56 protein-coding genes (1 of these 56 cut by a window edge) are annotated in these 56907 nt (G+C 59.9%); 28 read left to right on the top strand and 28 right to left on the bottom strand.

What is annotated here, in order from left to right:
- On the bottom strand, positions 1-794 hold the start of the coding sequence (locus ACTIE1_RS07685; protein WP_439560634.1) for a PAS-domain containing protein. 1135 nt of this gene lie to the left of the window's left edge; only the first 794 of its 1929 coding nucleotides appear in the window; its start codon is at positions 792-794; its stop codon lies off the left edge, out of view.
- Between the two features lie 222 nt (positions 795-1016).
- Between ACTIE1_RS07685 and ACTIE1_RS07680 the strand changes: the two genes are divergently transcribed.
- The 9 genes from ACTIE1_RS07680 (at position 1017) to pyrF (ending at position 11924) form a co-directional block, all read left to right on the top strand.
- On the top strand, positions 1017-2999 hold the full coding sequence (locus ACTIE1_RS07680; protein ID WP_439560633.1) for an AMP-binding protein: 1983 nt from the start codon (positions 1017-1019) through the stop codon (positions 2997-2999).
- Positions 3000-3016: 17 nt separating this feature from the next.
- Complete coding sequence (locus ACTIE1_RS07675; protein WP_439560632.1) at positions 3017-3841, top strand: ABC transporter ATP-binding protein; 825 nt, start codon at positions 3017-3019, stop codon at positions 3839-3841.
- A 32-nt stretch (positions 3842-3873) separates the two neighbouring features.
- Positions 3874-4860: a branched-chain amino acid ABC transporter permease gene (locus ACTIE1_RS07670; protein ID WP_439560631.1), complete on the top strand. Its 987-nt coding sequence runs from the start codon at positions 3874-3876 to the stop codon at positions 4858-4860.
- Between the two features lie 4 nt (positions 4861-4864).
- Positions 4865-5941 carry a branched-chain amino acid ABC transporter permease gene (locus tag ACTIE1_RS07665; RefSeq protein ID WP_439560630.1) on the top strand — a complete coding sequence of 359 codons (1077 nt, stop codon included), beginning with the start codon at positions 4865-4867 and terminating at the stop codon, positions 5939-5941.
- 49 nt (positions 5942-5990) lie between these two features.
- Positions 5991-7283, top strand: a complete 1293-nt coding sequence (locus tag ACTIE1_RS07660) for an ABC transporter substrate-binding protein (protein ID WP_439560629.1) — start codon at positions 5991-5993, stop codon at positions 7281-7283.
- A gap of 66 nt (positions 7284-7349) precedes the next feature.
- Positions 7350-8174 (top strand): ABC transporter ATP-binding protein, encoded by an 825-nt coding sequence (locus ACTIE1_RS07655; protein WP_277803749.1) that lies wholly within the window; start codon positions 7350-7352, stop codon positions 8172-8174.
- A 54-nt stretch (positions 8175-8228) separates the two neighbouring features.
- Positions 8229-9446, top strand: a complete 1218-nt coding sequence (locus ACTIE1_RS07650) for a phenylacetate--CoA ligase family protein (RefSeq protein ID WP_439560628.1) — start codon at positions 8229-8231, stop codon at positions 9444-9446.
- Positions 9447-9483: 37 nt separating this feature from the next.
- Positions 9484-11112, top strand: a complete 1629-nt coding sequence (locus ACTIE1_RS07645; protein ID WP_439560627.1) for a peptidoglycan-binding domain-containing protein — start codon at positions 9484-9486, stop codon at positions 11110-11112.
- Positions 11113-11219: 107 nt separating this feature from the next.
- Positions 11220-11924, top strand: a complete 705-nt coding sequence (pyrF, locus tag ACTIE1_RS07640) for an orotidine-5'-phosphate decarboxylase (RefSeq protein WP_439560626.1) — start codon at positions 11220-11222, stop codon at positions 11922-11924.
- 32 nt (positions 11925-11956) lie between these two features.
- Here the strand turns inward: pyrF and ACTIE1_RS07635 are convergent, their stop codons facing one another.
- The gene (locus ACTIE1_RS07635; RefSeq protein ID WP_439560625.1) at positions 11957-12778 is read right to left on the bottom strand and encodes an ABC transporter permease; all 822 of its coding nucleotides are present in this window, start codon (positions 12776-12778) and stop codon (positions 11957-11959) included.
- Between the two features lie 144 nt (positions 12779-12922).
- Here ACTIE1_RS07635 and cysQ point away from each other — a divergent pair, with 144 nt between their 5' ends.
- The 6 genes from cysQ to ACTIE1_RS07605 all read left to right on the top strand — a co-directional run bounded on the left by cysQ (position 12923) and on the right by ACTIE1_RS07605 (position 20379).
- Positions 12923-13729, top strand: coding sequence for a 3'(2'),5'-bisphosphate nucleotidase CysQ (cysQ, locus tag ACTIE1_RS07630; RefSeq protein WP_439560624.1), 807 nt, complete (start codon positions 12923-12925; stop codon positions 13727-13729).
- A 141-nt stretch (positions 13730-13870) separates the two neighbouring features.
- Complete coding sequence (gene galU / locus ACTIE1_RS07625; protein ID WP_439560623.1) at positions 13871-14764, top strand: UTP--glucose-1-phosphate uridylyltransferase GalU; 894 nt, start codon at positions 13871-13873, stop codon at positions 14762-14764.
- A 294-nt stretch (positions 14765-15058) separates the two neighbouring features.
- Positions 15059-16087, top strand: coding sequence for a glycosyltransferase family 2 protein (locus tag ACTIE1_RS07620; RefSeq protein ID WP_439560622.1), 1029 nt, complete (start codon positions 15059-15061; stop codon positions 16085-16087).
- 199 nt (positions 16088-16286) lie between these two features.
- On the top strand, positions 16287-17246 hold the full coding sequence (locus ACTIE1_RS07615) for a glycosyltransferase family 2 protein (RefSeq protein ID WP_439563326.1): 960 nt from the start codon (positions 16287-16289) through the stop codon (positions 17244-17246).
- Entirely contained in the window at positions 17243-18919 is a 1677-nt protein-coding gene (locus ACTIE1_RS07610) for a DUF5927 domain-containing protein (RefSeq protein WP_439560620.1), read from the top strand. The genes ACTIE1_RS07615 and ACTIE1_RS07610 overlap by 4 nt, the downstream gene beginning before the upstream one ends.
- Before the next feature lie 23 nt (positions 18920-18942).
- Positions 18943-20379, top strand: a complete 1437-nt coding sequence (locus tag ACTIE1_RS07605) for a nodulation protein NodH (RefSeq protein WP_439560619.1) — start codon at positions 18943-18945, stop codon at positions 20377-20379.
- A 33-nt stretch (positions 20380-20412) separates the two neighbouring features.
- Here ACTIE1_RS07605 and ACTIE1_RS07600 read toward each other — a convergent pair whose 3' ends face one another.
- The 6 genes from ACTIE1_RS07600 to ACTIE1_RS07575 form a co-directional block, all read right to left on the bottom strand.
- On the bottom strand, positions 20413-20877 hold the full coding sequence (locus tag ACTIE1_RS07600) for a PTS sugar transporter subunit IIA (protein ID WP_439560618.1): 465 nt from the start codon (positions 20875-20877) through the stop codon (positions 20413-20415).
- 71 nt (positions 20878-20948) lie between these two features.
- Positions 20949-21518, bottom strand: a complete 570-nt coding sequence (gene hpf, locus ACTIE1_RS07595) for a ribosome hibernation-promoting factor, HPF/YfiA family (RefSeq protein WP_439560617.1) — start codon at positions 21516-21518, stop codon at positions 20949-20951.
- A 201-nt stretch (positions 21519-21719) separates the two neighbouring features.
- On the bottom strand, positions 21720-22478 hold the full coding sequence (gene lptB / locus ACTIE1_RS07590) for an LPS export ABC transporter ATP-binding protein (RefSeq protein WP_439561174.1): 759 nt from the start codon (positions 22476-22478) through the stop codon (positions 21720-21722).
- Positions 22479-22512: 34 nt separating this feature from the next.
- On the bottom strand, positions 22513-22962 hold the full coding sequence (locus ACTIE1_RS07585; protein ID WP_439563325.1) for an LptA/OstA family protein: 450 nt from the start codon (positions 22960-22962) through the stop codon (positions 22513-22515).
- Between the two features lie 67 nt (positions 22963-23029).
- On the bottom strand, positions 23030-23620 hold the full coding sequence (locus tag ACTIE1_RS07580) for a hypothetical protein (protein WP_439563324.1): 591 nt from the start codon (positions 23618-23620) through the stop codon (positions 23030-23032).
- 64 nt (positions 23621-23684) lie between these two features.
- The gene (locus tag ACTIE1_RS07575; protein WP_439560614.1) at positions 23685-24296 is read right to left on the bottom strand and encodes a ribonuclease D; all 612 of its coding nucleotides are present in this window, start codon (positions 24294-24296) and stop codon (positions 23685-23687) included.
- A gap of 138 nt (positions 24297-24434) precedes the next feature.
- Here ACTIE1_RS07575 and trhA point away from each other — a divergent pair, with 138 nt between their 5' ends.
- The gene (gene trhA, locus ACTIE1_RS07570; RefSeq protein ID WP_439560613.1) at positions 24435-25130 is read left to right on the top strand and encodes a PAQR family membrane homeostasis protein TrhA; all 696 of its coding nucleotides are present in this window, start codon (positions 24435-24437) and stop codon (positions 25128-25130) included.
- Between the two features lie 7 nt (positions 25131-25137).
- Here the strand turns inward: trhA and ACTIE1_RS07565 are convergent, their stop codons facing one another.
- Positions 25138-25887 (bottom strand): glycerophosphodiester phosphodiesterase, encoded by a 750-nt coding sequence (locus ACTIE1_RS07565; protein ID WP_439560612.1) that lies wholly within the window; start codon positions 25885-25887, stop codon positions 25138-25140.
- Between the two features lie 163 nt (positions 25888-26050).
- On the opposite strand from ACTIE1_RS07565, the gene ACTIE1_RS07560 reads away from it, so the two are divergent.
- The 6 genes from ACTIE1_RS07560 (at position 26051) to ACTIE1_RS07535 (ending at position 32661) form a co-directional block, all read left to right on the top strand.
- Positions 26051-27040, top strand: coding sequence for an XdhC family protein (locus tag ACTIE1_RS07560; protein ID WP_439560611.1), 990 nt, complete (start codon positions 26051-26053; stop codon positions 27038-27040).
- Positions 27037-28050 (top strand): molybdopterin-binding protein, encoded by a 1014-nt coding sequence (locus ACTIE1_RS07555; protein ID WP_439560610.1) that lies wholly within the window; start codon positions 27037-27039, stop codon positions 28048-28050. The genes ACTIE1_RS07560 and ACTIE1_RS07555 overlap by 4 nt, the downstream gene beginning before the upstream one ends.
- 71 nt (positions 28051-28121) lie before the next feature.
- Positions 28122-28607 (top strand): (2Fe-2S)-binding protein, encoded by a 486-nt coding sequence (locus ACTIE1_RS07550; protein WP_439560609.1) that lies wholly within the window; start codon positions 28122-28124, stop codon positions 28605-28607.
- Between the two features lie 56 nt (positions 28608-28663).
- Complete coding sequence (locus ACTIE1_RS07545) at positions 28664-31036, top strand: xanthine dehydrogenase family protein molybdopterin-binding subunit (RefSeq protein ID WP_439563323.1); 2373 nt, start codon at positions 28664-28666, stop codon at positions 31034-31036.
- Positions 31037-31049: 13 nt separating this feature from the next.
- Positions 31050-31838, top strand: coding sequence for an FAD binding domain-containing protein (locus ACTIE1_RS07540; protein ID WP_439560607.1), 789 nt, complete (start codon positions 31050-31052; stop codon positions 31836-31838).
- Between the two features lie 121 nt (positions 31839-31959).
- Complete coding sequence (locus tag ACTIE1_RS07535) at positions 31960-32661, top strand: glutathione S-transferase N-terminal domain-containing protein (RefSeq protein WP_439560606.1); 702 nt, start codon at positions 31960-31962, stop codon at positions 32659-32661.
- A 59-nt stretch (positions 32662-32720) separates the two neighbouring features.
- On the opposite strand, the gene ACTIE1_RS07530 is transcribed toward ACTIE1_RS07535, so the two are convergent.
- The 5 genes from ACTIE1_RS07530 to ACTIE1_RS07510 all read right to left on the bottom strand — a co-directional run bounded on the left by ACTIE1_RS07530 (position 32721) and on the right by ACTIE1_RS07510 (position 39570).
- Entirely contained in the window at positions 32721-33320 is a 600-nt protein-coding gene (locus ACTIE1_RS07530) for an inner membrane-spanning protein YciB (RefSeq protein ID WP_439560605.1), read from the bottom strand.
- A 69-nt stretch (positions 33321-33389) separates the two neighbouring features.
- The gene (locus ACTIE1_RS07525) at positions 33390-36365 is read right to left on the bottom strand and encodes a hypothetical protein (protein ID WP_439560604.1); all 2976 of its coding nucleotides are present in this window, start codon (positions 36363-36365) and stop codon (positions 33390-33392) included.
- A gap of 245 nt (positions 36366-36610) precedes the next feature.
- Positions 36611-37903, bottom strand: coding sequence for an O-acetylhomoserine aminocarboxypropyltransferase/cysteine synthase family protein (locus ACTIE1_RS07520; RefSeq protein ID WP_439560603.1), 1293 nt, complete (start codon positions 37901-37903; stop codon positions 36611-36613).
- Positions 37904-38094: 191 nt separating this feature from the next.
- Positions 38095-38436 carry a hypothetical protein gene (locus ACTIE1_RS07515; RefSeq protein ID WP_439560602.1) on the bottom strand — a complete coding sequence of 114 codons (342 nt, stop codon included), beginning with the start codon at positions 38434-38436 and terminating at the stop codon, positions 38095-38097.
- A gap of 123 nt (positions 38437-38559) precedes the next feature.
- On the bottom strand, positions 38560-39570 hold the full coding sequence (locus ACTIE1_RS07510; protein ID WP_439560601.1) for an asparaginase: 1011 nt from the start codon (positions 39568-39570) through the stop codon (positions 38560-38562).
- Positions 39571-39743: 173 nt separating this feature from the next.
- On the opposite strand from ACTIE1_RS07510, the gene ACTIE1_RS07505 reads away from it, so the two are divergent.
- The 3 genes from ACTIE1_RS07505 to ACTIE1_RS07495 all read left to right on the top strand — a co-directional run bounded on the left by ACTIE1_RS07505 (position 39744) and on the right by ACTIE1_RS07495 (position 41807).
- Positions 39744-40283 (top strand): hypothetical protein, encoded by a 540-nt coding sequence (locus ACTIE1_RS07505; protein ID WP_439560600.1) that lies wholly within the window; start codon positions 39744-39746, stop codon positions 40281-40283.
- Between the two features lie 92 nt (positions 40284-40375).
- Complete coding sequence (gene rlmN, locus ACTIE1_RS07500; protein WP_439560599.1) at positions 40376-41566, top strand: 23S rRNA (adenine(2503)-C(2))-methyltransferase RlmN; 1191 nt, start codon at positions 40376-40378, stop codon at positions 41564-41566.
- Position 41567: 1 nt separating this feature from the next.
- Positions 41568-41807: a GlsB/YeaQ/YmgE family stress response membrane protein gene (locus tag ACTIE1_RS07495; protein WP_277803781.1), complete on the top strand. Its 240-nt coding sequence runs from the start codon at positions 41568-41570 to the stop codon at positions 41805-41807.
- A 52-nt stretch (positions 41808-41859) separates the two neighbouring features.
- Here the strand turns inward: ACTIE1_RS07495 and ACTIE1_RS07490 are convergent, their stop codons facing one another.
- From ACTIE1_RS07490 to ACTIE1_RS07460, 7 genes are all read right to left on the bottom strand, one after another.
- Entirely contained in the window at positions 41860-42315 is a 456-nt protein-coding gene (locus tag ACTIE1_RS07490; RefSeq protein ID WP_439560598.1) for a DUF1499 domain-containing protein, read from the bottom strand.
- Positions 42316-42372: 57 nt separating this feature from the next.
- On the bottom strand, positions 42373-42996 hold the full coding sequence (locus tag ACTIE1_RS07485) for a trimeric intracellular cation channel family protein (RefSeq protein WP_439560597.1): 624 nt from the start codon (positions 42994-42996) through the stop codon (positions 42373-42375).
- On the bottom strand, positions 42993-43460 hold the full coding sequence (gene rnhA / locus ACTIE1_RS07480) for a ribonuclease HI (RefSeq protein ID WP_439560596.1): 468 nt from the start codon (positions 43458-43460) through the stop codon (positions 42993-42995). The genes ACTIE1_RS07485 and rnhA overlap by 4 nt, the downstream gene beginning before the upstream one ends.
- Complete coding sequence (locus ACTIE1_RS07475) at positions 43457-44062, bottom strand: glutathione S-transferase family protein (protein ID WP_439560595.1); 606 nt, start codon at positions 44060-44062, stop codon at positions 43457-43459. Before ACTIE1_RS07475 ends, rnhA begins: the two co-directional genes overlap by 4 nt.
- Positions 44063-44099: 37 nt before the next feature.
- Entirely contained in the window at positions 44100-44552 is a 453-nt protein-coding gene (locus tag ACTIE1_RS07470) for a DUF3429 domain-containing protein (protein WP_439560594.1), read from the bottom strand.
- Entirely contained in the window at positions 44549-45502 is a 954-nt protein-coding gene (ispH, locus tag ACTIE1_RS07465) for a 4-hydroxy-3-methylbut-2-enyl diphosphate reductase (RefSeq protein WP_439560593.1), read from the bottom strand. The genes ACTIE1_RS07470 and ispH overlap by 4 nt, the downstream gene beginning before the upstream one ends.
- A 91-nt stretch (positions 45503-45593) precedes the next feature.
- Positions 45594-46658, bottom strand: coding sequence for a zinc ABC transporter substrate-binding protein (locus ACTIE1_RS07460; RefSeq protein WP_439563322.1), 1065 nt, complete (start codon positions 46656-46658; stop codon positions 45594-45596).
- Positions 46659-46728: 70 nt separating this feature from the next.
- Here ACTIE1_RS07460 and ACTIE1_RS07455 point away from each other — a divergent pair, with 70 nt between their 5' ends.
- The 3 genes from ACTIE1_RS07455 to ACTIE1_RS07445 are packed head-to-tail and all read left to right on the top strand — an operon-like array spanning position 46729 to position 48777.
- Positions 46729-47247 carry a Fur family transcriptional regulator gene (locus ACTIE1_RS07455; RefSeq protein ID WP_439560591.1) on the top strand — a complete coding sequence of 173 codons (519 nt, stop codon included), beginning with the start codon at positions 46729-46731 and terminating at the stop codon, positions 47245-47247.
- Positions 47244-47984, top strand: a complete 741-nt coding sequence (locus ACTIE1_RS07450; protein WP_439560590.1) for a metal ABC transporter ATP-binding protein — start codon at positions 47244-47246, stop codon at positions 47982-47984. Before ACTIE1_RS07455 ends, ACTIE1_RS07450 begins: the two co-directional genes overlap by 4 nt.
- Entirely contained in the window at positions 47974-48777 is an 804-nt protein-coding gene (locus tag ACTIE1_RS07445; protein WP_439561173.1) for a metal ABC transporter permease, read from the top strand. Before ACTIE1_RS07450 ends, ACTIE1_RS07445 begins: the two co-directional genes overlap by 11 nt.
- Here ACTIE1_RS07445 and ACTIE1_RS07440 read toward each other — a convergent pair.
- The 7 genes from ACTIE1_RS07440 to ACTIE1_RS07410 form a co-directional block, all read right to left on the bottom strand.
- Entirely contained in the window at positions 48756-50012 is a 1257-nt protein-coding gene (locus tag ACTIE1_RS07440; protein ID WP_439560589.1) for an NAD(P)/FAD-dependent oxidoreductase, read from the bottom strand. The genes ACTIE1_RS07445 and ACTIE1_RS07440 overlap by 22 nt on opposite strands.
- A gap of 180 nt (positions 50013-50192) precedes the next feature.
- Complete coding sequence (locus tag ACTIE1_RS07435) at positions 50193-51125, bottom strand: 2-hydroxyacid dehydrogenase (RefSeq protein WP_439560588.1); 933 nt, start codon at positions 51123-51125, stop codon at positions 50193-50195.
- Positions 51122-52270 (bottom strand): rod shape-determining protein RodA, encoded by a 1149-nt coding sequence (rodA, locus tag ACTIE1_RS07430; protein WP_439560587.1) that lies wholly within the window; start codon positions 52268-52270, stop codon positions 51122-51124. Before rodA ends, ACTIE1_RS07435 begins: the two co-directional genes overlap by 4 nt.
- Positions 52267-54204: a penicillin-binding protein 2 gene (mrdA, locus tag ACTIE1_RS07425; RefSeq protein WP_439560586.1), complete on the bottom strand. Its 1938-nt coding sequence runs from the start codon at positions 54202-54204 to the stop codon at positions 52267-52269. Before mrdA ends, rodA begins: the two co-directional genes overlap by 4 nt.
- Positions 54201-54785 carry a rod shape-determining protein MreD gene (locus ACTIE1_RS07420; RefSeq protein ID WP_439560585.1) on the bottom strand — a complete coding sequence of 195 codons (585 nt, stop codon included), beginning with the start codon at positions 54783-54785 and terminating at the stop codon, positions 54201-54203. Before ACTIE1_RS07420 ends, mrdA begins: the two co-directional genes overlap by 4 nt.
- Positions 54778-55713 (bottom strand): rod shape-determining protein MreC, encoded by a 936-nt coding sequence (gene mreC / locus ACTIE1_RS07415; protein ID WP_439560584.1) that lies wholly within the window; start codon positions 55711-55713, stop codon positions 54778-54780. The genes ACTIE1_RS07420 and mreC overlap by 8 nt, the downstream gene beginning before the upstream one ends.
- A 25-nt stretch (positions 55714-55738) precedes the next feature.
- Positions 55739-56776, bottom strand: coding sequence for a rod shape-determining protein (locus ACTIE1_RS07410; RefSeq protein WP_439560583.1), 1038 nt, complete (start codon positions 56774-56776; stop codon positions 55739-55741).
- Positions 56777-56907 lie beyond the last annotated feature (131 nt).

The following is a 56907-nucleotide window of genomic DNA, read 5'->3' as shown; positions in this document are numbered from 1 at the left end:
GGTGTCAGGGCCAGCCGGATGCGCCGCCCGCTTTCGTCATGGGTGAATTCATGCACTGCATTTTCCCCCGCCAGCGCCCGTTCCAGCAGCGGCAGGATCTTTTCATAAACGCTGCCCAGAACCGCTTGCGCGGGGTGGCCCACAACATTGCGCGGCAGGCCGGGAAAGATGGATGACAACCGCCGGTTTGAAAACGTATAGCGCAAATCGCAATCCATATGCGCGATATGGGCGGGCATCATTTCGGTGGTCAGGCGGGTGCGGGCCTCCATCTCGGTCAGGTCGCGTTTGGTCTGTTCCAGCGCTGCGTTGCTGGCGGCAAGTGCGCGGTTCGTGGCGGCCAGCCGTTCGGCATGGGACAGCAATTCATCGGACAGTTCTTCGGACCTTGCGCGCAGCAACCCTTCTTGCAGCTTCACTTCGGTAATATCGGTATAGACGGTAATCCAGCCACCCTGCGGCAGGGGTGCGCCTTCGACGCTGATCCAGCGGCCATTGGCGCGCAGGCGTTCCATGTAATGGGGAACAAAGGCGCGCGCTGCCTCGACGCGGGTGCGCACGGCTTCGTCCTCGTCGTCTACGGGGCCATATTCCCCGCGCGACACCAGATAGCGGATCGTATCCTCGAATGCGACGCCGGGTTGCACCAGATATTCCGGCAGTTCGAACATTTCCTGATAGCGCAGGTTGCTGACCGACAGCCGCAGGTTGCTGTCAAAGATGGACAAGGCCTGCTGGATCATGTTCAGGCCCGCAGCCATCAGATTGATGCGGGTGTTTTCCGTCAATGCCATGCGCGCGCCCCCTTGGTCTGCCCCTTGCGAACCCTAGACTGCCATTTCCCTGTTCGGAAGCCCCGAAGATCGGGCGTTACAATTCGTAAGGTTTGGGCAAAACTGCGGAAAGAATCGCATCGCCACATGGCGGCACACGTTCGGGACGACGCGCGCATACCGGCAGGAGAGGGGGCCTGTTTGCGCCAGTGTTCCGGCAGAGGATTGAGGAGGAGCTTGCCTGTGACCACCACAGCATCACCGAAAACGGCGCCGGACGAGCTGTGCTCGGTTCCTGCGCTTTTGGCACGCAACGCCACACGATACGCCAGACAGATGGCCTATCGCGAGAAGGAGTTCGGGATCTGGCAAAGCTGGACATGGTCCGAAACCAATGACCAGGTCCGTGCGATGGCGTTGGGGTTTCTGGCCCTTGGAATGAAGCAGGGCGATTATGTTGCCATAATCGGCCGCAACCGTCCCGCACTGTATTGGTCCATGGTCGCCGCGCAATCGGTAGGCGCGATCCCCGTTCCGCTGTATCAGGATGCGGTCGCCGAGGAGATGGCCTATGTGCTGGATCATTGCGGCGCGCGGTTCGTTGTCTGCAGTGATCAGGAACAGGTCGACAAGGTGATCGAGGTTCAGGAAACGGTGCATTGCATCGATGAAATCCTGTATCTGGACAAGCGCGGCATGCGCAAATACGACCACAGCCACATGAACTGGCTGGAAGATGTCATGCGCGAAGGGCGCGCGGCGCAAACACGGCTGGAACCGGAACTGGACAAGCGCATTGCGGCGCTGGGATGGGACAGCACCTGCGTGATGCTGTACACGTCGGGCACCACCGGCAAGCCCAAGGGCGTGGTGCTCAGCAATCGCAACATCATCATCACATCGAAGAACAGTTCGGAATTCGACAATCTGCGCCCGGGGGACGAAATTCTGGCCTATCTGCCCATGGCATGGGTGGGCGATTTCATTTTCGCCATCGGGCAGGCGTATTGGACAGGGTTTTGCGTAAACTGCCCTGAATCCGCGCAAACGATGATGACGGATTTGCGCGAGATTGGACCGACTTATTACTTCGCGCCGCCGCGTATTTTTGAAACCATGCTGACCACGGTCATGATCCGCATGGAAGATGCGTCACCGCTGAAGCGCAAGCTGTTCCACCATTTCATGGATTTCGCCCGCGATACCGGCCCCAAACTGCTGGACGGCAAGCAGGTCGGCGCACTGGACCGGTTGAAATATGCCCTTGGACATGCATTGGTTTATGGCCCGCTGAAAGATACGCTTGGCCTGCGCCGCATCCGCGTGGCCTATACCGCGGGCGAGGCGATCGGGCCGGAAATCTTCGATTTCTATCGCGCGCTCGGCATCAACCTGAAACAGCTTTACGGCCAGACCGAAGCCAGCGTTTTCATTACACAGCAACCAGATGGCGAGGTGCGTTCGGACACTGTTGGTGTGCCGTCGCCAGGTGTCGAGGTGCGCATCGCCGAGAATGGAGAGGTGTTCTACCGCTCTCCCGGCACGTTCGAGAGTTACTACAAGAACGCTGAAAGCACTGCGTCCACCAAAGACAGCGAAGGATGGGTCGCAACCGGTGATGCGGGCTTTTTCGAGGAAGGCTCCGGCCATCTGCGCATTATCGACCGCGCCAAGGATGTGGGCAAAATGGCTGATGGGGGTATGTTTGCGCCCAAATATGTTGAGAACAAGCTGAAATTCTTTCCGAATATTCTGGAAACGGTGGTTTTCGGAAACGGGCGCGACAGGTGCGTGGCTTTCGTCAATATCGACCTTAGCGCTGTTGGCAGCTGGGCGGAACGCAACAATATCGCCTATTCCAGCTATCAGGAACTGGCGGGGCTGAAGCCGGTGCTGGACACAATTCAGGCCCATGTGGAACAGGTCAATGAAAGCGTGGCGCAGGACAAGATGCTGTCAGGCTGTCAGGTGCACCGCTTTTTGGTGTTGCACAAGGAACTTGACGCGGATGACGGCGAAATGACGCGCACGCGCAAGGTGCGCCGCCGCATCGTCGAGGAAAAATATGCCGACCTTATCGACGCCCTCTATGGCGGGAAGGACAGTATCTATACCGAAACCGAAGTCACCTATGAAGACGGGCGCAAAGGTAAACTGAAGGCCACGCTGGAAATCCGCGATGCAAGAGTTTTCGGCACCGCACCGCAACAAGTGGCCGCAGAATGAACGGGCAGGGGGGAACGATGCTCGATACCAATCCAGACGAGGGCTACACCACCGCAGACGGGCGCAAGATCGGGGGCGTTGCGATGGAAATGCGCAACATCACCCTGCGCTTCGGGGGTGTTGTGGCCATCAAGGACATCAGTTTCGACATTCGCTGGGGGGAGATCCGCGCCATTATCGGCCCCAACGGCGCGGGCAAATCGTCGATGCTGAACGTGATATCCGGATTCTACCATCCGCAGGAAGGCGAGGTCATCTACAAAGGCTACAGGCGCCCGCGCATGCGCCCCTATCAGGTGGCGCAGCAGGGAATTGCGCGCACCTTCCAGAATATCGCGCTGTTTGAAGGCATGAGCGTTCTGGACAACATCATGACAGGGCGCCTGCACCACATGAAGGCCAACATGTTCCAGCAAGCCATCTGGTGGGGCCGCGCCGCCCGCGAGGAGGCCGAGAACCGCGAGCAGGTCGAAAAGATCATCGATTTTCTGGAAATCCAGCATATCCGTAAAACGCCGGTGTCGCGCCTGCCCTACGGGCTGAAAAAACGGGTGGAGCTGGCGCGCGCGCTGGCGGCCGAACCCAGCATCCTGCTGCTGGATGAACCCATGGCGGGCATGAATGTCGAAGAAAAAGAAGACATGTGCCGCTTTATTCTGGATGTGAATGACGAATTCGGCACGACCACAGTGCTGATCGAACATGACATGGGCGTGGTCATGGACCTGTCCGACCGTGTGGTTGTCATGGATTACGGCAAGAAGATCGGCGACGGCACCCCCGACGAGGTGCGCAACAATCAAGAAGTCATCAACGCCTATCTGGGCGTTTCACATGACTGAACAGGCGACAGACCGCAGGGGAGGGGGCAGATATGCCTGATACGTTACTTTTCGCACTGGAGGCCGCGTTGAACGGGCTGACAGCCGGTGTGATGTATGCGCTGGTGGCGCTTGGTTTTGTGCTGATCTTCAAGGCCAGCGGTATCTTCAACTTCGCGCAGGGTGTGCTGGCGCTGTTTGCGGCCTTGACGCTGGTGGGATTCCAGTCGGGCCAGATACCGTTTTCGCATTTGATCAACGCCATGCTGGGCACAAGGCTGCACCATTTCGGCTGGAACATGCCCACGGTGCTGGCCATCCCTGCCACAGTGCTGGTGATGATTGTTCTGGCGATCCTGATCGAACGCTACATTCTGAAACACCTGATCAATCAGGAACCGATTATCCTGTTCATGGCGACCATCGGTCTGGCCTATTTTCTGGAAGGGTTCGGGGACATCATGTGGGGCGCCGAGGTCAAGGCGCTGGATGTCGGTCTGCCCAAGGGCATGTCAGGCGCTGTTGATGATGCGACTTTTGCATGGTTCGGATATGGCTTCTACATTGACCGGCTGGAAATATGGGCGGCAGGTATCGCCGCCGTTTTGGTCGCGGTGCTGACGGTATTTTCGCAATACACCAAACAGGGCCGCGCCCTTCGCGCTGTGGCTGACGACCATCAGGCCGCGCTATCGGTGGGTATCAGCCTGCGCTTCATCTGGGTTCTGACCTGGTCCATCGCGGGGATTGTGGCGCTGGTTGCAGGCATCATGTGGGGGTCGAAATCGGGCGTGCAGTTTTCCCTGTCGCTGATCGCCCTGAAGGCGCTGCCGGTGCTTATTCTGGGGGGGTTCACATCCATTCCGGGCGCAATCGTGGGCGGTCTTATCATCGGTGTGGGCGAGAAACTGTTCGACTTCTTCATGAACCCCATCATCGGGGGCGCGACAGAGAACTGGTTTGCCTACATGCTGGCGCTGGTGTTCCTGCTGTTCAGGCCACAGGGCTTGTTTGGCGAACGTATTATCGAAAGGGTTTAGGGATATGCTTTACCGTGAAGCGGGCGATTACAAGACAAGCTATGTCGCCGACAGCCAGACCTTTCCGATCAAGTTCGATCGTTATGGCTACTATGTTCTGCTGGGCTTTGCCTTTCTGGTGATGCCGCTGATCATCAATGACTACTGGGCAAATTCGATTGTTGTTCCGTTCCTGATCTATGCGATTGCGGCCCTGGGGCTGAACATCCTGATCGGGTATTGTGGGCAGTTGTCGCTGGGCACTGGCGGGTTCATGGCAGTGGGGGCCTATGCCAGCTACAAGATGATGACGGCATTCCCCGAGTTGAACATCATTTTCGTGATTATTATCGCGGGCATCGTGACTGCCGGTGTTGGGGTATTGTTCGGCCTGCCATCCTTGCGCATCAAGGGGTTCTATCTGGCGGTGGCCACATTGGCGGCGCAGTTCTTCCTGATCTGGCTGTTCACGCGCACGGCGTGGTTCTACAATTATTCCCCCACTGGCATGATTTCCGCGCCGACCCGCGAAGTATTCGGGGTGCCGGTGACGGGGCCGCGCGCATCGGCTGTATCGATGTATATGATCTGCCTGTGTTTTCTGGTGGCATGCGCATGGCTGGCGCGCAACCTGACACGCGGCAGCATCGGGCGCAAATGGATGGCCATTCGGGATATGGACATTGCTGCCGAAATCATCGGGGTGAACCCGTTGATTGCCAAACTGACGGCCTTTGCGGTGTCCAGCTTCCTTGTGGGCATATCCGGCGCGCTGCTGTTCACCGTCTATCTTGGGGCCGCCGAGGCAGGCGAGGCATTTGGCATCGACAAGTCGTTCCTAGTTCTGTTCATGGTCATCATTGGCGGGCTGGGGTCCATATTCGGGGCATTTGCAGGGGCCGCCTTTCTGATCGTCGGGCCGGTTCTGCTGAAGCTGTTGCTGGTCAACACATTGGGCTGGCCGACCGATCTTGCCGCGCATCTGGAAATCATGATCGTGGGGGCGCTGATCATCGTCTTTCTGATCGTGGAGCCGCATGGCATCGCGGCATTGTGGCGTACAATAAAAGAGAAACTGCGCCTTTGGCCCTTCCCTTACTGATCGGGGCGGGCTGATTTCTGGAACTGTCATCCATATGGGAGGAGAACCGATGAAGATGACCAAACTGGCCGCGACACTTGCGGCGACCATGGTAGTAGCTGGCCCAACCTTGGCCGAAACACTGCACTTCCCGTCACTTAGCTACCGCACGGGACCATTCGCGGCCGGGGGCATTCCCTTCGCGGACGGGTATTCCGATTACCTGACGCTGATCAACGAACGTGATGGCGGTATCGGTGGTGTGCCCATCCGCCAGACCGAATGCGAAACCGCGTATAACACCGAACGCGGGGTCGAATGCTACCAGTCCATCCGCAATGACAACCCGCTGGTGTTGCAGCCGCTGTCTACGGGCATCACCTATCAGCTGATCCCGCGCACGATGGAAGACGGCATTCCCATGCACACCATGGGCTACGGGCGCACATCCGCCGTGAATGGCGAGGTGTTCAACTGGACCTTCAACTACCCCGCGAACTACTGGGACGGGGCCAGCGTGATCATCAACTATCTGCTGGATGAAAACGATGGCAGCCTTGAAGGCAAGAAGATCGCGCTTCTGTATCACAACTCGGCCTATGGGCGCGAACCCATCCCCACATTGACGCGGCTTGGCGAAACCCACGGCTATGAACTGGTGACCATCGGTGTAGACAGCCCCGGTCAGGAACAGGGCAGCCAGTGGTTGCAGATCCGGCGTGAACGGCCCGATTATGTTGTCATGTGGGGCTGGGGGGTGATGAACCCGACCGCCATTCAGGAAGCCGCGAATATCCGTTTCCCGATGGAGAACTTCATTGGCGTATGGTGGTCCGGTTCCCAGCAGGATGTGCGTCCTGTAGGGTCCGGCGCACATGGCTACAAGGCGCTTGCAATGCATGGCACCGGCATGGATTACCCGATCTATGAAGACATGCAGCAATATGTCATCGACACCGGCAAATATGCAGGCACAGGCGATGAAGTGGGCACTGTGCTGTATTCGCGCGGTATGTATGCCGCCATGCTGGCGGTCGAGGCCGCGAAGAAGGCGCAGGAAATCCACGGCGTTGCGGCAATCACGCCCGCAATGATGCGCGACGGCATGGCCAATCTGGAAATCACCGAGGAGCTGATGGCCGAGCTTGGCCTGCCGAATTTCGGGCCTGCCTTCTCGGTGGCATGTGAAAACCATGGTGGTTCGGGTGCCGCGATGATCCAGCAATGGGACGCGGAAGCCGGTGAATGGAACCTGATCACCGACTGGATCGAGCCGGATCGCGATCTGATCATGGAAATGGCCATGGAAGACAGTCTTGCCTATGCGGCTGAAAACAACCTCAGCCCCGCTTGCCTGAACTAAGCACAACAGCGGTCCCGGACCTGATCCGGGGCCGCACCCCCCACCCGAACGCGAAGGCCCAATGCCATGCTTGATGCAAGCCCCACGCAGACGACCCTTCTGGAAGTCAACAATATCGAAGTGCTTTACAACCATGTCATTCTGGCGCTGAAAGGTGTCAGTCTGGATGTGCCCAAGGGCGGGATAACGGCCATTCTGGGCGGCAATGGCGCAGGCAAATCGACCACATTGAAGGCGATTTCAAACCTGATCCATTCCGAACGGGGCGAAGTCACCAAGGGCAGTATCCTGTATGAGGGGCGCAATGTCGTCGGGCTGGACCCTGCCGATCTGGTGAAATCCGGCGTCGTGCAGGTGATGGAAGGCCGCCATTGTTTCGAGCATCTGACTGTTGAGGAAAACCTGCTGACCGGTGCCTATACCCGCACAGACGGGCGCGGTGCAGTGGCTGCGGAACTGGACCTTGTGTATGAATATTTCCCGCGCCTGAAGGAACGCCGCAAATCGCAGGCCGGCTATACATCAGGCGGCGAACAGCAGATGACAGCGATTGGCCGCGCCTTGATGTCGCGCCCGTCCATGATCTTGCTGGATGAACCGTCCATGGGGCTGGCCCCGCAACTGGTGGAACAGATTTTTGAAATTGTCGCACGTCTGAACCGCGAACAGGGTGTCACGTTTTTGCTGGCCGAACAGAACACGAATGTTGCGCTGCGCTATGCGCATACCGGTTTCATCATGGAAAACGGGCGTATCGTGATGGAAGGCAATGCGCAGGAACTGCGCGAAAATCCGGATGTAAAGGAATTCTATCTGGGCATGTCCGACAAGGGCCGCAAGAGTTTCCGCGACGTGCGCAGCTATCGCCGTCGCAAACGCTGGCTGGCCTGACCCGTGAGCGCCAGCACTTTGTCCAATGTCCTGACACCCCCAAAAGGCACAGCCATGACCCCGTTCGACCCGTTGGAAACCCGATCACAGGATGCGCGTTGCGCTGATTACGCCATTGCGCTGCCGAAGGTGGTTGCAGCCGCGTTGAAGGCCCCTGCAATGGCCGCACATCTGGGCAAGGTGGATGCGGGCCAGATCACGGACCGCGCCAGTCTGGCGCGGCTGCCGGTGCTGCGCAAATCCGACCTGACGGGTGCGCAGGCCGCAAACCCGCCATTTGGCGGGCTTATGGCAGGTGGTCCCGCCACGTTCGAGCATGTATTTCAATCCCCCGGCCCGATTTACGAGCCCGGCCGCGTGTCGCCTGATTGGTGGCGTCTGGGGCGTTTCTTGCATGCCAGCGGGGTCGGGCGTGGTGATATTGTGCAGAACTGCTTCTCCTATCATCTGGTGCCTGCGGGCATGATGTTTGAAAACGCCGCGCGTGCGGTGGGGGCCACAGTAGTGCCAGCGGGAACCGGCCAGACCGAATTGCAGGTCATTGCCGCGCGCGATATCGGCACAACGGCCTATGCGGGAACGCCGGATTTCCTGAAAATCATTCTGGACAAGGCCGACGAGATGGGAATTTCCTTGTCCATCACCAAGGCCGTTGTGGGCGGCGGCGCGCTGTTTCCGTCCTTGCGCGATTTTTACGCAGCGCGCGGCATCACCTGCCGGCAGTGCTATGCAACTGCCGATCTTGGCAATGTCGCCTATGAGACGGATGCCATGGACGGCATGGTCGTGGATGAAGGCGTGATCGTCGAGATTGTGCGCCCCGGAACCGGCGATCCGGTCCCCGAGGGCGAGGTGGGCGAAATTCTGGTGACCACTCTGAACACCGATTACCCGTTGATTCGCTTCGCCACGGGTGATCTTAGTGCGGTGCTGCCGGGACAAAGCGCTTGCGGGCGCAGCAATATGCGCATCAAGGGCTGGATGGGGCGTGCCGACCAGACGACCAAGATCAAGGGCATGTTCGTGCGCCCCGAACAGGTTGCGGCCCTTGTGGCCCAGCATGACGAAATACACCGCGCGCGGGTTGTTGCCACCCGCCATGGTGAAAATGACGTGATGACGGTGCAGATTGAAACACGCGCGTCAAATCCGGCATTGTATGAAACGAGTGTGCTGTCTACCCTGAAGCTTAGGGGGAAGGTGGAACTGGTGCCGCCCGGATCGTTGCCCAATGACGGGCTGGTGATCGAGGATTTGCGCCGCTACGACTGACACCCCCGGCACGCGTGTCAACATAGGGGGTGTCACCATGCGCTTGGGTTTTCTGGTTCTGGTCGCGTTGTTTCTGGTCAAACCGCTGCATGCAGGCGGGCTGGCGCTGGTGATTGCGAATGACAGCTATGACCATGCGCCTGATCTGCGTGGTGCCGAACAGGTGCTGGACCTGACCGCGACACTTGAAACCGCGGGGTTTCAGGTGGTGTCCGGACGAAACCTGACGACCGAGGAAATGCGCGCCCAGCTGGCGGGCAGTTTTGCGCAGTTGCGCCGCGATGGGGCGGAGCGTGTGATTGTGGTGCTTGCTGGTCATTTCGTGCATTCACGCAGTGGCGCGTGGTTTTTGGGTGTGGATGCCGATGAACCGGGTCTGGCACTGGCTGACGCGGCGGGGTTGCGGCTGGATGTGATCATGGAAATCGCAAGCGGCGCGTCTGATGCGGCACAAATCTGGCTTGCGGGTGCGGACCTGTCGCGGGGGCGCTACGGCGGGGGCTTGGATGGCGGGCTGCCGCCGCGCCTTCTGGTGCCGCAGGGGGTTGGCGTGGTGCGTGGTCCGGTGCCGCAGGTTGTTCAGGGCGCGCGGGCCATTCTGCGCCCCGGTGCGGTGTTGTCCGATGTCGTGGACCAGACGCGCGGCCTGAATGGCGAAGGGACGATTTCGCCGCTCGTGCCCTTCCTGCCCGCCGGATTTGCGCCCATGGCGCGCGCGGATCGTCAGGCTTGGGCGGATGCGCAGCACGAGGATACCGAGGCGGCCTATCAAACCTATCTGGACCGCTTTCCCAACGGTTTGAATGCGCAGGCCGCACGCGGTGCCATTGACCGTTTGCGCAACACCCCCGAACGCATAGAGGAAAATCTGGCCCTGACGCGCGATGAACGCCGCGCGATCCAGCGTGATCTGACCACGATGGGGTTTGACACGCGCGGAATTGACGGAATATTCGGGCCGGGCACGCGCGGGGCCATACGCGGCTGGCAACGTGGCAATGATCTGGACGACACGGGGTTCCTGACCCGCGAACAGGTCATGCAGCTTGCAGCCCATGCGATACGCCGCACAGCCGAACAGGAGGCCGAGGAACGCGCGCGGCGCGATGCGGCCGAGCGCGCCGACCGCGAGTTCTGGAATGCGACCGGCGCAGGCGCGGACGAGGCGGGATTGCGCAGCTATCTGGACCGGTATCCGCAAGGTATCTTCGCGGGACTGGCGCGCGAGCGTCTGGAGCAGATGGAAAGCACCCAACGCCAACGGCAGGACCGCGCCGCGTGGGAACAGGCGCGCAGGCGTGACACTGTCGATGCCTATGAAAGCTATCTTGTTGCGTGGCCGGAAGGCGCGTTTACCGCACAAGCGCTGGCGCGCATTGACGAGCTTGATCCCCCGACAGACACGGATGACGGTGATCAGGCACAGGCCAATGCCCGTGCGGTCGAGGATGCGCTGGGACTTACCGGACCAACGCGGGTGCTGATCGAACAGCGGCTGGCGCGTATGGGGTTCGATCCGGGCGCAACAGATGGCGCATTCGATGCCCAGTCGCGACAGGCGATCGAACAGGCGCAGGCCCATTTCGATCTGGAGGTGACGGGATATGTCACGCAGCAACTGATCACGATGATGCTTAGCGACACATTGCGCAGTTTCTTCGAGTGATCCGAAAGACGCTGTGCGCGTTTGTCCCTGCGCGACACTCTCTTGTCGCGGGCGGGGCAATCCGCTAGGTCCGGTCAACCCCAAGCCCTGTGAAAGGATCCCGCCCCATGACACTGTCCTGCGATGACCGCCTGATTGTTGCGCTTGATGTGCCCAATGCACTTGCCGGACTGGAACTGGCGCGCCAGTTGGGCGACACGGTCAGCTTCTACAAGATCGGGCTGGGCATGTTGACAGGCGGGGGGCTTGCGCTTGCCAATGAACTGAAGCAGGAGCACGGCAAGCGCATTTTTCTGGACATGAAATTCTTTGATATTGGTGCCACTGTCGAGGCCGCCGTGCGCGGCATTGCCCAATATGATCTGGATTTCCTGACGGTGCATGGCGACCCGCATGTCGTGCGCGCTGCCCGAGAGGGGGCGCGCGGGTCCAACCTGAAAATTCTGGGGGTGAGTGTTCTGACATCGCTGGACCGGCGCGATCTGGATGATGGCATGATCCTGCCCGGTGATATTGCACAGATTACGCTGGAACGCGCCGCACGCGCGTTGGACGCCGGTGCGGACGGGGTTATCGCCAGCCCGAATGAGGCCGCCGCAATTCGTGCCCTGAACGAGGCGCAGGGCAAGCTGATTGTCACACCCGGTGTGCGGCCCGCAGGTGCCGCGCTTGGCGACCAGAAACGGGTTGCCACACCGGCCCGCGCGCTGGCCGAAGGGGCGGATCATATCGTCGTGGGTCGCCCCATCTGGCAGGCACAGGACCCCGCAAGCGCGGCCCGCGCAATTCTGGCCGAGATTGCATCCGTCTGACGCGGCGGTGCGCTGCGCTGGGGTTTATGGTGTCAGTGTTTTGCCGACCAGCTCATGGACACGCGTGATCTGGTGTAAAACTCGCCCAACAGGCCCAGAACCAGCGCCGCCAGCCCGAATACCAGCGGATAATAGACCCAGGTGTGCATCGGGTTGTAGTTGATGAACGCAAACCCGCGCGCCTGGTCAATGGCATGGAATAGCGGGTTCCACATGAAATAGACCAGCACGTTTTCCGGCAGTGAATTGGCCAGAAAAAACTTGCCTGATGCAACCATGTTCAGACGGGTGTAGAACATGGTGATCAGTTTGCTGGCGCTGGGGAACCATGGCTTGATGGCATACAGGATCACCCCAATGGCCAGCCCCGCAAACCAGACAGTCAGGAAAATGGCGAATGTCTGGATCGGCTGGTAAATGGTCAGCGGGGTCCAGAGGGCGTGATACAAAAACAGCAGCATCACCACAGTCACAACCTGAATATACAATTCCGCCAGTGCCGCCCCGCCAATGGCGACAATGGGGTTCATGGGGCGGTGTTTCATCATCTGCGATGCCGGCCCCTCGGCGCTGGCGACTGCACCGATGACCTTGACATGGGCCATGAACATGAACACGCCCGTCATCAGATACAGCAGCACATCGCCGCGCACGGCCATGGCGCGCATACCCGCAAACAGGAAAATGGCCATGAATACGGCCACAAGGATCACGGTTTGGGCAATATTCAGCAAAAGCCCGATGATGGCATTGCCATGGCTTTTGCGAACATTCCGGACACCCTGATTGAAGATCAGATTCAGGGTTGTAAAGAACTGCGCCCAGATCGAGTTGCGGCCGGGTGGTGAATACATTTCTGCGCTCGTTGCTTCTGGACTGGACCGGAATGTGACAAATTATAGGCGCAAGTCTAACGTGAAACAGGGATTTGGGCAATCATCCTTGCAATCGGTCCGATTGCTTGCCAGACCCGTGGCGCATAACAAAGGATCAGATAAATGTCATCGGTTGATTTTCATAAAATTGAAACTGAGTTCCGCGCGCTTGCTTTGCAGGCGGGCGAAGTGATCATGCAGATTTACAATCAACCCGATTTCGAGATCCGCAGCAAATCCGATGATAGTCCGGTCACGGAAGCCGATGAAGCGGCGGACGCCGTTATTTCGGCTGGTCTGGCGCGCGCGTTTCCGGATATCGCGGTTGTCACCGAAGAACAGGCCAGCAGCCATGCAACCAGTGCCACGCGCTTTATCATTGTGGACCCGCTGGACGGCACCAAGGAATTCATCAACCGCCGTGGCGATTTCACTGTAAATATCGCCTATGTCGAGGATGGCGTGCCCCTGCGCGGTGTTGTCTATGCCCCTGCCAAGGGGCGCATGTTCTACACCTGCGCTGACGGGCACAGCGTGGAGGAGGTTGGACCTTTCGCCGCGGACACCCAAGGGGTGTTGCATACGCTGCGGCTGCGCGATGCGGATATGTCCGCGCTTCTGGTTGTGGCCTCGAAATCGCACCGCGATCAGGCGACGAATGACTATATCGGTCAATACAATGTTGCCGATCTGTGCAGCGCGGGGTCGTCGTTGAAATTCTGCCTTGTCGCATCAGGCGAGGCGGATCTGTATCCGCGCCTTGGGCGCACGATGGAATGGGACACCGCCGCAGGCGATGCGGTGTTGCGCGGGGCAGGCGGCAGGGTTGTGACATTTGCCGATCATCAGGTGCTGAGCTATGGCAAGTCCGGATTCGAGAACCCCTTCTTCATTGCCGCCAGTGCGACAGTCGATTTGTTGAAAGGTTGAATTTTCGTCTGCGATATTCGCAAACTGCGAAAATACCCTGTTATTGCCACGCCGCAGCCTGAATTGACCCAAAACCTGCCGTAATTTCCCTGTTTACCATTCGTTAACCAAAGACAGGTCCAACAGAGAATGGAGCGACAGATGAAGCGCAAGGTTACAAAGGCAGTTTTCCCCGTAGCAGGCATGGGCACACGGTTTCTTCCGGCAACAAAATCGGTGCCAAAGGAAATCATGACGCTGGTTGACCGGCCGTTGATTCAATACGCCATTGACGAGGCGCGCGCTGCGGGCATTACCGAATTCATTTTTGTCACATCGCGTGGCAAGGGCGCCTTGGAAGATTATTTCGATCACGCGCCGGAACTGGAAAACTCGCTTAGGGCCAAAGGAAAAACCGAACTTCTGGAAACCTTGCAGGCCACGAATATGGATAGCGGCGCAATCGCCTATGTGCGCCAGCATCAGGCGCTTGGGCTGGGGCACGCTGTCTGGTGCGCGCGTCATCTGGTCGGGGATGAACCCTTTGCGGTGCTTCTGCCCGATGATGTGATTGCAGCCGACAAACCCTGCTTGCAGCAGATGGTTGAAGCTTACGCGCAGACCGGCGGCAATATGATTGCCGCGATGGAAGTGGCGCCGGACAAGGCATCCAGCTATGGCATTATGGATGTGCCGCCGGCAATCGGGCCGATCCTGCCAATGTCGGGCATGGTTGAAAAACCCGCCCCGGGCACGCAGCCGTCCAATCTGGCAGCAATCGGGCGCTATGTGTTGTCACCGGATGTCATGCGTCACCTTGACCAGATCAAACCGGGTGTCGGCGGGGAAATCCAGCTGACCGACGCGATTGCGCGTGAGATTGCCGAGAAGCGCAATGTCTATGGTTTCCGCTTCGAGGGGCAGCGCTATGATTGCGGGTCCAAGGCGGGTTTCCTGCAAGCCACTGTCGCATTCGGGCTGGCGCGTGCAGAACTGCGCGACGAGTTGGACGAATTCCTGACCGATATGATGGCGCATCGTCAGGCCGCGCAATAATACAGGCGCTGTTCTGGCTTGATGGAGGCGTTGCGGCATTGCCTCCAAGTGCGGGACAAGGCCGCAGGTGGCCCACGCCATCGGCGGGCCGTTCCGCGGCCTGCCGATTTGGCTGATGGCCGGCCCAGCCTTGAAAGTCCGAATATGCCTCCTTCATAAAGTGAACTTCGCCAACGCCGGATCGGCACATCCCGACCCACCGATGGCGCGGGCTTTATCCAAGTGTGGAAGGCAGATTCAGGCCAAACCCCTGTTTGGCCTTGCCTTGCGCCGGAACTGTGGCATGACTGACCCATGCTTGACCCGCTTCCGTTGTCACAAGATCGCTGGTTCGATTTTCGCATGCGCTGGAAACGGCGGCGCCTGCGCGCGCGCGCCATTGCGAAGGCACGCGAATTGCGCAGGCTGAAACTGGGTACATGGGCACGACAGGATATCTTGCTGTTCTGTACCCTTCGCAATGAACGCGAACGTATCGACTGGTTCCTGAAGCATTATCGGCAATTGGGGGTCGGGCATTTCCTGTTTATCGACAATGACAGCACCGATGGCACGCGGCAGCTGTTGCTGGATCAGCGGGATTGTTCGGTCTGGACCAGTGCGGCAAGCTACAAACAGTCGCGATTCGGCATGGACTGGATAAACGCATTGATGCTGCGCTACGGCTCTGGGCGCTGGTGCGTGGTGGCTGATGCGGATGAATTGCTGATTTACCCCTATTGGGAAACCCGCCCCCTGCCAGCGTTGACGGACTGGCTTGACGGAAATGGCCAGCACAGCATGCCCGCGATGATGCTGGACCTGTACCCCCAAGGCCCGTTGGGGGCGCAGCCTGTTCCGCCGGGCACGGACCCGTTGCAGGTGCTGAACTGGTTTGATGCGGGCAATTATGTCATCACGCATAAACCGCTGCTGGATTGTCTGTTGATACAGGGCGGTGTGCGGGCGCGATACTTCTTCAAGGACACGCCAAACCGCGCGCCCACGCTGACCAAACTGCCGCTGGTGAAATGGAGCTGGCATAACGCCTGGGTCAATTCGACCCATTCGATCCTGCCGCGCGCATTGAACCGTGTCTATGACCGCACGGGCGGCGAGGGGATTGCCGGGGCGTTGCTGCATACGAAATTTCTGGACACGATTGTCGAGAAATCCCTGATCGAGAAAGCGCGCGCGCAACATTTCGGGAATGCTGCGGTATTTGACAATTACTATGATGCTGTGGCACAGGCCCCTGTCTTGTGGTGCAAGCAGTCCACCCGTTTTGCAAACTGGCAGCAACTGGAACAACTGGGCCTTGTTTCGCGGGGGGGCTGGTCCTGATTGGTCACGGGTCCGTATTAAAGTCGTGGGACGCCAGAAGAAATATTGCATGTCTTGCTGCCATTGGGCAAAGCTGGGCCAAAATCAGAAGTCTGGCACCCACAGGTATTTCAGGTGTCCGGCGCGTGTTTTATGAGTGTGAAGAATGAAGGCAATTCGGGCGCAGCTTAGATTACGCGCACAGCGTCAGGCAAAACTGATGCGGGCCTTGCGTAAAAGCCTTGAACTGAAATCCCGTGTGAACCGTACGGCCGCCATCAGGTCCGGTGACATTCTGGCATTCACCACCTTGCGCAACGAACTGGTGCGACTGCCCTATTTTCTGGACTATTACCGCGCGCAGGGTGTCGGGCATTTCCTGATGGTCGATAACGCATCCGATGACGGAACGACCGAGTATCTGGAAGCGCAGAAGGATGTCTCGCTTTGGGTGACGGGGGCCAGTTACAAGGCGTCGTGTTTCGGGGTGGACTGGCTGAACCACCTTCAATGGCGTTACGGGGCGGGGCATTGGACCTTGGTGGTCGATGTGGATGAGTTTCTGGTCTATCCGTTTTGCGACACGCGCCCGCTGCATGCGCTGACCGACTGGCTGGAGAGTCAGGGGCGGAAATCATTTTCGGCCATGCTACTGGACATGTATCCCAAAGGGCCGGTGACCGCACATCCCTATGTCAGTGGCCAGAACCCGTTCGAGATTGCGCGCTGGTTTGATGCCTGCAATTATTCGCTGAAACGCAATGCGAAGCTGCAAAACCTGTGGATTCAGGGTGGGGTGCGCGCGCGTGCCTTTCACGGGGACAGTCCCGAGCAGGCGCCTGCGCTGAACAAGACGCCGCTTGTGCACTGGTCGCGCAAATACGCCTATGTCAGTTCCACGCATATGCTGCTGCCGCGCGGGCTGAACAAGGTTTATGATGACGGCGGCGGCGAACAGGCGTCAGGTGTGCTGATGCATGCCAAATTTCTGGACACCATCGTCGCCAAAGCCCGAGAGGAGTTGAGGCGCGGCCAGCATTACGCAGGCAGTCGGGAATATATCGCCTATGACAGGGGGTTGCAGGATCAAGGGGATCTGTGGTGCAGTTTTTCGACCGAGTATATCAACTGGCGCCAGCTTGAAATCCTTGGCCTGATGTCGAAAGGAGACTGGGCATGAGCACCGACGCGCGCACGCAAACAGCGCCATTGGGGGTTGTGATGCTGTGCCATACGGCCCTGCATCGTGCGGCACAGGTTGCACGCTTCTGGCTGGATGCGAATTGTCCGGTGGTCATTCATGTTGACCGCGCCGTGGGTGCAGACCAGATGGAGGCATTTCGCAAGGATCTGGGCACCCATCCGTTATTGCGTTTCAGCACCAGGTTTCGCTGTGAATGGGGCACATGGCCGATTGTGGCCGCCACGCAGGCCGCCGCCGAACAGATGCTGGCAGAGTTTGAACAGGTCGAGCATGTGTTGCTGACGTCTGGCGCGTGTATTCCACTGCGTCCTGTGTCCGAAATGACCGACTGGCTGGCGCAGCGCCGCGATGTGGATTTCATTGAATCCGTGTCCATCGGGCATGCCCCTTGGATCAAGGGCGGGCTGTCCGAAGAACGCTTCACGCTGCATTTCCCGCTATCGTGGAAGCGGCAGAAACGCGCGTTTGACCTGTTGGTCGACCTGCAGCGCCGTTTCGGGATACGCCGCGAAGTGCCGCGCCCGCTTCAGCCGCATATGGGGTCGCAGTGGTGGTGCCTGTCGCGCAAGACATTGCAGGGCATTCTGGCCCATCCCAAGCGCGCGCGCTATGACAGGTATTTCAAGCGTACATGGATCCCCGACGAAAGCTATTTCCAGACAATGGTGCGCATTGTGTCGGACCGCATCGAAAGCCGGTCGTTGACATTGGTAAAATTCGACCGCAACGGTAGGCCCAATCTGTTCTATGACGATCATCTGCAACTTCTGCGGCGGTCCGATTGTTTCGTCGCGCGCAAAATATGGCCGGATGCACACAGGCTATATGATTTCTTCCTGTCAGATCATACCACACGCGAAGCGCCGATTGATCCGCAACCTGCCAAGATCGACCGCTATTTCGAACTGGCAGCCAAGCAGCGCACCGAAGGGCGCGCAGGGCTGTATATGCAAAGCCGCTTTCCGTTGGAAAACAGTGTAAACTCCAAGACAGCGGCACCTTATTCGGTGTTTTGCGGGTTTCAGCAACTGTTCGGGAATTTCGATTTCTGGTTGGGCAATATCACGAATTGTCGGGTGCATGGCCACTTGTTCGCCCCCGAAAAGGCAGAGTTTCACGGCGGTGCAACCGTCTATCACGGTGCGATCAGCAATTCGGCCGCATTGCGCGATTATAACCCGCGTATGTTTCTGGCAAACCTGATTTGGGCCACGCGCGGGGAACGGCAGTGTTTTTCCTATAACAGCCGTGACAATATGAATTCCGAACTGAACTGGTTCATGGCCACCGATCGCAATGCGCAGATTTCTGTAATCAGCGGCTGCTTCATTTTGCCATTGTTTCGCGGTGAATATAAGGTTGATGATGTGTTGGGCCATATCGGCTGGCTTCAACGACGAGAGCAGGAATTTATTTCTATCCTGCAATCGAAATGGACATCGGCAGATATCAGGGTCTGGACCTTGGCGGAATTCCTGCAATCACCACAGGAATTGTTGTCCCAGACCGTCCGCGCGGCCTTCCCTGATGTACGGTTTTCGGACGCGGATATGCCGCAATCGCGCCCCCTTGACGGGTTCGAGGAGTATTTGGCCCAGTTGCGAAATCTGGGATTGCCGCCGGTATTGTTACAGGATTACAAGCGGTAACCGCTACGGCGCAGGGAAACGGCATGGCAGCACATCAGGAAGTCACCTATTTCGTCCTATTCGCCGAAATGCGCACAGGGTCCAATTTGTTGGAATCAAACCTGAACGAGTTTGACGGGCTGAACTGCCTTGGCGAAATGTTCAACCCTGCCTTTATCGGGCATCAGGGCTGTGACGAGATGTTGGGTGTCACCCAGAAACAGCGCGATCTGAACCCTTTTGCCTTGCTGGACGCCATTCGTATGCAAGACGGCTTGGCAGGATTCCGATATTTCCACGACCATGATCCGCGCATCCTTCATACGATCATGGAGGACCCGCGCTGCGCCAAAATCATCCTGACGCGCAATCCGATGGACAGCTATGTTTCCTTGAAAATTGCCCAGACAACCCAGCAATGGAAACTGGGCGATGTGAAAACCAAACGCAGTGCACAGGTGCGTTTCGATCCGGTCGAATTTGAAAACCATGTGACACAGTTGCAGGCATTCCAGTTGCGCTTGCAGCGTATGTTGCAAACCGGCGGCCAGTCCGCGTTTTATATTGCCTATGATGATGCCAATGATCTTGAGGTATTGAACGGGCTGGCGAAATGGCTGGGGATCGCGGCACGGATTGAGAAAACCTCGACCAAACTCAAGCGGCAGAACCCCGAGCCACTGGAACAGAAGCTGACAAATTTTGACGCTGTGCGCGACGGCATGGCGCGTCTGGATCATTTCAACCTGTCGCGCACCCCCTGCTTTGATCCGGCGCGCGGCGGTATGGTCTGGGCCTATAGCGCATGCCGGACCCTGCCTTTGGTCTATGCGCCGTTAACGGGCGGGCAGGATGGCGATATTCTGGACTGGATGGCGCAAATTGACGGTGCAACCCGCGCTGATTTGATGCGTGATTTCAGTCCCGAAAGCTGGCGGGACTGGCTGCGCGACAATCCAGGCCATTCATCCTTCAGCGTGATCCGCCACCCGCTTGACCGCGCACATGACGTGTTCCGGCGTCAGGTGCTGCATGGCGCGCGTGAAAATGTGCGTCAGTTCATTGCACGCATCTATGACGTGACATTGCCCGAGAAGGGCACCCCGCCAGAGGACTATCGCCCCGAGGACCACAGGCGCGGCTTCGCGGCATTCCTGCGCTTTGTGCATGCCAATCTGAACGGGCAGACCGGAATGGTCACGCATCCGGCCTGGGCACCCCAATCTGCGCTGATCGCCGATATTGCGTCGCGCGGGCCAATCCGGCATGTGGTGCGCGAAGATGCATTGTCCGCAGCATTGCCGCTGCTTGGGCACAGCTTTGGCCGTGCGCTGCCGCCCTATGACCCGCCACAGCGTTACAACAGGCTTACGCTGTCCAGCATCTATGACCCCGAGCTGGAGGCATTGGGCCGCGCGGCCTATGCCGAAGATTATGCGCGGCTTGGGTATGGCGACTGGCGCGACAACGCTGCGCAATAGCTGCCCCGCAACACTGTCATGTGTCGGCGCGGCCTATGCGGCTTTGATTGACTTGTCACTGTTCAGGATTTCAAACAGTTTCGACGTGTCGTCATTTGAACGCAACTGGTTGCATATATCGGGGTTGCGCAAGGTGCGCGACACGAAGGCCAGCGCCTTCAGGTGTTCCACCCCGGCTGATCGTGGCGCGAACAGCGCAAAGACCAGATCGACCGGCACCTTGTCAACGGATGCGTAATCAAGCGGTTTTCCAAGGCGCAGGAAAACCCCGACCACACGGTCCAGCCCTTCAAGGCGGGCATGGGGCAGGGCGACACCATGGCCAACGCCGGTCGGCCCCAGACTTTCGCGTTCCTGCAAGGCCTCGATCGCCAGATCGGCATCTATTCCGTAAACAGATTTGGCAACATCGCCCAGAGTCTGCAATAGGCGCTTCTTGCTGGTGGTGGACCCAAGCGCACGAACGGCACCAGGTGATAGCAGGGTCGACATGTCCATCGGTCTTGCTCCGTCAAAATAAAGCCGCGCCCGACACCGTTGTCAGGCGCGGTGTTTACGGAAACTGGGGGTTAATTCTGGGGGTCGATCCAGCCGATATTGCCGTCTTCGCGGCGGTAAACGACATTCAGCCCGCCATGCCGTTCATTGTGAAACACCAATACGTTGGTATGCGACAATTCCATCTGCATAACGGCTTCCCCTGCGGAACAAGATGGAATGCGTGTTTCCATCTCGGCAATGATAATCGGTTGAAGCGAGTCGGCTTCGACCGCGCCTTCGTCTTCATCTGAAGCGAGGATATACGAGGGTGCGCCGGCAAATTCAACCGGACTTGTGCGATCGCGGTGGTGGTCCTTCAAGCGGCGCTTGTAACGACGCAGCTGCTTGTCCAGCTTTTCGCGGCACGCCTCAAAAGCGGCATAAATTTCAGTTGCTTGCGCTTTTGCTTGTGCTGTCAATCCGGTGGACAGATGAAATGTTGCTTCGCATACAAACAGATGGGCATCCTTGGAAAATACGACAACTGCTTCGGTGGGCCGCTGCTGGTATTTCTCGACCAACTCGCCCAATTCCGCCTTCACATGGGTTTGAAGGGCCTCTCCGATCTCAATATGTCTGCCACTAATCTGATAGCGCATGCGCCTCTCCTTGCTGAAATAGCGGGGCAGGCGGGCCTGTCCCGCGGGGTAATCTACGCGCTTTTCGCACCATGAACGGGAATGGGATTTCGCCAGTGCCCGTTCGCGGCGGATTGCCTGTTTTCCCCATTTGGCGCTTAATCAGGGTGACTTGTCAATGCTTTCGCACAACATGTCCCCGCGACCGGCGGCAGGCCGCATTCAGTCCAGTCTGAACTCGGACCCCAGATAGACGCGACGCACGTCTTCATCGGCCACAACTTCTTCGGGGGTGCCGCTTTTCAACACGCCGCCATCATGCAGGATATAGGCGCGGTCGACGATTGCCAGCGTCTCGCGGACATTGTGGTCGGTGATCAACACGCCCAGACCCCGCGTTTTCAGATCAGCGACAAGGGCGCGAATCTCGCCCACGGCAATCGGGTCAACCCCGGCGAAGGGTTCGTCCAGCAGCACATAGCGCGGGTTTGCAGCCAGCGCACGCGCGATTTCCGCCCGCCGCCGTTCCCCGCCCGACAACGCAAGCGCAGGCTGGTCGCGCAGATGCTCGATGGAAAATTCCTGCAACAAATCTTCCAGCCGGTCGCGCCGCCGCCGAGAGTCGGCCTCTCGCAGTTCAAGCACTGACATGATGTTCTGTGCAACACTCAGCCCGCGGAAGATTGACATTTCCTGCGGCAGATACCCCAGCCCCAGACGCGCGCGCCGGAACAGGGGCAGGCCGGTCGCGTTCTGCCCGTCAATATGGACCGCGCCGCCTTCGTGCTTCACGATACCGGCGATGCAATAGAAACAGGTGGTCTTGCCGCAGCCGTTCGGGCCAAGCAAGGCCACCACCTCGCCAGGGCGCAAGGTCAGCGAAACGTCCTTGATGATGACGCGCTTGCCATAGCGTTTCTGAAGATGGGTTATTTCAAGCATCTTGCCCTTGTCTGGCGCAGCAGCCAAAGGGGACGCCATATCAGCAGATTTCGGTTCAACACTCATTCAGGCATCAGGGGTTGGTCTGGATCAGGGTGCGCACGCGCCCTTCCATGCGGCCCTGTTCCGTTTCCAGATCCACGAAAAGCCGGTCACCGGACAGGATATTCGGCCCCTGCGTCAACAGGACCGAACCTTGCATGCGCACTGTTCCCGCAGCCACCTCATAAACGGCGGTTTCGCCTTCTGCGGCTTCTTCTGCGGTCACCAGCGTAACCCCGCCATAGGCTTCCAGCCGTTCGATGCGGTTGTCGCCTGCGGCGTCGTAAATGATCCTGATTTCGGGCGCCGCCAGCCGCATATCGCCCTGACCCAGAACGGCATTGCCGGTAAATATTGTCTCGCCCGTCTGGTTGTTGACTTGCAGGTTGTCCGACGTAATTTCGACTGGCAGGCCACGCACGTTTTGTAACCCCGAAAAATTCAGGCCGGTTCCCTGCGCAAGCAGCTGTCCGGTATGCATGGTCAGGGCAAGTCCAACCCCTAGGACGAAAGCCAGTATCCTGTGTTGTTGCACTATGCCTGCTCCTTCACTCTGTCGGGATGTATAGAAGCCTGACATCACCGATGAAATCAAGCAGATAACCGTTTTCACCGCTTTGCAGTGGTGTAATTGTCAGTGATTGCGACGTGATTTCGCCGGGGGGGCCATGCCCGTGAATGCCACCTGTCCCTTCCAGTCGGGACCTGTCCATGAAGGCTTCCAGCATTTCCATATTCACGACATAGCCGTTTTCATCTTGCAGCTGCACCGCGCCTGTCATGGTCAGCAGGTTGGTCATCTGGTCCAGTTGCCCATGATCCGACCGGAACAGAACCTGACTGTCAATGCCGAATTCCGCAACACCATCAGGGTCTTCCAGCATCAGGCGCACAGGGTCACCCGGTTGCGGGTTTGCAGGGGAACGCACGGTTTTCGCATCGATCACAACCGCCATGTCGTCGGTGGTGACAGTCGCAAAGCGCGCCGTGCCGATCCGTGGCTCGCGGGTCAGTTCCTCTATGTCAAGCTCGGCCAGCGCCACAGCCTGACTGGGATCTACGCTGCGCGAGGCAAGAAAGATCATCGACAACAAAACCAATGCCCCGAATGGCAGCACCAGACGCACAGTCAGGGACATGCTGGAACGCCATGTTCTGGGGTTTTGCAACATTGTCGGGACAACCCTTATGCAAGAATTCGCCTTAATGCGCGAAAATATCCGTATCCGGCCAACCCGACAGGTCCAGTTCCGCGCGCGTGGGCAAGAAATCGAAACAGCGTTGAGCCAGATCACTGCGCCCTTCGCGTTCCAGCATCGTGTCCAGCACCTCGCGCAGGCGGTGCAGATACAGCACATCGGATGCGGCATAATCCTGCTGCGCCTGCGTCAGCCGCGCCGCCCCCCAATCCGAGCTTTGCTGCTGCTTGGAAATATCCACGCCCAGCAATTCGGTCAGAAGGTTCTTCAACCCGTGACGGTCCGTATAGGTGCGCACAAGTTTGGACGCGATCTTGGTGCAATATACCGGCGCGGTCGTCACCCCGTAGCTGTGCCGCAAAAGCGCAATGTCGAACCGTCCGAAATGAAACAGCTTCAATGTGTCGGGGTCTGTCAGCAAACGCGCCAGATTGGGGGCCGGCTGAATATCATGCGCAACTTGCACCAGATGGGCATGCCCGTTTCCATCCGACAACTGGACTACGCACAGGCGGTCGCGATGCGGGTTCAGCCCCATTGATTCGCAATCAATGGCAACTACGGGACCAAGGGTCAGATCATCAGGCAGGTCGTGGTGATACAAGTGAACAGTCATCAGGGCTTTCCATGCGTGCTTTGTGCGGGGCTAGGCGGGAATGGCGCGGAAATCAAGACATATGACGGAACAAGGCTGCCGCAAGGTCATGTTGGTTCGGGGTGAATAGTGCTTTGTGCAACACTCCGGCGCTGTATTATGGGCAATATGATACATCAGGCCCGACATGCGCTGCTGCGCAGCACCAACGGATATACCCGCGCAGAACAGCGATTTGATGCCGCGGTTCATGTGTTGGGTGTTGTTGGGGCATTGGTGGCCGTTCCCCTGATTATTGGTGCGGCCCTGCTGTTCAGCCATGATGCCGCGCAACCTTGGGCGTTTGTCGCGGTGTCCATATACGGGCTGGCGTTTCTGGCGATGATCAGCGCATCGGCATTGTATAACCTGACACCGGATGCGGGCCTGAACTGGCTGTTCCGGCGGCTGGACCATTCCGCAATTTATATCAAGATTGCGGGCACCTACACGCCCTTCACCCTGATACCGGGGCAGGGGCTTTGGTTCATGGCGGGGCTTTGGGGGGCGGCGTTTTGTGGGGTGGCACTGAAATGCCTGTCGCCCGAACGGTTTCGCTGGGCGGCTTTGGCGCTGTATCTGGGAATGGGTTGGGTTGGTGTCCTGATCCTGCCGCAAATGTTGGCAACGCTGCCTTTCGCCACGGTCGTGCTGATCATCGCGGGCGGGGTGGTTTATACGCTTGGCGTCGGGTTCTATCTGTCAACGCGGCTGCTGTTTCATTACGCCATCTGGCATGTTTTTGTACTTGCAGCGTCCTTCCTGTTTTATGCAGCAGTGATGGTGCTGATCATACGCGGGGCGGCTGTGCCCTGAGGCGCCGCTAGGGCATGGCCAGAGTCTGCAACACTTGGGGCCTGTCTGTCATGACCCCGTCAACGCCCCAATCCAGCAAGGTTTGCATGGTCTGCGTCTCGTTCACCGTCCAGACCTGAACATGAATGCCGCGCGCATGGGCAGCGCGCACAAACCGCGGCGTGACCAGTGGAATACCGCGCCAGTTCTGCGGAACCTGAACGACCGCGAAATCGTCCAGAGGGAACGGCACGCCCCATCCTGCGGCCCAAAGCCGCGCAACCTGCATATGTGCGGGCGACCATAACAGATCAGGCCCCAGCAGCGCGCGCGCCTGACGGGTGCGGGCCGGATCGAACGCGCCGATACAGACCCGTTCCAAGGCGTTCATGCGCGTGATCACCTGTGCAAGCGGGGCAACGACATCCAGCGATTTCGCCTCGATCGCGATGAACAGATCGGGGAATTCTTCCAGCAGGTCGTCCAGTCGGGGCACAGATGCGCCTTTTGCTGTGCGCAGGTGTTGCACGTCTGCCCAAGGGGTTGCGGCGATCTGGCGCGAATCGGCGAACATACGGTGCAGATCGGCATCGTGATGAACCACGACGACACCATCGCGCGTGGCATGCACGTCCAGCTCAATATGCGTGAAACCCAAACCCACAGCGCGCCGGAAGGCGGGCATGGTGTTTTCCTCGGCCTCCAGCGCGCCGCCGCGATGGGCGATATAGCGCGCGCCGGGACTGGTCAGAAACGGATGGGAACTTAATCTTGCCATAAGGCGCATTGTGCGTGTTTCGGCCGCAGTGTCGAGTGGTCCTGTGCGCTGGATTGCCGGAAAATCGGGATATTTGCCTGCCCCCTATCCTAAAGGACAGATTTGCCAAGCGACATCTTCAATGCAATGGTGTCGCGGTATTGCAGCAAACGGGGCCACACTCATGACCTATCGCCACGACCAGATTCCCGAAATCGCGCTTGGTTGGCATAAGGACGGGCGCGGGGCCGCGCTGGCAACCGTGATCCAGACATGGGGGTCTGCCCCGCGTCAGGCGGGCAGCCAGCTGGCAATTTCCGGCGATGGCGAAATCATGGGGTCCGTATCCGGTGGCTGTGTTGAAGGCGCGGTCGTGATGGACGCACTTGACGCCCTGCGCGAGGGCACACCGCGCATTCTGGAATTCGGCGTCAGCGATGACACAGCGTTCGAGGTGGGGCTGGCTTGCGGGGGCACCATCCGCATATTGGTGGAACCCGTTGGCGGGACTGCGCCCGCGCTGCCGCCCGCCATGCTGGCCGATATCGTCGCGGCCCGCGCCACCCGCCGCGCGGTCGCATGTATCACGGATTTGACGACATGGGCGCGCTGGCTTGCGGGGCCAAATGACAGCAAACTTGCGGCGCTGTTTCGGGCCGACAAGTCGGGCCTGAATGAGGCGGGCCAGATGGTCACGCTGCACAATCCCCCCCTGCGGCTGGTGGTTGTGGGCGCGGTGCATATTGCGCAGGCGCTGCTGCCCATGGCGCGGCTGGCGGGGTATGATCCGGTGCTGGTGGACCCACGCGAAGCCTTTGGCGCGCAAGCGCGCTTTCCGGATGAAACCATTTCCCATGACTGGCCTGATGATGCCTTGGCCGCAATCGGGCTGGATGCGCGCAGTGCGGTTGTCACCCTGACCCATGATTCCAAACTGGATGATCCGGCCATCATTGCGGCATTGCAATCGGATGTGTTTTATCTGGGGTGTCTGGGATCCACGCGCACCCATGCAAAACGGTTGGAGAGGCTGCGCGCCGCCGGTCTGGATGACGCGCAGCTGGCGCGGATTCATGCGCCGGTGGGGCTGAATATCGGGGCGGGAACGCCTGCGGAAATCGCCGTGGCAACCCTTGCGCAGATCACCTTGGCGCTGCGGGGCGCGCGGGCATGAAATTCGGCCCTGTTCCGGTATCACTGGCCGAAGGGGCCATTCTTGCGCATTCCGTCCCCCTGCCTGACGGGCGCTTGCGCAAGGGGACACAGTTGACCGGCAAGGATGTGAATATCTTGCGCGCGGCAGGGCTGGACATGGTGACAGTTGCACGACTGGACCCCGATGACCTTGGCGAAGATGCGGCCGCCCTTGCATTGGCACAGGCATTGGTCCCTGACCCGGACGCCTGCGGGCTGGTGCTGAAACCTGTGGGCACCGGGCGTGTCAATATTGTGGCTGCGGGCGCTGGCGTGCTGCGCGTTGCGGGGGCGCAGGTCAATGCGCTGAATGCGATTGACGCCGCGATCACCTGCGCGACATTGCCGGATTTCATGCGCCTTGACCCCGGTGGCATGGTCGCCACGGTCAAGATCATTTCCTATGGTGTGGCGCGTGCCGCTGTGGCGCGGGCCTGCGCTGCGGGGCAGGGCGCGTTGCGTATTCTGCCGCCGGTTCTGAAATCGGCAAGCCTGATCCAGACACGGGTGGACCCGTCCGCAGATGGTCGCAAGGGCCATGCCGCGACCAAGGCGCGGCTGAACCGTCTGGGCGTGACGCTGGACGGGGGGGGGATGGTTGCCCATGATATCGCGCCGCTGGCGCAGGCATTGGCGCAGGCAGGCGGTGATCTGCTGCTGGTGCTGACAGGCTCGGCGACATCGGACCTGTATGACACGGCACCCGAAGCGTTGCGCCGCGCGGGCGGCAAGGTGGCTCATTTCGGAATGCCGGTTGATCCGGGCAATCTGTTGTTTGTGGGACAGTTGGGCGCGCGTCCGGTTATCGGCCTGCCCGGTTGCGCAAAAAGCCCTGCCCTGAACGGCGCTGACTGGGTGCTGGAGCGCATAATTTGCGGGCTGGACGTAGGTGCCGCCGACATTATGGGCATGGGTGTGGGCGGGTTGTTGAAGGAGATTCCGACCCGCCCGCGCCCGCGCCGCCATGGCGAGATGCCCGCGATTGACTAAGCCTAAGGTGGCATATGCGGATGCAAGGAATTCGTGTTTAACTACGCCAAGCTATGATCGGGAGGAGCCATATGACCAAGGTAACAATGACAGTAAACGGCCGGCAAATGTCCGCAGATACGGAAGGGCGCACATTGCTGTCCGGCTATCTGCGCGACCTGCTGGGCCTGACGGGCACGCATGTCGGCTGCGATACCAGCCAGTGCGGGGCCTGCGTGGTGCTGGTGGACGGCAAGGCCGTGAAATCCTGCACCGCCTTCGCCGCCGATCTGGACGGGGCCGAGGTGACAACAGTTGAAGGGATGGCAAACCCTGATGGCAGTCTGGGCAAGATCCAGCAGGCGTTTCAGGATTACCACGGGCTGCAATGCGGTTTCTGCACCCCCGGTATGGTCATGTCCACTGCCGCATTGCTGGCAGAAAACCCCACCCCAACCGAGGAAGAGGTGCGCCACTATCTGGAAGGCAATATCTGCCGCTGCACCGGATATCAGAACATCGTGCGCGCCGTGATGGCCGCATCGGGGCAGGATGCAGACGCATTGGCCGCTGAATAAATCCATTTGGTGCATGTCACGCATGCGCCGCCACCAGATTTCTTGAGGAGGAAGAAATGCCCAAAGATGACGGCATTGGCGCCAGCACCAAGCGGCGCGAGGATGTGCGGTTTCTGACAGGGAACGGCAAGTATACCGATGACATTAACCTGCGCGGGCAAAGTTTCGTGCATTTCCTGCGCTCGGACGTGGCGCATGGGCGTATCAGGGGCATTGACACATCTGCCGCCGAAGCGATGGACGGTGTGCTGAAGGTTTTCACATCGGCCGATTTCGAAAGCGCGGGCGGTATTCCCTGCGGCTGGCAGGTGACGGACCGTTTCGGGCAGGTGATGCAGGAACCCAAACACCCCATTCTGGCCGAAGGCAAGGTGCGCCATGTGGGCGACCCGATCTGCGCTGTGGTCGCAGAAACCTATGAACAGGCACGCGATGCGGCCGAAGCGATAGAAGTTGATATCGAGCCGCTGGAGCCGGTGATCGACATGAAAGCCGCGCTGGCCGATGGTGCGCCCAAAGTGCATGACGAGCTGACAAGCAACCTGTGCTATGACTGGGGCTTTGTCGAGGACAACAAGGACGCGGTGAATGCGGCGTTCGAGAGTGCCGCGCATGTCGTGTCGCTGGAATTGACCAATAACCGCCTTGTCGCCAACCCGATGGAACCGCGTGTTGCGGTGGGGGATTATGACCCCTGGGGCGACAGTCATACGCTCTATACCACCAGCCAGAACCCGCATGTCATCCGGCTGCTGATGGGTGCGTTTGTGCTGAATATCCCCGAACACAAGCTGCGCGTGGTGGCCCCTGATGTGGGCGGCGGTTTCGGGTCGAAAATCTATCACTATGCCGAAGAAGCGTTCTGCACCTATGCCGCCAAAGTTCTGAAACGGCCCGTCAAGTGGACATCATCCCGGTCCGAGGCGTTTATTTCCGACGCACACGGCCGTGACCATAAGACAAAGATCGAACTGGCGCTGGATGCGGACAATAATTTCACCGCGCTGCGCACCGAAACCTATGCGAATATGGGCGCGTATCTGTCCACTTTCGCGCCCTCCATTCCCACATGGCTGCACGGCACCTTGATGGCGGGCAATTACCGCACACCGCTGATTTACGTCAACGTCAAGGCCGTGTTCACCAACACGGTGCCAGTCGATGCCTATCGCGGGGCAGGGCGGCCAGAAGCCACGTTCCAGATTGAACGGCTGGTGGACAAGGCCGCGCGTGAATTGGGCGTGGACCCGATTGAACTCCGGCGCAAGAACTTCATCAAGGCCGACCAGTTCCCGTATCAGACGCCCGTTGCGGTGGTCTATGACACGGGCAATTATGACGCCACAATGGACAAGATGCTGGAATTGTCGGACTATGCGGGCTTTGAGGCGCGGCGCGCGGAAAGCGCCAAGAACGGCAAGTTGCGCGGCTTTGGCATTGCCCATTACATCGAGGCGTGTGGCATTGCGCCATCCAACCTTGTGGGCCAGTTGGGCGCGCGGGCGGGCCTTTATGAATCCGCGTCTGTGCGGGTGAATGCGACAGGGTCCATCAGCGTCTATACCGGCAGCCACAGCCACGGGCAGGGGCATGAAACCAGCTTTGCTCAAGTGGTGGCCGACATGATCGGGGTGGATGCAAACAGCATTGAAATTCACCATGGCGACACGTCCAACACACCGATGGGCATGGGCACCTACGGGTCGCGCAGCCTTGCGGTGGGCGGGTCCGCGATTGTGAAGGCCACGAACAAGATCATCGACAAGGCCAAGAAAATCGCGGCCCATCTGCTGGAAGCGGCCCCCGAAGATATCGAGCTGAAGGACGGCAAGTTCAGCGTGGCGGGCACCGACAAGTCGGTGGATTGGTCCGGTGTGACACTGGCAGCCTATGTGCCCCATAACTACCCGCTGGAAGATCTGGAACCGGGGCTGGAAGAAACGGCGTTCTATGATCCGTCGAACTTTACCTACCCGTCCGGCGCCTATGGCTGCGAGATTGAACTGGACCCAGAGACTGGCAAGATCGACATCCTGCGGTTCATTGCTGCCGATGATTTCGGCAATATCGTGAACCCGATGATTGTCGAAGGGCAGGTGCATGGCGGCCTTGCGCAAGGGATCGGGCAGGCGCTGCTGGAAAACTGCGCCTATGACGATCAGGGGCAGCTTCTGTCCGGCAGCTTCATGGATTACGCCATGCCCCGCGCGGATGATGTGCGCGGTTTCACCGTGGACCATAGCTGCATCACGCCCTGCACGCATAACCCGCTGGGCGTAAAAGGCTGCGGCGAGGCGGGCGCGATCGGATCACCGCCTGCGGTGGTCAATGCGGCAATCGACGCCCTGCACCGCGCGGGCCACACCCATGTCACCCATATCGATATGCCCCTGACGCCTGCGCGCGTCTGGGCGGCGATCAACGGCTAAGGGAGCATAAGCCATGTATAATTTCGAACTGGTCAAACCGTCGAGTGTGGCCGAAGCCGTTGCCGCGCTCGCCAATGACGAAGCGCAACCCCTGTCGGGGGGGCAGACGCTGATACCGTCGATGAAGGCACGGTTGAACGCGCCCGAAACGCTGGTCAGCCTGACGGGTATTGCCGAACTCAAGGGGGTGTCGCGCGACGGCGACACCTTGACCATCGGCGCGGCCACCACCCATGCGACTGTGGCCGAACAGGCGGCGGCGGATTTTCCGGGCCTTGCGGCACTTGCGGGCCAGATCGGTGATCCGGCGGTGCGCAATCGCGGCACAATCGGCGGCAGTCTGGCCAATAACGACCCGTCTGCCTGCTATCCGGCGGCGGCCTTGGGCACGGGCGCGACCATCGTCACCAACACGCGCGAAATTGCGGCGGATGACTATTTTCAAGGTATGTTCACCACGGCCCTTGAAGAAGGTGAAATCATCACAGCCGTGCGTTTTCCGATCCCTGAAAAATCCGCCTATGCGAAATTCCTGCAACCCGCATCGCGTTTTGCACTGACGGGGGTGTTCGTGGCGAAATACGCATCGGGCGTGCGGGTTGCCGTGACCGGCGCATCCGAAAACGGCGTGTTCCGCTGGGCCGAGGCGGAAGCGGCGCTGTCGTCCAGCTTCAGCGCGGATGCGGTTGCGGGCCTGTCCTGCCCTGCGGATGAGATGATCGCTGACTTGCACGGTAGCCCTGAATACCGCGCGCATCTGGTGGGCGTGATGACACGCCGCGCGGTCATGGCCGCGGGCTGACATCCACGCGACCTGTGCGAAAATGAAGGGGGGCGTGCGCGCCCCCTTTTTTGCGTTTGGCGCTTGGCATTCGACGCAGAATGCTTAGCTTGTGCAGCAATAACTTATGACAGGAGCATACATGACCATCGCGTTGCATTACTGGCCCACCCCCAACGGCTGGAAGATTTCCATCGCATTGGAAGAAATGGGCCTGCCCTATGATGTCCATTTCGTGAATATTGGCGCAGGCGACCAGTTCAAACCCGATTTCCTGAAAATTGCGCCCAATAACCGCATGCCCGCGATTGTTGATCCCGATGGGCCGGATGGCACGCCAATCTCGGTTTTTGAATCCGGCGCGATCTTGCAATATCTGGCGCGCAAGACCGGTCAGTTTTATGGCGAAACCGAACGCGACCGCGTGGCTGTGGACCAGTGGCTGATGTGGCAAATGGGCGGTGTCGGGCCAATGGCAGGGCAGGCGCATCATTTCCTGAAATACGCGCCATCGCTGGAACCGGCACAGGATTTGCCCTATGCCAAGGACCGCTACCGCAATGAAGTCACGCGCCTGTATGGGGTGCTGGACCGGCAGCTGGCGGAAAACGACTATGTTGCGGGCAGTTTCTATTCCATCGCGGATATGGCGATCTGGCCATGGGCCACGCTATGGGAAGGGCAGGAACAGGATCTGTCCGACAAGCCCCATCTGGCACGCTGGCTGGACGTGGTCGGGCAACGTGCCGCCGTTCAAAAGGGCCGTTCCCTGGGCGAGGAGCACCGCGCGAATTTGCAAAAGGACCGTGACGCGCAGAAAATCCTGTTTGGCAAACGCGACTGACGCGGCCAACCGGCTGGTCCGGCACAGCAAATGTGCCGGTCCTGTTGTCGCGCGTTACTTCACTTCTCGGATGCCGGCTTGTAGCGCTCGAACACCTTGGCCTGCGCCATGAAGAATACAAATAGCGCGAAAGGCAGGACGAAGGTTCGGAAATTGACCCACGCATCCGTCGACATGCTGCGCCAGACCAGTTCATTGGCCAGCGCCATGGCAGCAAACATGATCGCCAGCCGTTTTGTCAGCACGATCCAGCCGTCATGCGTCAGGGGCAAGGCGCCTTCCATGACCAGTTCAAGCCAGCTTTGACCGCGCGCCAGACCGATGCCCAACAGGATGGCGAAAATCGAATAAACGGCTGTGGGCTTCATCTTAAAGAAACGCTCATCATTCAGCCACACAGTCAGCCCGCCAAACACCACCACCATGATCAGCGTAACCAGCTGTAACCGGCTGAGGCGGCCGGACAATTTCCACAACACGAATGTGGCCAGCCCCATCACCGGAATGAATGCGGCGGTCATCAGGATGAAGGCGTCATATTCCGTGCCGCCAATGTCATAGCTTTGGCCCCGCGTGGTAATGTAGCCCACGAAAAACGCGAAAACCGGACCGAATTCCAATGCGAGTTTGATTGCGGGCGAAACCTGCTTTTCGGACATGTGTATTTCCTGTGTTCAGGCGCGGCGCATTATGCGGCACTGTTCGAAAGGGTTATCGCGGACACAGGGTCAGGATGCAATGCGCAACACGACATCGCGTCCGCGGCGGTTATAGCGCAACTCGGTCTCGCCAATTGCGGTGACCTGCCCGCCGTCCAGTGTTTCGCCCACGCGCACTGTGACAACGCGCCCGTTCGACATACGCACAAGCGCGCGCCGGTTTGACGATGTGCCCATCACCCCGATCAAATTGACCTGCCGCAGATTGATGGCGCGCGTCTGCGTCGCCTCGCGAGAGACCGAGGCGGAACTTGGAATGCTGGGTTGCGCCGCTGCTGCACTGGCCGTCTGGACCGGCGCTTGTGGCGCGCTTTGGGTTGCGGGGGCGGCCGCTGTGGACGCGCTAAGGGCACGTTGGACTGTTGACGCGAATTGACTGGGCCGGTCTGTCGGGCGCAGTGACGCCGCAACAGCCTGTTCTGTCGCATTTTCCAGTCGCGGGGTCTGGGCTTCAAGAATTGCTTCTGCGCGCGCCGTCAGGTCGCTGGGGCGCGTTGCAGGGCGCAACGCATTAAGGGCCAGCCCGCCCGCTGCGGGGGGGGCATCAGCATCTGCGGCCTGCTGGATCGTGTCATCATCCTCGGGCAGTGCCTGCCCCTGTGTCTGGTCGGCGTCCGGCAGCAAACCTTCCGGACGTCCGGGCGGGACTGCGGGCGGTGTGCCCGGCGTCACAACGATTTCCAGATCGCTTTCGTCAGCCGAAGGGGGGCTTGAAGGCGCGGGCGTCTGATCTGTCGCAAGGTCTGTGGGCTGGTCCGCGGTTTCGGCAGTGACGGGCGCAGTCGTGCCTTCCGTGTCTGGTTGCAAGGACGCGGGCGCCACTGTGTCGGTTTCTTCTGTCGTCTCTGGCGCAGGTGATTCCGGCAGGGTGAAGCGGACCGGTTTTTCCGGCGGCGCGGTGGTCGGGCGACCGGATGTTACGTCGATTTCCAGCGCCTCTTCGCCCGCGGGCAGAAGCTGCGCGTCAGCGGCAACCTGCGGTTCGGGGTCCCCGACAGGCGCATCTACAGGCGCATCATCCTGTTGGGCTTCTTGTGCCAACACTTCGCTGCGCAGTGGTGGCAAGGATTGCGCATCGAAGGGGGCGGGGGCGTCAGGACTTGACGGCGCGGCTGACAGATCCTGCGGCATGATCAATGCCGATGAACGAAGTCCCGCTATGCGCCCTTGGTCCATTTCGACGCTGGGGGCGGTGCTGGTTTCGATCTGGTCAGGGTCCCCTGCGGCGGGGACTGCCGTCAAACTGTCGTCAGACGCGGTTGCGTCTGCTTCGGGTCCGCGTTCGGCCACGTCCTCTACGCCAAGCGCGGCTTCTATCGCGTCGGCTTCGGCGGTGTCGGTCATGCCATCCAGCTGGGTCGGCGTGTCAATGGCTGCTTCGGGTGGCGGCGCGAGTGTTACGGGTATTTCGGGTGGAGCAGGGCGCGCAAAATAAAACGCCCATACCGCTGCGGCTGCAAGGATCATGATGACCCCGCCGCCGATCAACAGCCGTGGTTTCAGCCCGCCCCCTGTCTGCGGTGCCGCATTGCCGCGCGCGCCGAACACTGTCAGGCGTTCTGCCTCTCGCTCGGATGTCCGGCTGCCCTCGGGCGGTGTCTGACCGATACTGCGCAAGGTTTCCAACGGTGTTTTCCGTCCGGATACCGTTGCGGCAGGCGCGGCCTTGGGGCTGGCTGTGGCCGGCGCGGCAGGTTTAGGCGCGACCTTGTCCGCAGATGCGGGTTTCTTGGCTGCTGGCGGCGGCGCGGTTTGCGGCTTCGCGCTTGGTGTTTTGCGCTGGCCCGTCGTTTGTGTTGCGGTGGCTGGCGTCGATGTGTTGTTGGCGTTTTGTGAAACCACCGCGTCTGACGGTGCGGCAACCGGCGCGGGTTTGCCCAAGATGGGTTTGTCTGACGCGGGTTTGGCGTTCGTGCCCTTCAGCCGCGAACGAAGCTGCCCCAGCCCCGCCGAGATGCGTGCATTGGCGCTTGCATATGTTGCGCGCAATCCTTGGGGTGGTTTAGACGCCTCTGCCGCAGGTCCGGCCGACCCAAGGCCCGCAAGCTTGCCTTTCTGGCCTGTCAGGCTGGTATCGTCCTTGGCATTTTCACGCGCCAATGCGGCAAGGCCCGCTTGCTGCAATTCCGTGGCGCGGCGGCTTTTGAAACCTGCGGAAGTCGCAGACGAAGAAGTATCGACAGTCGAAACAGCGGCCGTTTCGTCCACCGGCGGACCCGATTTCTTATCTGCGGTTTGGGCTGTTTCGCCGTCCTTTCCGGCGCTTTGGCCGGATTTGGGCGCAACTTCGGGCGCTTTTGCCGCTGACCCACTCGTTTTGCTGTCCGTGACGCCAGCGGCCGGTGCCTGTTTCGCAGGCTTTGCATCTGCGACAGGTTCGGATTTTGGCGCAGGGGCGGGCGCCGCAGCCTTCGGCGTCGCCGACGGCAACTGCGCAACGCCGGTTTCGCGCAGGATTTCGCGGTCGCGGATCAATTTGGCGGGATCGCCCAGAATGCTGCGCACAATCCGGCTGCTGCCAAAAAAGGGCGCGTGATTGAAGGCGCCATTTGCGGGGGCCGCAACAAAGCAAACTGGGTTCAGGTTCTGCGCTTTGGCAAAATCCTCGGCCTCGATCAGGGTTTCGCGTGCAACGACCGCGACATCCACATCCGGACCCGCGCCGGTCCAGTCAAAATCCAGTTCCTCCACGGGAAAGGGCGTGCGACCTTCCAGCGCCTTGCGGATCTGGTTGCGTTGCGCGTCTTCGCCGGGGCCGGGCGCGGAAATGCGGGTATACAGGATCTGGTCATCCGGAATCACCAGCTGCGTCAGGATCTTGTCCTTGCCCGCCAGTTTTCCGGCTTTTGCAACAAGCTCCCCCACCGCGGTATTCATATCGTCATGGTCAAGCGCGACCGCACCGACACGCAGCCAACCACGATCCCCGCGTTGCCACAGCGTGACACCGGATTCAGTAATGCCAAGAGCGAAATTCGTTTTCATATTGCGCCTTTAGCACATGATTCAGGTGTGAAGGGAGTCTCATTTCCGCGATCAGGTGCGGCAATAGCGAAAAATCGCCAAGATTTGTGCATGAAAATCACCCGATCGGTGGCCCGCAGCGCAACCGGCATAAAAATAGCATGATTTCCTTGTGGACAAAACACGGTATGCGCAAACGCGACCTTTCGGATGCCATGCAGGCAAGGTGGTTGCCTTCTCCGAAAGGTCGCAGTCCTGGCACGCTTCTAGGATGCGCAGGCTTTGGTCATAGCCTGATCCAGATCGGCAATCAGGTCTTCGGGGTTTTCCAGCCCGACCGACAGCCGGATGACATTGGGCGCTGCGCCTGCGGCGATCTGTTGCGCTTCCGACAACTGCCTGTGCGTGGTCGAGGCGGAATGGATGATCAAGGACCGCGTGTCCCCCAGATTCGCCACATGGCTGAACAGTTCTACCGCGTTAATCACTTTCACGCAGGCCTCATACCCGTCCTTCAGCGCGAATGTGAACAATGATGACGCCCCTTTGGGACAGATTGCCGCCATCCGTCCGTGATAGGGGGATGATGGCAGGCCTGCATAGGTCACATTGGCCACACGGGGGTCCGCTTCCAGCCATTGTGCAACCTTTAGCGCGTTTTCGCAGTGTCGGTCCATGCGCAGGGACAGGGTTTCAATACCCATCAGCGTATAATGTGCCGCCTGCGGGTTCAGCGTCATCCCAAGATCGCGCAGACCGACCGCGATGGAATGGAAGGTAAAGGACAGCGGCCCGAAAGTTTCGTGAAATTTCAACCCGTGATAGGCAGGTTCCGGCTGCGACAGGGATGGAAACTTGTCATTCGCGGACCAGTCAAATTTGCCCGAATCAATGATGCAACCGCCGGTGACCGTGCCATTACCCGTCAGGTATTTTGTCATGGAATGCACAACCAGTGTCGCGCCATGCTCAATCGGGCGGCACAGATAGGGGGTGGCGGTTGTGTTATCGACAATCAGCGGAATGCCATGTTTTTCAGAGATTGCCGAGACGGCATCCAGATCGGTGATATACCCGCCCGGATTGGCGATGGATTCGCAAAATACCGCGCGGGTGTTTTCATCAATCGCCGCGTCCAGTGCGTCCAGATCATCGAAATCCACGAATGTGGCCGACCAGCCAAACCGCCGGATGGTCTGGCTGAATTGCGTGACCGTTCCACCATACAGCCGGTTCGAGGCCACGATATTCAACCCCGGGCCCATCAGCGGGAAAAGCGCCAGAATCTGGGCCGAATGTCCTGATGCCACGCAAATCGCGCCTGCGCCCCCCTCCAGCGTGGCCATGCGTTCCTGCAATGCCGAAACTGTCGGGTTGGTCAGGCGGGAGTAGATGTAGCCCACCTCTTGCAGGTTGAACAGCGCTGCTGCGTGATCCGTATCGCGGAACACAAATGCCGTGGATTGATAGATGGGCACCTGCCGCGCGCCGGTTGCAGGATCGGGCCGCGCCCCTGCGTGGATTTGCAATGTATCGAAACCTGCGGGTGTATCGGCCATGATATCAGTCCTTTGCGCTATGTGTTTGCCGAACGCTACGACAGTGCGCAGCGCCGTGCAAGCATCGCGCCCGCCAATCACGGACCAAGGGCAAAGTTATTGCGGCAGGCCGCCGCGCGGGCGGGGCAGGCTGCGAATTTGCAAACGCCCTGCCAAACGCCGCGCCAAACGCCACGGGCGCCTGCATGTCATCAGGGAACCTGCGGGGGGGCCTTGTTCGCTGCCGGCGCGTCATGATCTGCTGCGCCCGTTCTGTCAGGGGTTGTCATGTCCGTGGCGGACTTGTCTGGGGATGGCTTGTCCGTGGTTTGCTTGTCCGGGGCGGGCAGGGCCTTTGCCTCGTCCGGCATCTGATCCGGCAGGTCCACCGACAATGTGCCGCTTTGCAGGTCGACATGAATACCGGCCCGCGGGCTTAGGGTTGTCAGCACATCATTCAGTTCACGCAAGGCGCGGGCAACGGTTTCACGCTGCGTTTCCCGAACAACGACTTCCGGTGTTTTTGACGCCCTGCCGAACAGAAACTTGAACATTGCCTGCAATCCCTTTGCTATAATCTTGCGTGATATCCGATCCTAGCGGCTGGCCGTGCTGTCGCAAAGTGTTGATGCCGCGATGCGGCGCATTTCTTGCAGCTGCACAAGGATCAGGCGCGGTTATTGCAGGAATTCCGGCGCACAGCGCGTCTGTCCGACAATCAGCCCGCGCCGGTTCTTCATTGGCCCCAGATAGCGCGCGACGACAGGATGGTCCGGATCAAGCGCACCGTGGCGTATCAGCAAGGCCGTAATGGCGGCTTCTGCGGCACGGACACCGCCATCAATGATTTTCAGCGCGATTCCCAATCCGGATTGGGGCAGAATCGCCACGAAAACAGCCTCGGCACCGGTTTTGACTGCCGCCCTGCCACCCATTGCGCGCATCAACTCTGTGCAGGCGCGGGTTTCACCGGCCACAAGATCGGGGTGGCGCATCATTGCATCGCGCAGCGCAACCATGGCGCGCGCACGCGCATCGCCCGTGTCGGACGCCGCCGCAAATCTGGCCATGGCCAGCGCCAGCCCCTGCACGCTGGTGGCAAAATTCGGGGCCGAACAGCCGTCAATACCGTAATGTGGCGATGTCATGCCCGTGACCTCCTCAAACGCAAGGCGCACGGCGCGCTGGACGGGGTGGTCCACCTCCACATATTCCGCCCCACCGCCAAGATGGCGGTTCAGCGTCAGGAACCCTGCATGTTTGCCCGAGCAGTTATTATGCAACTGGCAGGGCGATTCGTGGTCTAGAACCAGCCGGTTGCGTTCGTCGATGTCTTCGGCCGCCTGCGTGCCGCAGCGCAGGTCACCTTCTGCCAGTCCAAGCTCGGACAGCCAGCGCGCCACGCCCTGCACATGAATTCCCGCCCCCTGATGGGACGCGCAGGCCAGCGCCAGGTGTGCGCTGCCAAGATCGCGCCCCGCGCCGCTTTCGATCAGCGGCAGGGCCTGGATCATCTTGCAACTGGATCGCGGATAGATCAGCGCATCCGGCTGGCCCCAGCTTTCGACGATCTCGCCATTGGGGCGCATGACCACGGCATGCCCGAAATGCACACTTTCAAGCAAATCACTGCGCCAAAGTTCGATCAAGGGGACTGCGTGGTCATGGATCTGGGTGGGTTTCGGCATTTTGTTGCTCAATTCCGTGATCTGGCGGCAGGAAGAATTCACGCCTGCGCGATTTTTTGCGATGAGGGCTTTGAAATTCCGGACCCTTGGCGATAAAAGGCGCTAGGGCCTTGCGCAACCTGATTGCGCGAATACCAGTCTAAAGCCCGGACCAAGTGGAGGCAAGAAAGCAGATGGCGTTGAAACGGCTGAACGGAACGACTCTCGCATGTGCGGCGATGATGTGTGCGGGCGGGTTCGCGAATGACGCACACGCGCAGGAATCCACAAACCGCGTTGCCGCTGACACGGCCTGGAGCGTTTTCGTGGAAGAAGAACCAAAGGAATGCTGGGCAGTCTCGGCCCCGCGTGAAACCCTGAATACCCGTGGCGGCTCACCTGTCGAGGTGCGGCGCGGCGATATCTTGTTGTTCGCAACCTATCGCGGCGGAAGCGGGGCGCCACAGATATCCTTCACCGGCGGCTACCCGTTTGCACCCGATTCCACGGTGAATGTGACCATCGGCAGCAATGAATTCCAGTTGTTTGTCGAAGGGGAATGGGCATGGGCTGGTTCACCGGAAGAAGACCAGCGGATTTTCGCGGCCATGCGTGCAGGGTCTGACGCGGTTCTGAATGCGCGGTCCTCGCGCGGGACAAACACACAAGATACATTTTCGCTGTTCGGATTCACCGCATCGACCGAAGAAGCACAGCGTCAATGCGCTGACTGACACAGCAGTACCACCGAATTCAACCGCCCGGGCTGTAAATTCCGGGCGGTTTTGTTATATCTGGTCAAAGATTACCGCCAAGGATGCCCAACATGCCCGTCTCAGCCCCGATCACGCAGGATGTCGTGACCATTCCGCGCCGCCTGCAAGAGGGGGGCAAACGCAATCTTGTGGGGCTGACGCGCGCCCAAATGGCCGATGCACTGGTGCAGATCGGCACGCCCGAGCGTCAGGCCAAAATGCGTGTCGGCCAGATCTGGCAATGGATCTACCATTGGGGTGTTCAGGATTTCGCGGCCATGACGAATTTGGCAAAAGCCTATCGCGTCTTGCTTGCAGAGCATTTTGAAATTGCGCAGCCGGAAATTGTGACGCGCCAGATATCGGATGACGGAACGCGAAAATACCTGCTGCGTATTGCCGGCGGACACGAGGTCGAGGCCGTCTACATACCTGAAGAAAGCCGTGGAACACTTTGTATTTCCTCGCAAGTCGGGTGCACGCTGACATGTTCGTTCTGCCATACCGGCACCCAGAAACTGGTGCGGAACCTGACGGCCGCGGAAATCGTGGGACAGGTTCTGGTGGCGCGCGACGATCTGAACGAATGGCCCGAACCCGGCGCGCCAAAGGATGAAACGCGCCTAGTCAGCAATGTTGTGCTGATGGGCATGGGTGAGCCGTTGTACAATTTTGACAATGTCCGCGATGCGATGAAAATCACCATGGATGGCGAAGGTCTGTCCATCTCGCGCCGCCGGATCACCTTGTCCACTTCGGGTGTGGTGCCCGAAATTGCACGCACGGCACAGGAAATCGGCTGCCTGTTGGCGATCAGTTTTCACGCAACCACGGATGAGGTGCGCGACAAGCTGGTCCCCATCAATAAACGCTGGAATATCAACACGTTGTTGGACGCATTGCGGGAATATCCGCGCCTGTCAAATTCAGAACGTATCACGTTTGAATATGTCATGCTGAAGGATGTGAATGATTCTGATGCGGATGCGCGCCGTCTGGTCAAGCTGATTGCGGGAATCCCCGCCAAGATCAACCTGATCCCGTTCAACGAATGGCCCGGCGCACCCTATCAGCGCAGTGACTGGGCGCGGATCGAGGCGTTTTCCGACATTGTTCACAAGGCAGGATATGCAAGCCCCATCCGCACCCCCCGCGGCGAGGATATCATGGCAGCCTGCGGGCAGTTGAAATCCGCGACCGAACGCGGGCGCAAGTCGCGTGCGGAAATTGCAGCGCAGCTTGCGAATGGTCAGGACGCCTGAAATGCCTGTTGTTGCGCTTGTCGTTCTGGGGGCATTGGCGGGGGTTCTTGCAACCCGTCTGATGCGCATGAACACCGATTTGCCGACCGCCATGGTCATCGGCATTCTGGGCGCGGTTATCGGTGGGCTTGGATTTCGCTTTCTGATGACATCTGCCGGTTGGGTTGGCGGGTTCGTGCTGGCGCTTCTGGGGTCGCTTGCGTTGCTGTGGCTGTATCAGGTCTGGCAAGGTAGACGGTAACGGGCAAGCGTATTCAATGCGTTATGACGCGGTCTTCGCACTTTGAATTACCTTAGCCATTGTCCTGTAACGCCTTAAGCCACCGTTCCGTGCGAGCCCGGTTGGCCCCCATGTCGGAATGCCCGAAGCGCGCACGCGCAAAGACCAGAACCATCGCGCCGTCGCCTGCGGGTTCAATAAGGACTGATGTGTAGTCAGGAAACCCCATTACCGGCGACCGTGTCAGGTATGTCATATGCCCTGATGCCACTGACCCGCCAATCAGTTTTCCCCCGTCCGCCCGTGCGATGGCATCCAGCCTTGCGGCCAGATCCTGAACCCCCATCTGGAACACATGCGGCATGGCATCCCCGCCGACCATGCGCACCAGATAGAAATTCGGGCGTGCAGGGCGCGCCACAAGGCGCGGGTCTTCGTGCCAGCGCGCGGGATCACTGGGCGCAAGCCACACATATCCCATGATGGACGCTGCAAGGGCCAAGGTGACCAGCGCTGCCAATTTGATCATACGTCCCCCGAATTTAACTTATGCGCCCTGCAAAACAACATGACGCATATGGCGTGGTTACTGTTTGGGCGGGTGGCTTTTATAGACGGGCAGGCACCATCCGAACAGCATGGACCCGATACGCAAAGCGAATGTTGTAACGCCGCAGACCAGCAGAATGATCAGGCTTGTGTCGGTCACAGCCGCCGTTATGACAGCCGCCACAGCGCCCGCAAGCGCCGCCGAGGCATAAAGCTCGCCCTTCTTCAGAATCAGCGGCACTTCATTGCACACCACATCACGCATCAACCCGCCAAATGTGCCCGTCGCCACCCCCATGATCAGCACGACCGGCCAGTCCTGCCCCAGCGCCATGGCAACGCCCACACCCGCCGGCACGGCCACCGCCAGCGCCAGCGCGTCCAGCCATTCCAGTGTGCGCAACCGCGATTCCAGCAAATGCGCAGTGAAGAAAACAATAACCGCCGCAATGCTGGCCGACAGGATCATGCCCGCATCGGCAATCCAGAACACCTGATCACGATTCAGAAGCACATCACGCAGCGTGCCGCCGCCCACGGCTGTCAAACATGCCAGAAAGATAAAGCCCACAATATCCAGCTGTGCACGGCTGGCCGCAAGTGCGCCCGTCAGGCCAAATATGAACACCGCCGCGTAATCCAGCCCCTGCACAAGCGTCATGTCGTGGCCTTGCCTGGCTTGAACGGGGCCATGCCCGCGCGCGCCAGGGCGTCCGCGCGTTCGTTTTCAGGGTGGCCCGCATGGCCCTTGACCCATTTCCACGTCACGCTGTGGCGCGCTTGTGCATCATCCAGCCGTTGCCACAGTTCTGCATTCTTGACCGGCTTGCGGTCAGCGGTGCGCCATCCGTTGCGTTTCCAGCTATGTATCCAGCTGGTGACGCCGTTTTTCACATAGGCGCTGTCGGTGACAATGGTGACAGTGCTGGGGCGGCCCAGCACTTCCAGCGCGGAAATGGCGGCCATCAGTTCCATACGGTTGTTTGTTGTATCGCCTTCGCCGCCAGAGAGTTCGCGTTCCTTGACCACGGTTTCACCCTGATAGGCGCGCAACAACACGCCCCAGCCGCCGGGGCCGGGATTGCCGGAACACGCGCCATCCGTATAGGCCACAAGTTCTGTCATACCCGCCCCTTGTATCCGTCAAGTTGTGTGATCCGGTCAATCCATGCGTTGATTGCCCCGAACCGCGACATATCGAAGCCCCCGCGACTGCCGGCAGTGTGTGTATAGGCGAACAGGCAAATATCCGCGAGGGTGGGATCATTCCCCACCAGCCAGTCGCGCGTGGCCAGACGGTTTTCCATAATCTGCAACAGGTCATGGCCGCGTTCCAGCAACTCCGCCATGCGTTCGGGCGTGGCCAGTGCGCGCCGGTGCGCGTAGCAGCGCAGGGACGCGCGCACGGCAATCACGCCCTCATGCTGGTTTTGCTCCCAAAACATCCAGCCCAGCATTTGCGTGCGTGCAACCGCGTCTTGTGGAATGAAACGACTGCCTTCGCCCAGATAGCACAGGAGGGCGTTTGATTCCGGCAAAAGCGTGCCATCGTCCAGCATCAGCACGGGGGCCTTGCCGAAGGGCAGGCGGTGTTTCTGTTTGGCCTGTGCCAACGCATCGGATTGGTCTTCTACATCAATGATTGTGACATCATCGCGCCCCAGAAGCGCCAGCAGCAGACGCACCTTATAGCTGTTGCCGGATGAGGGCATGGAATAAAGGATCATGGGCGCGGTTTCCTGAAAAGCGTGTGCTGTGGAAGTCTTAGACCAACCAAAGCCCCAAGGCCAGACAGGCCACAACGCCCGATGTCAAAATCAGGCGAAGGCGCATCCACCAGCGCGGTGTCAGACCCCAAAGCGCGAAGCGAAAGTCAATGACCAGCAACACGACAAAGCCGGTGATCAACGCATTCAGCGATTGCGCAACCGGACCGCCCACGAAAAAGAACGCCCATAACGCAGGTGCAACCGACAGCACATAGCCCGACCAACTGCCGCCGCGCCCGCGCGCGGCAAACCCCCACAGCACACCGGACATGAAGCACAGGATGACCACGCCATAACCGGTCAGAATCGTATGTCCGGAAAACCGCGGGCCAATCAGGGTGCGTGTCGCATCTGCCAATGCGGGCGACAGCAAGGTGACCACCCCCCACAGGAACGGCATCAGCCCCGCAAGGCCAAGATACAGGGCAGGGCGTGGAATTGTGCTCATGCAGTTTCCCGCAACGCGCGGGGCACCTTGAATTCAACACGCTCTTTCGCGGTTTCGACCAGTTCAACCGTCAGATCAAACCGCGCGGCGAAGGCGTCAATCACCTCATTGACAAGATCCTCCGGCGCGGATGCGCCTGCCGTGATCCCGATGGCGTTAATCCCCGCCAATGCGCGCCAGTCGATATCAGTGGCGCGTTGCACAAGCTGCGCATAGGCGCAGCCCTTGGCGCGCCCCACTTCGACAAGGCGTTGCGAATTCGACGAATTGGGCGCGCCAATCACCAAAAGCGCATCAATCCTGCCTGCAATCGCCTTGACCGCTTCCTGCCGGTTTGTGGTCGCATAGCATATATCTTCCTTATGCGGTCCGATGATGGCGGGAAAACGGGCCTGCAAGGCGGCGACGATTCCGGCCGTATCATCAACCGACAATGTGGTTTGCGTGATGAAGGCCAGCTTTTCGGGGTCGCGCACATGCAATTTCGCCACATCGTCGGCTGTTTCGACAAGCAACACTTCGCCTTCGGGCAATTGCCCCATTGTGCCAATGGTTTCAGGGTGGCCCTGATGGCCGATCATCACCATTTGCAGCCCGTTTGCGTGGTGGCGTTCGGCCTCGATATGCACTTTGCTGACCAGCGGGCAGGTCGCATCCAGATACAGCATCTGGCGGGCTTGCGCTTCCTCGGGGACGGATTTGGGCACGCCATGCGCGGAAAAGATCACGGGCCGGTCGGTGGGGCAGTCGGCCAGTTCTTCGACAAAAACCGCACCTTTGGCGCGCAACCCGTCAACCACATATTTGTTATGCACGATTTCATGACGCACATAGACGGGTGCGCCATATTTTTCCAGCGCCAGTTCCACGATCTTGATGGCACGGTCCACGCCTGCGCAAAACCCGCGCGGCGCGGCCAGATAAAGGGTCAGTGCGGTTTTTTCAGTCATGTCTGGCAGTCCTGTTGCTAGGTCCAGACCTAAACATTCATCCGCGCGGCGTCCAGTCAAATGGGCGCCGCGCGGACAGGGCAGGGCGTGTTCAGCCGCCCGATACGCAATCGGCAATGGATTGCGCGATGCCGCGCATCACGACCGGATAGAGGTCCGCGCCGGGTTCTTGCAACACGCCCTCCGGGTCCAGTTCCGCACCGACACGCACGCCGGTTCCTTCGACCACAGTATCAATATAGCGCGATGAATGGTTCGTTTCAGGGAAGATGCACACGGCCCCATCGTCTTGCAGTTGCGCGCGCAATTCGCTTAGGCGCTGCGCGCCGGGGGCGGCCGCATCGCCCAGCGCGATTGTCCCCGCGATGTTCAGCCCGAACTGGCTGGCCATATAGCCATAGGCATCATGGAACATGACCAACGGGGCGGCGCCAACGGGTTCAAGGATTTCGGCCAGCTCATCCGCAAGCGCGGCAATCTGTGATTTCGCGGCATCGGCATTGGCAAGATAGATTTCCGCATGGTCGGGGTCATGCTCTGACAATTCAGCGGCAATGACATCCAGCCAGATTTTGACATTGCCCGTATTCATCCACGCATGCGGATCAAGCCCGTCATGCGAATGACCGTGGTCATCATGGCTGTGGCCATGGTCGTCATGCGAATGGCCGTGATCATCGTGGCTGTGGCCATGGTCGTCATGCGAATGCCCATGATCGTCGTGGCTGTGGCCGTGGTCGTCATGTGAATGGCCGTGATCATCGTGGCTGTGGCCGTGGTCGTCATGTGAATGACCGTGATCATCATGGCTGTGGCCATGTGCAAAATCCTGCACGGCCAGCCCGTCCGCGTCCAGCAGCGTCACGACGTCCGCACGGGTTTCAGTGCCCGCAAGGGCGCGGGCCAGCCATGGGGTCAGTTCCTCGCCAACCCAGAAAATGACATCTGCATCTGCCAGCGCGCGCGCCTGAGAGGGGCGCAACTGGAAGGAATGCGGGTCACCGCCACGGTCCAGCAACAGATCAGCGCTGCCATGCTCGCCCTGCACCATCGCAACAAGCGAATGGGTGATCGGGAAGTCGGTCACAACCTTCAGATCATGGGCGGCAAGTGGTGTGGCCATCATGGCGCAGGCCAAAGCGAGAGAGTGGCGCATCGTCATCTCCTTGTGTTATGGTATTTTGACACATATCTTATGTTATATCATAACAGTCAAGGCGTATGGAATGGCAGACAGCCCCGAATCCCGGTCCTTTTGCTGCCCCGACCACAGCGGGCACGCCCCAGCACAGGCGATTCTGTCGCAAGCGGAATCCCGTGTGAAGTCGCAAGGGCTGCGTTTAACGCCGGTGCGCAGGCGCACGCTGGAGATATTGTTGCAGGCGCATGGGGCGCTGGGGGCCTATGATGTGCTGGAAAAACTGGCCGCCGACGGGTTTGGCGCGCAGCCGCCCGTGGCCTACAGGGCACTGAACTTTCTTGTCGAGAATGGCCTTGCGCATCGAATCCGCCGGTTGAACGCCTTTACGGCCTGCGCCCATCCCGGCCATGACCACCGCGCCGCCTTCCTGATTTGCGAAACCTGCGAAAGCGTGACAGAAGCGCCCAGCGATGCGGTGGGGGCAGCCTTGGGCGCGGCGGCGCAGGACATGGGCTTTGCCCTGTCGCGCGCCACGATCGAGGCTGTGGGGCAATGCAGCAATTGTGTCGCCCGCAAACCTGCCGACCAAAGGACTGTTGCGTGACATTGATACAGGCAAGCGGCGTTTGCGTGCATTACGGCGGGCGGCGCGCGCTGTTCGACATTGATTTCAGCATCGCCAAGGGCGAGATAGTGACCATTGTCGGCCCGAACGGGTCGGGCAAGACAACAATGCTGCGCGCCCTTCTGGGGGTGGTTGCGCCAACGCAGGGCAAGGTTACGCGCAAACGCGGTCTTCAGGTCGGCTATGTTCCGCAAAACCTGCATATTGATCCGGGCCTGCCATTGCCCGTGCGTCGGTTTTTGTCCCTGCCGGTGCGGCGCAGCGCGGCCCAGATCGCCGGCGTGCTGGACCGTGTGGGCGTGCCCGATGTCGCGGGTCAGAACATGACCACGCTGTCGGGCGGCCAGTTCCAGCGCGTGCTTCTGGCGCGGGCGCTGCTGATGCAGCCCGACATTCTTATGCTGGATGAACCGACAGCGGGTCTGGACCAGCCCGGTGTTGCCAGCTTCTACCGCCTGATTGAAGATGTGCGCCGCGACACGGGGTGCGCGGTGTTGTCGGTCAGCCATGATTTGCATGTCGTCATGAGTGCGTCTGACAGGGTGGTGTGCATCAACGGGCATATCTGCTGCGAGGGGACACCCAATGTCGTGCGCGCGGCCCCCGAATACCGTGCCTTGTTCGGCATGGGCACGGGCGGCGCGCTGGCGCTGTTCCAGCATCAGCATGATCACGACCATGACCATCACAAGGAAGACGCCCCCCATGCTGGATGATTTCATGATGCGGGCGCTGCTGGCGGGGCTGGCGGTGGCACTGGCAACCGGCCCGTTGGGGTGTTTTGTGGTGTGGCGGCGCATGGCCTATTTCGGTGATGCCACATCGCATGCCGCCATTCTGGGGGTTGCACTGGCGCTTGGGTTCCAGATCAGCATCTTTGTGGGGACATTGGTGGTGGCCCTGCTGATGGCGATGGTGGTGTCGGTGATGGCAGGGCGCGGCTGGGCCATGGATACCACGCTGGGGGTGCTGGCGCATTCCGCGCTGGCCTTCGGTCTGGTGGCGGTGTCGTTCTTGCCTGCTGTGCGTGTGGATCTGACCGCTTATCTGTTCGGTGATATTCTGGCGGTATCGCGGATGGATCTTGCGATCATCGTGGCGGGGTCGGTTCTGGTTCTGGGGCTTATCCTGTGGCGCTGGTCGGCCCTGCTGACCGCCACCCTGAACGAGGATCTGGCCCATGCATCCGGCCTTAGCCCCGCGCGCGAACGCATGGTTCTGACATTGTCGCTGGCGGTCGTGGTGGCGGTGGCGCTGAAAATTGTGGGGGCATTGCTGATCGCGGCCATGCTGATCGTGCCTGCCGCTGCGGCCCGTAATCTGGCGCGGACACCCGAAGTGATGGCGCTTTGCGCGGTTGCGATCGGGGGTGTTTCGGTCTGGGGGGGCTTGCAACTGTCGCTGTGGCAGGACACGCCGTCCGGCCCGTCAATCGTGGTGGTGGCGGCGCTGATATTTGCGCTGTTCACCTTCGCGGCGGCGCTGGTTCAGAAACGGCCCGGACGGTAGGGGGCGATATCCATGGCGGGCATGCGTCCTGCCACCAGATCAGCGACAATCTGTGCGGTGACGGGCGCAAGCGTCAGGCCCAGATGCCCGTGCCCATAGGCGTGAATCACATCCGCGCCATGTTCTGACGGGCCGATAACGGGGCGCGAATCCGGCAGGGACGGGCGGCAGCCCATCCAGCGGCGGTCGGGTGCAGGCAGGTCGGGAAATATGGCGCGCGCCCCGCGTTCCATAACCGCCCAGCGGTTTGGCGCAGCAGGCGCATTCAGCCCGCCCAGTTCCACCGTGCCCGCAACCCGTAACCGCCCCGCCATAGGGCAGAAATAGAACCCCCGCGACACGGGTGTCATCTGGCGGGTCAGGGGCTGGTCGGCCATATCATATTCCAGATGATAGCCGCGTTCGGTGTCCAGCGGCACCTTGTCCCCTGCCTGCCGCGCAAGATCGCGGGACCACGCGCCTGCGGCCAGAATGACCTTGCGTGCATGCAGGCGGATATCAGCGCCGCTTAGCGTGACATGTCCCTGCGCCCCATCGCGGGCCAGTCCGGTGATATGTGCAGGGATATGACGCACCCCTGCATCGGTGACGGCCGCGCGCAGCAGGCGCAGCATGGCGCGCGGGTCTTGCAGGGTGACGGTATCGGGAAAGAATGCCGCACCATGACCGATATGCGCGGGCAGACCGGGTTCAAGCTGGCCCAACTCCGCGCGAGCGATGATATCGACGTTCACCCCCAGCGCGCGCGACAAGCTGAAATCCGCATTGCGCTGCTCGCGGGGTGTTTCAAACAGATACAGCGACCCTTTCGGCTTCAGCAAATCCAACCCGCCGATCCGTCCGGCAAATGCGCGCCATGCAGCAGGCGTGGGGGCCAGCAAGGCGGCGATGGCGCGTGCATTTTCAGCCGCGCGCGCAGGCAGGCATTCCCGCGTGAACCGCAGCAACCACGGGGCAAGGCCAAGGATGGCCGCCTTGCGGATGGACAGGGGGCTGTCGCGGTCAAACAGCAGTGACGGCAGCTTGCGCAACACATCAGGTGTGCCAACCGGCATGACCGCATAATCCGCAATGACACCGGCATTCCCGTAGGAGGCGCCACTCTCGTCATCAATCGGGGCCAGAAGTGTCACGTCATGGCCCTGATCCGCCAGACGCAGCGCAATCGAAAGCCCCACGATGCCTGCACCGATAACGGCAATTTCACAAGTGTCAGGGCGGGGCGTGGCTTGCATGATGACGGCGGAACCTGAAGGACAAGGATATGCCGTTTGTGGCGCGACCGGCGGCCGGATGCAAGGCGCGGTTCACCGGTTTATATGGCGGTGGAAACGGGCTGCGGGTGTTTGGTGCGTTGCAGACGTTTCGGAGCCTCCCACGGTGCGGGGCAAAGGCCGACCCAAAGGCGGCACAGTTTAGTAGCCGCGACTGCGATCAACCAGATGCAGGAACGGCAGCCCCTGTTCCCCGCGCGCAATATTTTGCGCGATCACATGCGACGCGGTGCGCGCGCGCGTGGTGGCGGCGATATGGGGCGTTACCGTGACACGCGGATGCGCCCAGAACGGGTGGTCTGCGGGCAGGGGTTCGGTGCGAAACACATCCAGCGTCGCATGGCCGATATGCCCGCTATCCAGTGCGGCAATCAGCGCCGCATCATCCACCAGCCCCCCGCGACCGGGATTGACAAGTGCCGCGCCCTTGGGCAGCAGCGTCAATGCCTGCGCGTCCAGCAGGTTTTCGGTGCCTGCTGTCAGCGGCAGCAGGGTCACCAGAATCTGGGCTTGTGACAGGCATTCCTCCAATCCGGCGCGCCCGTGGTGGCAGCGCACACCGGGCACGGATTTCGCACTGCGCGCCCATCCATGCAATTCAAAACCGAAGGTTGACAGCGCCTGCGCCACGGCCTGCCCCAAGGCCCCCAGACCCAGAATGGCCACTTTGCGTTCCTGCGCCAGTGGCGGCTCGACAGGGTGCCAGTCACCCGGGCGGGCATGGATATGCGCATCCATACCAAGGTGATGGCGCAGCACATGTCCACAGACATATTCGACCATGCCCTGCGTCAGGGACGGGTCGACCATACGGCATAACGGCTGGGTCAGCGTGGGGTTGCCCACGATCTTCTCAACACCGGCCCACAGGTTCAGAACCGCCTTGCAGCGCGTATACGGGGTGAAGTCCTGCAGCTCGCTTGAAGGGGCATAGATGATGTAATCCACACTCTCGGGCGGGGCGTCAGTCACAAGGCGGGCGTCCAGCGCCAGATTGTCCAGCGCCTGTATCAGCGGCGTCCGGTAGGTTTCATACATCTGCTGGCCAGCGGCAAACAAAACAACTGCTGTCATGATGGCAACCTTGCCCTGTGAATATGCGCGGACTGGACCAGACCAAACGCGACCATCAACACAATCATGGCCGAGCCGCCATAGGACACCAGCGGCAACGGCACGCCCACCACAGGTGCAAGGCCCATGACCATCGCCATATTGACCGAGAAATACAAAAAGAATGTGCCCACAACGCCGATCACCAGCAATGCGCCAAAGCGGCTTGTGGTCCGGAACGCGGTCAGCAGGCAAAACCCGATGATCATAAGATACAGCACCAGAAGCGATGCCGCGCCCACAAACCCGAACTCTTCCGCCAGCGTGGTGAAAATGAAATCCGTGTGCTTCTCTGGCAGGAAGTTCAGCCGCGCTTGCGTCCCTTCCATGAAACCGCGCCCCGACCAGCCGCCTGACCCCAGCGCGATCATCGACTGGTTGATGTGATATCCTGCGCCCAACGGATCAAGCGACGGGTCCAGAAACGAGTCGATGCGCCGGTATTGGTAATCCTTCAGGATTTGCCAATCCGTGCCGCGCGATGCCATGACGGCACTAACCCCCGCGGCCATGCTGCCAATCAAGGCTGCAAAATAGGCCCAATGAACCCCTGCCGCAAAAATCACCACACCCCCGCCGACCGTCAACAACAAGGCTGTGCCCAGATCGGGTTGGCGCAGCACCAGAAATGCCGGAACGGCGGCAATCAGAATGCCGAATACAACCCAGACAGGATGCGAGGTTTTCTTGATGTTCAGCCAGTCATAATAGGCGGCCAATGCCAGAATCGTCGTGATCTTGGCCAGTTCCGAGGGTTGCAACCGCAATGGCCCGATAACCAGCCAGCGTTTTGCCCCCATGCCGATGGTGCCAAAAAACTCGACCCCCAGCAGCAGCAGGATCGATACCGCATAGGCGACGCCCGCAATCGACCGCCAGAACCACAATGGCACAAAACCGATGGCCAGCATCGCCACAAGGCCAATCGCGAAACGGCGCATCTGCGGGTCCATCCATGGCCGCGCATCCCCGCCTGCCACCGAATACAGCATGACAAAGCCGTAGCAGGCCACAGCAACAAGCAACACCACCAGCGGCCAGTTGACATACAGCACTTTTGCCAGTCCCGATGGCATGCGCTTGGTGTTGTATTCAAGATAACTCATGCGCGGCTGATCCGCAAAAGCTGGGGGTCGCGCAGGCGCTCTTCCAGTTCGATCTGTTCGGCGCGGATGCGGTTGCGTTGTGGCGCAGGATAGGCCGATAGCGGTGGAATGCCGTCATTCAGCGCCGCAAGTGTAATGTCGCGCCCGATTGGCGCGGCGGCTGACGAACCGCCGCCGCCATGCTCAATCACGACAGCCACGGCAATGCGCGGGGCCTCGACCGGGGCGTAATTGACAAACAGCGCATGGTTGCGCCGGTTCCAGGGCAGGTCGCTTTGCTGGCGGATGCCGGCATCCCGTTCGGCGCGGGTAATGGAAAACACCTGACTTGTGCCGGTCTTGCCCGCCATTTCCTGCCCGTCCGCCACAACACGCGACGAATAGGCGGTCCCGCGCGCGTGGTTCACCGTGTCATACATGCCGCGGCGGATCATTCGCAGCCATTCGGGGCGCAGATCCAGCGACGCCGCCTGTGGCTCGGCCTGTTCCATGGGGTCGCGCAGCAAGCGGGGCAGAATGGCCTTGTTGGTGGCCAACCGCGCGGTCATTACCGCCAGTTGCAACGGTGTGGACAGGACAAACCCCTGCCCGATGGATGCGTTGACTGTATCGCCAATGCGCCATTCCTCGTTGCGGTTACGCCGTTTCCAGTCGCGTGTGGGGTTCAGCCCGCCTGCCATTGACGGGATCGGCAAATCATAGCGAATGCCAAGGCCCAGACGTTCGGACATGGCGTTGATACGGTCGATGCCACAGCGTTGCGACATTTCATAGAAATACACATCGCAGCTTTCCGACAGCGCGGACACAAGACCCACCCGCCCGTGCCCGCCGCGCCGCCAGCAATGGAACCGGTTGCCCGACACATCCATATGGCCGGGGCAGAACACGCGTTCCTCGCCGTCTGTTTCACCCGCTTCCAGCGCGGCAAGCGCCGTCACCATCTTGAAGGTCGAGCCGGGCGGATACATGCCTTGAACCGTCTTGTTCAGAAGCGGGCGGTATTCATCTTCCAGAAGTTCATTGAAATCGGTGGTGGAAATGCCGCGCACAAACAGGTTGCCGTCGAAACTGGGCGCGGATGCAAGGGCCAGAATATCGCCCGTTGCGGTGTCCATGACGACAGCGGCACCACTTTGGCCCTGCATGCGCTGCAAGGCATAATTCTGTAGCTGCGCATCGATTGTCATATGCACATTGCCGCCTGGCTGGCCCTCGGCGCGGTCCAGCTCGCGCATCACACGGCCAACGGCATTCACTTCCACGCGCTGCGAACCGGCAGTGCCGCGCAGCCTGTCTTCCATTGCGCGTTCCACGCCGCTTTTGCCGATCTGGAATCGCGGAATCATCAGCACCGGATCAGGGGCTTCCAGCGCTTCAAGGTCGCGGTCGGAAACGGGGCCGACATAGCCCACAACATGGGCCATATCCTCGCGCAGCGGATAGGCGCGCGACAGGCCCATTTCAGGGGTAACGCCGGGAAGGGCCGGTGCGTTCGCGGCAATGCGGCTGATCTCCTCCCAGCTCAGGCGTTCGGCAACGGTCACGGGCACAAAGGGGCGGTGGCGCAGCAAATCACGGCGCGCGCGGTCCAGATCATCCTCGGACAGGGGAATAAGCTGGGACAACCGGTCCAGAACCAGATCGATGTCGCCCGCATCATCGCGTTTGATGACCACACGGTAATTCTGTTCATTCCCTGCCAGCAACACGCCGTTGCGGTCAAAGATCAGGCCGCGCGTTGGCGGCAGCAGACGCAGATTGATACGGTTTTCTTCTGCCAGCAAATGATATTGTTCGGACTGCATCAGCTGCATATCGCGCAACCGCCAAATCAATGCACCGGAGAACGCCAGCTGTGCCCCGCCAAGGACCAGCCCGCGGCGCGTGATTGTTGATTGGCTTAATTCCTTGTCACGATCCGTGCGTTTCACAATTTCTGTCCCAGAACATCAACTTCGCCCGTTGCCGGTTTGCGCAGCTTGAACACATAATGCGAGACTGCAACCACCAGCGGATACGCCAGAACTGTGCCGATAAACTGCACAAAGCTCAAGTCAAGCGGGGCTTGTGGCATCATCACAATCGCGAGCAGGGCACGATTTGCCAGAAACATGGCCAGCATCAGCAAGACTACAATAGCATATTCCAGCCAGAACCCGAACCCGCGCAACAAGGGCGTTCGGGTGCGCAGGAATTCTGTTGCCAGCAAAACAACAAGGGCCCACAGGCCCGGCGGACGCAGCAAAAGCAGATCCTCGAACAGGAAATACCCCGCGATCACAGGCGCAGGCAGCAGGTCCGGCCGCCGGACAAGCCATGCCAATGTCAGGCACAACAGAAAATCTGGGGCGGGCCAGTCACGCGGCGGGATGCCAAACAAGGTTAACCCCGGATCGGTCGCAACCGCCCCGTAATCCTGCATTGGCAACAACCGAAGAAAGGTTGCAAGCGCCGCAAGACCCAGAAACAACGCCACATACAGGGCTTTTCGGGCCGGACGGCGGTCAGCCATCAGGCTGGCTTTCAATATTCGGTCCCTGTGGCAGTATCACATCCTGTGACATTTCGGGAACCGGCGGAACTGGCGGCAGGATCAGGCTGCCCGTGTCGATGATGCTTTCGACCGGACGCGCCCGCATGACCCGCAGGAATTCCAGACGCCCGTAATCGGCGGCAAGCCGCACCCGCAGACGCCGGTCGCGGGACTGGACAACCTCGCCCACCAACAACCCCGCAGGAAAGACGCCCCCGTCATCGGAACTGATCACGCGGTCGCCGGGACGCAATTCATCGGGGGCTTCAATAAATTCCAGCAAGGGAAAGGCCGTATTGTCACCCGACAGCATGGCGCGCTGGCCCGATGGCTGGATCAGCACCGGCACAGAACTGGCGGTATCGGTCAGCAACACAACCCGCGCTGTGCGCTGTCCGACCCCCGCGATCCGGCCAGCCAGTCCCAGACCGTCCATAACCGCCCAACCATCCTGAACGCCGTCACGCGCCCCCACATTCAACAGGACCGACCGGCGGAACGGCGACCCGCCATCTGCCATGACAACACCCGTTACATGCGTAAGCTGCGGATCAATGCGCACCTGATTGAGATCCAGAAGCTGCGCGTTGCGCTGTTCCAGTTGCAAGGCCGCTTCGCGCCATGCGCGCATTTGCTGCAATTCGCGGCGCAATTCCTGATTTTGCTCGACAATGCGCGCATAGGATTGCACGTTCTCCAGCATTCCGGCAACCCGCGTAACCGGCCGCATGGCCCAGCTGAAGGACGGCACGATCCGGTCAATCAGATCTGTGCGCATCTGTTCCACCCTTGGGCTGTCAATGCGCCAGACGGCAAAAACCAGAAACAGGAACAGCACCAGCACACCGATCAGGATACGCCTGACAGGGCGGATATAATCTTGGTCTGTCTGACGTTCTGATGCCAAAATTCAAGCCCGGCCAGTTGCGGCGTCAGCTCTCGTAATCGATGGCGTGACGCAGTTGCTTCTCATACTCCAGCGCCTTGCCTGTGCCGATGGCCACGCAGTTCAGCGCCTCGTCCGCGACCGAGATTGACAGGCCGGTCTGTTCGCGCAAGGCCAGATCCAGTTCGCCCAGAAGCGCGCCGCCCCCCGTCAGGATAACGCCACGGTCAACGATATCGGCGGCAAGATCGGGCGGGGTTGTTTCCAGCGCGATCATCACCGCTTCGCAGATGGTGGTGACAGTTTCCGACAACGCCTCGGCGACTTGTGCCTGTGTTATCTCGATTTCCTTTGGCACGCCGTTCAGAAGATCGCGCCCGCGGATCATCATCGACTGGCCGCGCCCGTCATCCGGCATTCGTGCGGTGCCGATGGTGCATTTGATTTTTTCTGCCGTGGCCTCGCCGATCAACAGGTTCTGGTTGCGGCGCAGGAAACTGACAATCGCCTCGTCCATGCGGTCGCCCCCCACACGCACGGAACGCGCATAGACAATATCGCCCAGCGACAGGACAGCCACCTCCGTCGTGCCGCCGCCGATATCGACAACCATGCTGCCAGTGGGGTCGGTGATGGGCATGCCCGCGCCGATTGCTGCGGCGATGGGTTCCGAAATCAGCCCCGCGCGGCGTGCACCGGCCGACAGCACGGACTGACGGATGGCGCGTTTTTCAACAGGGGTTGCGCCATAGGGCACGCATACGATGACTTTCGGTTTTGAAAACATAGTGTTGCGGTGAACCTTGCGGATGAAATGCTTGATCATTTCTTCGGCAACGTCGAAATCCGCGATCACACCGTCACGCATCGGGCGGATGGCCTCGATCGATCCGGGGGTGCGGCCCAGCATCAGTTTTGCATCCTCGCCCACGGCCAGAACCGCCTTGCGCCCGTCCTTGGTGTGATATGCAACCACGGATGGTTCATTCAGGATGATACCCCGCCCCTTGACATAGACCAGCGTATTGGCTGTTCCAAGATCGATGGCCATATCTGACGTAAACAGGCTGGGAAACAGGGGCATATGGGTATTTCCGTCCTTCGCATGGAATCGGCCCCAGATATTGGGGTCAGTCGCAGTATGTGGCCCTTATAGGGCGGGGCAGGGCGCGCGGTAAAGGGGGGGATGGCGCAAGATAAGCGGGAATTGGCTTC

The organism is Roseinatronobacter sp. (genome assembly GCF_051859525.1).
Taxonomy (GTDB): Bacteria; Pseudomonadota; Alphaproteobacteria; order Rhodobacterales; family Rhodobacteraceae; genus Roseinatronobacter.
Note: the sequence above shows the minus strand (reverse complement) of the source record. Positions and strands in the feature narration are given on the sequence as shown.

Bases quoted from the DNA above. Each gene is read 5' to 3' on its own strand.
- ACTIE1_RS07675 (WP_439560632.1), top strand. From the start codon at position 3,017: ATGCTCGATACCAATCCAGACGAGGGCTACACCACCGCAGACGGGCGC.
- ACTIE1_RS07670 (WP_439560631.1), top strand. From the start codon at position 3,874: ATGCCTGATACGTTACTTTTCGCACTGGAGGCCGCGTTGAACGGGCTG.
- ACTIE1_RS07665 (WP_439560630.1), top strand. From the start codon at position 4,865: ATGCTTTACCGTGAAGCGGGCGATTACAAGACAAGCTATGTCGCCGAC.
- ACTIE1_RS07660 (WP_439560629.1), top strand. From the start codon at position 5,991: ATGAAGATGACCAAACTGGCCGCGACACTTGCGGCGACCATGGTAGTA.
- ACTIE1_RS07655 (WP_277803749.1), top strand. From the start codon at position 7,350: ATGCTTGATGCAAGCCCCACGCAGACGACCCTTCTGGAAGTCAACAAT.
- ACTIE1_RS07650 (WP_439560628.1), top strand. From the start codon at position 8,229: ATGACCCCGTTCGACCCGTTGGAAACCCGATCACAGGATGCGCGTTGC.
- ACTIE1_RS07645 (WP_439560627.1), top strand. From the start codon at position 9,484: ATGCGCTTGGGTTTTCTGGTTCTGGTCGCGTTGTTTCTGGTCAAACCG.
- pyrF (WP_439560626.1), top strand. From the start codon at position 11,220: ATGACACTGTCCTGCGATGACCGCCTGATTGTTGCGCTTGATGTGCCC.
- ACTIE1_RS07635 (WP_439560625.1), bottom strand. From the start codon at position 12,778: ATGTATTCACCACCCGGCCGCAACTCGATCTGGGCGCAGTTCTTTACA.
- cysQ (WP_439560624.1), top strand. From the start codon at position 12,923: ATGTCATCGGTTGATTTTCATAAAATTGAAACTGAGTTCCGCGCGCTT.
- galU (WP_439560623.1), top strand. From the start codon at position 13,871: ATGAAGCGCAAGGTTACAAAGGCAGTTTTCCCCGTAGCAGGCATGGGC.
- ACTIE1_RS07620 (WP_439560622.1), top strand. From the start codon at position 15,059: ATGCTTGACCCGCTTCCGTTGTCACAAGATCGCTGGTTCGATTTTCGC.
- ACTIE1_RS07615 (WP_439563326.1), top strand. From the start codon at position 16,287: ATGCGGGCCTTGCGTAAAAGCCTTGAACTGAAATCCCGTGTGAACCGT.
- ACTIE1_RS07610 (WP_439560620.1), top strand. From the start codon at position 17,243: ATGAGCACCGACGCGCGCACGCAAACAGCGCCATTGGGGGTTGTGATG.
- ACTIE1_RS07605 (WP_439560619.1), top strand. From the start codon at position 18,943: ATGGCAGCACATCAGGAAGTCACCTATTTCGTCCTATTCGCCGAAATG.
- ACTIE1_RS07600 (WP_439560618.1), bottom strand. From the start codon at position 20,877: ATGGACATGTCGACCCTGCTATCACCTGGTGCCGTTCGTGCGCTTGGG.
- hpf (WP_439560617.1), bottom strand. From the start codon at position 21,518: ATGCGCTATCAGATTAGTGGCAGACATATTGAGATCGGAGAGGCCCTT.
- lptB (WP_439561174.1), bottom strand. From the start codon at position 22,478: ATGGCGTCCCCTTTGGCTGCTGCGCCAGACAAGGGCAAGATGCTTGAA.
- ACTIE1_RS07585 (WP_439563325.1), bottom strand. From the start codon at position 22,962: ATGCATACCGGACAGCTGCTTGCGCAGGGAACCGGCCTGAATTTTTCG.
- ACTIE1_RS07580 (WP_439563324.1), bottom strand. From the start codon at position 23,620: ATGTCCCTGACTGTGCGTCTGGTGCTGCCATTCGGGGCATTGGTTTTG.
- ACTIE1_RS07575 (WP_439560614.1), bottom strand. From the start codon at position 24,296: ATGACTGTTCACTTGTATCACCACGACCTGCCTGATGATCTGACCCTT.
- trhA (WP_439560613.1), top strand. From the start codon at position 24,435: ATGGGCAATATGATACATCAGGCCCGACATGCGCTGCTGCGCAGCACC.
- ACTIE1_RS07565 (WP_439560612.1), bottom strand. From the start codon at position 25,887: ATGGCAAGATTAAGTTCCCATCCGTTTCTGACCAGTCCCGGCGCGCGC.
- ACTIE1_RS07560 (WP_439560611.1), top strand. From the start codon at position 26,051: ATGACCTATCGCCACGACCAGATTCCCGAAATCGCGCTTGGTTGGCAT.
- ACTIE1_RS07555 (WP_439560610.1), top strand. From the start codon at position 27,037: ATGAAATTCGGCCCTGTTCCGGTATCACTGGCCGAAGGGGCCATTCTT.
- ACTIE1_RS07550 (WP_439560609.1), top strand. From the start codon at position 28,122: ATGACCAAGGTAACAATGACAGTAAACGGCCGGCAAATGTCCGCAGAT.
- ACTIE1_RS07545 (WP_439563323.1), top strand. From the start codon at position 28,664: ATGCCCAAAGATGACGGCATTGGCGCCAGCACCAAGCGGCGCGAGGAT.
- ACTIE1_RS07540 (WP_439560607.1), top strand. From the start codon at position 31,050: ATGTATAATTTCGAACTGGTCAAACCGTCGAGTGTGGCCGAAGCCGTT.
- ACTIE1_RS07535 (WP_439560606.1), top strand. From the start codon at position 31,960: ATGACCATCGCGTTGCATTACTGGCCCACCCCCAACGGCTGGAAGATT.
- ACTIE1_RS07530 (WP_439560605.1), bottom strand. From the start codon at position 33,320: ATGTCCGAAAAGCAGGTTTCGCCCGCAATCAAACTCGCATTGGAATTC.
- ACTIE1_RS07525 (WP_439560604.1), bottom strand. From the start codon at position 36,365: ATGAAAACGAATTTCGCTCTTGGCATTACTGAATCCGGTGTCACGCTG.
- ACTIE1_RS07520 (WP_439560603.1), bottom strand. From the start codon at position 37,903: ATGGCCGATACACCCGCAGGTTTCGATACATTGCAAATCCACGCAGGG.
- ACTIE1_RS07515 (WP_439560602.1), bottom strand. From the start codon at position 38,436: ATGTTCAAGTTTCTGTTCGGCAGGGCGTCAAAAACACCGGAAGTCGTT.
- ACTIE1_RS07510 (WP_439560601.1), bottom strand. From the start codon at position 39,570: ATGCCGAAACCCACCCAGATCCATGACCACGCAGTCCCCTTGATCGAA.
- ACTIE1_RS07505 (WP_439560600.1), top strand. From the start codon at position 39,744: ATGGCGTTGAAACGGCTGAACGGAACGACTCTCGCATGTGCGGCGATG.
- rlmN (WP_439560599.1), top strand. From the start codon at position 40,376: ATGCCCGTCTCAGCCCCGATCACGCAGGATGTCGTGACCATTCCGCGC.
- ACTIE1_RS07495 (WP_277803781.1), top strand. From the start codon at position 41,568: ATGCCTGTTGTTGCGCTTGTCGTTCTGGGGGCATTGGCGGGGGTTCTT.
- ACTIE1_RS07490 (WP_439560598.1), bottom strand. From the start codon at position 42,315: ATGATCAAATTGGCAGCGCTGGTCACCTTGGCCCTTGCAGCGTCCATC.
- ACTIE1_RS07485 (WP_439560597.1), bottom strand. From the start codon at position 42,996: ATGACGCTTGTGCAGGGGCTGGATTACGCGGCGGTGTTCATATTTGGC.
- rnhA (WP_439560596.1), bottom strand. From the start codon at position 43,460: ATGACAGAACTTGTGGCCTATACGGATGGCGCGTGTTCCGGCAATCCC.
- ACTIE1_RS07475 (WP_439560595.1), bottom strand. From the start codon at position 44,062: ATGATCCTTTATTCCATGCCCTCATCCGGCAACAGCTATAAGGTGCGT.
- ACTIE1_RS07470 (WP_439560594.1), bottom strand. From the start codon at position 44,552: ATGAGCACAATTCCACGCCCTGCCCTGTATCTTGGCCTTGCGGGGCTG.
- ispH (WP_439560593.1), bottom strand. From the start codon at position 45,502: ATGACTGAAAAAACCGCACTGACCCTTTATCTGGCCGCGCCGCGCGGG.
- ACTIE1_RS07460 (WP_439563322.1), bottom strand. From the start codon at position 46,658: ATGCGCCACTCTCTCGCTTTGGCCTGCGCCATGATGGCCACACCACTT.
- ACTIE1_RS07455 (WP_439560591.1), top strand. From the start codon at position 46,729: ATGGCAGACAGCCCCGAATCCCGGTCCTTTTGCTGCCCCGACCACAGC.
- ACTIE1_RS07445 (WP_439561173.1), top strand. From the start codon at position 47,974: ATGCTGGATGATTTCATGATGCGGGCGCTGCTGGCGGGGCTGGCGGTG.
- ACTIE1_RS07440 (WP_439560589.1), bottom strand. From the start codon at position 50,012: ATGCAAGCCACGCCCCGCCCTGACACTTGTGAAATTGCCGTTATCGGT.
- ACTIE1_RS07435 (WP_439560588.1), bottom strand. From the start codon at position 51,125: ATGACAGCAGTTGTTTTGTTTGCCGCTGGCCAGCAGATGTATGAAACC.
- rodA (WP_439560587.1), bottom strand. From the start codon at position 52,270: ATGAGTTATCTTGAATACAACACCAAGCGCATGCCATCGGGACTGGCA.
- ACTIE1_RS07420 (WP_439560585.1), bottom strand. From the start codon at position 54,785: ATGGCTGACCGCCGTCCGGCCCGAAAAGCCCTGTATGTGGCGTTGTTT.
- ACTIE1_RS07410 (WP_439560583.1), bottom strand. From the start codon at position 56,776: ATGCCCCTGTTTCCCAGCCTGTTTACGTCAGATATGGCCATCGATCTT.